This is a genomic window from Devosia sp. (genome assembly GCF_965229025.1).
GTDB lineage: Bacteria > Pseudomonadota > Alphaproteobacteria > Rhizobiales > Devosiaceae > Devosia_A.
Genome location: NZ_OZ245853.1, coordinates 1,133,112 through 1,189,719, shown reverse-complemented (window position 1 = coordinate 1,189,719; position 56,608 = coordinate 1,133,112). Strand labels below are relative to the sequence as shown.

General features: G+C 62.7%; 55 protein-coding genes (2 of these 55 only partly in view). 23 read left to right on the top strand and 32 right to left on the bottom strand.

What is annotated here, in order from left to right:
* Both ACO06J_RS05865 and ACO06J_RS05860 read right to left on the bottom strand, forming a co-directional pair.
* Positions 1 to 2,298, bottom strand: partial view of a penicillin-binding protein 1A gene (locus ACO06J_RS05865; protein ID WP_421759771.1) — the 5' portion only. Its footprint begins 126 nt before the window's first position; the window shows 2,298 of its 2,424 coding nt (coding positions 1-2,298); it begins with the start codon at positions 2,296 to 2,298; its stop codon lies beyond the left edge, outside the window.
* A gap of 160 nt (positions 2,299 to 2,458) precedes the next feature.
* The gene (locus tag ACO06J_RS05860; RefSeq protein WP_421759770.1) at positions 2,459 to 3,736 is read right to left on the bottom strand and encodes an N-acetylmuramoyl-L-alanine amidase; all 1,278 of its coding nucleotides are present in this window, start codon (positions 3,734 to 3,736) and stop codon (positions 2,459 to 2,461) included.
* Positions 3,737 to 4,354: 618 nt separating this feature from the next.
* Between ACO06J_RS05860 and ACO06J_RS05855 the strand changes: the two genes are divergently transcribed.
* Entirely contained in the window at positions 4,355 to 7,093 is a 2,739-nt protein-coding gene (locus ACO06J_RS05855) for an Rne/Rng family ribonuclease (protein WP_421759769.1), read from the top strand.
* Positions 7,094 to 7,142: 49 nt separating this feature from the next.
* Here the strand turns inward: ACO06J_RS05855 and ACO06J_RS05850 are convergent, their stop codons facing one another.
* From ACO06J_RS05850 to ACO06J_RS05830, 5 genes are all read right to left on the bottom strand, one after another.
* A complete protein-coding gene (locus ACO06J_RS05850; protein WP_421759768.1) occupies positions 7,143 to 7,562 on the bottom strand; it encodes a DUF4345 family protein in 420 nt (139 codons plus the stop codon).
* On the bottom strand, positions 7,559 to 8,239 hold the full coding sequence (locus ACO06J_RS05845; protein WP_421759766.1) for an NAD-dependent epimerase/dehydratase family protein: 681 nt from the start codon (positions 8,237 to 8,239) through the stop codon (positions 7,559 to 7,561). Before ACO06J_RS05845 ends, ACO06J_RS05850 begins: the two co-directional genes overlap by 4 nt.
* Positions 8,236 to 8,502, bottom strand: a complete 267-nt coding sequence (locus tag ACO06J_RS05840; RefSeq protein WP_421759765.1) for an NAD(P)H-binding protein — start codon at positions 8,500 to 8,502, stop codon at positions 8,236 to 8,238. The genes ACO06J_RS05845 and ACO06J_RS05840 overlap by 4 nt, the downstream gene beginning before the upstream one ends.
* A 136-nt stretch (positions 8,503 to 8,638) precedes the next feature.
* Positions 8,639 to 9,349: a DUF4386 family protein gene (locus ACO06J_RS05835; protein WP_421759764.1), complete on the bottom strand. Its 711-nt coding sequence runs from the start codon at positions 9,347 to 9,349 to the stop codon at positions 8,639 to 8,641.
* 2 nt (positions 9,350 to 9,351) lie between these two features.
* Positions 9,352 to 9,942 (bottom strand): TetR/AcrR family transcriptional regulator, encoded by a 591-nt coding sequence (locus tag ACO06J_RS05830; RefSeq protein WP_421759763.1) that lies wholly within the window; start codon positions 9,940 to 9,942, stop codon positions 9,352 to 9,354.
* Between the two features lie 133 nt (positions 9,943 to 10,075).
* Here ACO06J_RS05830 and ACO06J_RS05825 point away from each other — a divergent pair, with 133 nt between their 5' ends.
* Complete coding sequence (locus ACO06J_RS05825; protein WP_421759762.1) at positions 10,076 to 10,768, top strand: helix-turn-helix transcriptional regulator; 693 nt, start codon at positions 10,076 to 10,078, stop codon at positions 10,766 to 10,768.
* 62 nt (positions 10,769 to 10,830) lie between these two features.
* A complete protein-coding gene (locus tag ACO06J_RS05820; protein WP_421759761.1) occupies positions 10,831 to 11,202 on the top strand; it encodes a VOC family protein in 372 nt (123 codons plus the stop codon).
* A gap of 99 nt (positions 11,203 to 11,301) precedes the next feature.
* Here ACO06J_RS05820 and ACO06J_RS05815 read toward each other — a convergent pair whose 3' ends face one another.
* Entirely contained in the window at positions 11,302 to 12,465 is a 1,164-nt protein-coding gene (locus tag ACO06J_RS05815) for a pyridoxal phosphate-dependent aminotransferase (RefSeq protein WP_421759760.1), read from the bottom strand.
* A gap of 133 nt (positions 12,466 to 12,598) precedes the next feature.
* Between ACO06J_RS05815 and ACO06J_RS05810 the strand changes: the two genes are divergently transcribed.
* Entirely contained in the window at positions 12,599 to 13,531 is a 933-nt protein-coding gene (locus ACO06J_RS05810) for a DsbA family protein (RefSeq protein ID WP_421759759.1), read from the top strand.
* Between the two features lie 18 nt (positions 13,532 to 13,549).
* Here the strand turns inward: ACO06J_RS05810 and ACO06J_RS05805 are convergent, their stop codons facing one another.
* Positions 13,550 to 14,035: a plastocyanin/azurin family copper-binding protein gene (locus tag ACO06J_RS05805; RefSeq protein WP_421759758.1), complete on the bottom strand. Its 486-nt coding sequence runs from the start codon at positions 14,033 to 14,035 to the stop codon at positions 13,550 to 13,552.
* Between the two features lie 206 nt (positions 14,036 to 14,241).
* On the opposite strand from ACO06J_RS05805, the gene aroQ reads away from it, so the two are divergent.
* From aroQ to aat, 4 genes are all read left to right on the top strand, one after another.
* Positions 14,242 to 14,676 carry a type II 3-dehydroquinate dehydratase gene (gene aroQ, locus ACO06J_RS05800; protein ID WP_421759757.1) on the top strand — a complete coding sequence of 145 codons (435 nt, stop codon included), beginning with the start codon at positions 14,242 to 14,244 and terminating at the stop codon, positions 14,674 to 14,676.
* 11 nt (positions 14,677 to 14,687) lie between these two features.
* Positions 14,688 to 15,185, top strand: a complete 498-nt coding sequence (gene accB / locus ACO06J_RS05795; protein WP_421759756.1) for an acetyl-CoA carboxylase biotin carboxyl carrier protein — start codon at positions 14,688 to 14,690, stop codon at positions 15,183 to 15,185.
* Positions 15,186 to 15,194: 9 nt separating this feature from the next.
* On the top strand, positions 15,195 to 16,541 hold the full coding sequence (gene accC, locus ACO06J_RS05790) for an acetyl-CoA carboxylase biotin carboxylase subunit (protein WP_421759755.1): 1,347 nt from the start codon (positions 15,195 to 15,197) through the stop codon (positions 16,539 to 16,541).
* Between the two features lie 86 nt (positions 16,542 to 16,627).
* Positions 16,628 to 17,266 (top strand): leucyl/phenylalanyl-tRNA--protein transferase, encoded by a 639-nt coding sequence (gene aat / locus ACO06J_RS05785; protein ID WP_421759754.1) that lies wholly within the window; start codon positions 16,628 to 16,630, stop codon positions 17,264 to 17,266.
* Here aat and ACO06J_RS05780 read toward each other — a convergent pair.
* The 4 genes from ACO06J_RS05780 to ACO06J_RS05765 form a co-directional block, all read right to left on the bottom strand.
* A complete protein-coding gene (locus ACO06J_RS05780) occupies positions 17,254 to 17,442 on the bottom strand; it encodes a hypothetical protein (protein ID WP_421759753.1) in 189 nt (62 codons plus the stop codon). The genes aat and ACO06J_RS05780 overlap by 13 nt on opposite strands.
* Positions 17,443 to 17,702: 260 nt before the next feature.
* Positions 17,703 to 18,194 (bottom strand): GyrI-like domain-containing protein, encoded by a 492-nt coding sequence (locus ACO06J_RS05775; RefSeq protein WP_421759752.1) that lies wholly within the window; start codon positions 18,192 to 18,194, stop codon positions 17,703 to 17,705.
* 68 nt (positions 18,195 to 18,262) lie between these two features.
* Positions 18,263 to 18,736, bottom strand: a complete 474-nt coding sequence (locus tag ACO06J_RS05770) for a DUF2155 domain-containing protein (RefSeq protein ID WP_421759751.1) — start codon at positions 18,734 to 18,736, stop codon at positions 18,263 to 18,265.
* 159 nt (positions 18,737 to 18,895) lie between these two features.
* Positions 18,896 to 19,321 (bottom strand): NADH:ubiquinone oxidoreductase subunit NDUFA12, encoded by a 426-nt coding sequence (locus ACO06J_RS05765; protein WP_421759750.1) that lies wholly within the window; start codon positions 19,319 to 19,321, stop codon positions 18,896 to 18,898.
* A gap of 714 nt (positions 19,322 to 20,035) precedes the next feature.
* Here ACO06J_RS05765 and ACO06J_RS05760 point away from each other — a divergent pair.
* From ACO06J_RS05760 to ACO06J_RS05745, 4 genes are all read left to right on the top strand, one after another.
* Positions 20,036 to 23,743, top strand: coding sequence for a vitamin B12-dependent ribonucleotide reductase (locus ACO06J_RS05760; protein ID WP_421759749.1), 3,708 nt, complete (start codon positions 20,036 to 20,038; stop codon positions 23,741 to 23,743).
* Between the two features lie 68 nt (positions 23,744 to 23,811).
* Positions 23,812 to 26,244 (top strand): SIR2 family protein, encoded by a 2,433-nt coding sequence (locus tag ACO06J_RS05755; protein WP_421759748.1) that lies wholly within the window; start codon positions 23,812 to 23,814, stop codon positions 26,242 to 26,244.
* Between the two features lie 44 nt (positions 26,245 to 26,288).
* Complete coding sequence (locus ACO06J_RS05750) at positions 26,289 to 26,981, top strand: hypothetical protein (RefSeq protein WP_421759747.1); 693 nt, start codon at positions 26,289 to 26,291, stop codon at positions 26,979 to 26,981.
* A 197-nt stretch (positions 26,982 to 27,178) separates the two neighbouring features.
* A complete protein-coding gene (locus ACO06J_RS05745) occupies positions 27,179 to 27,556 on the top strand; it encodes a hypothetical protein (protein WP_421759746.1) in 378 nt (125 codons plus the stop codon).
* A gap of 776 nt (positions 27,557 to 28,332) precedes the next feature.
* Here the strand turns inward: ACO06J_RS05745 and ACO06J_RS05740 are convergent.
* On the bottom strand, positions 28,333 to 29,928 hold the full coding sequence (locus tag ACO06J_RS05740; protein ID WP_421759745.1) for an alpha-L-fucosidase: 1,596 nt from the start codon (positions 29,926 to 29,928) through the stop codon (positions 28,333 to 28,335).
* Positions 29,929 to 30,179: 251 nt separating this feature from the next.
* Between ACO06J_RS05740 and ACO06J_RS05735 the strand changes: the two genes are divergently transcribed.
* On the top strand, positions 30,180 to 30,599 hold the full coding sequence (locus tag ACO06J_RS05735; protein WP_421759744.1) for a VOC family protein: 420 nt from the start codon (positions 30,180 to 30,182) through the stop codon (positions 30,597 to 30,599).
* Between the two features lie 3 nt (positions 30,600 to 30,602).
* Here the strand turns inward: ACO06J_RS05735 and ACO06J_RS05730 are convergent, their stop codons facing one another.
* Positions 30,603 to 31,397, bottom strand: coding sequence for a phosphodiesterase (locus ACO06J_RS05730; RefSeq protein ID WP_421759743.1), 795 nt, complete (start codon positions 31,395 to 31,397; stop codon positions 30,603 to 30,605).
* A gap of 166 nt (positions 31,398 to 31,563) precedes the next feature.
* Between ACO06J_RS05730 and ACO06J_RS05725 the strand changes: the two genes are divergently transcribed.
* The 5 genes from ACO06J_RS05725 to arsC all read left to right on the top strand — a co-directional run bounded on the left by ACO06J_RS05725 (position 31,564) and on the right by arsC (position 34,573).
* Entirely contained in the window at positions 31,564 to 31,962 is a 399-nt protein-coding gene (locus tag ACO06J_RS05725; protein ID WP_421759742.1) for a hypothetical protein, read from the top strand.
* Between the two features lie 117 nt (positions 31,963 to 32,079).
* Positions 32,080 to 33,066 carry a DUF808 domain-containing protein gene (locus ACO06J_RS05720; protein ID WP_421759741.1) on the top strand — a complete coding sequence of 329 codons (987 nt, stop codon included), beginning with the start codon at positions 32,080 to 32,082 and terminating at the stop codon, positions 33,064 to 33,066.
* Between the two features lie 63 nt (positions 33,067 to 33,129).
* Positions 33,130 to 33,486, top strand: a complete 357-nt coding sequence (locus ACO06J_RS05715; protein ID WP_421759740.1) for an ArsR/SmtB family transcription factor — start codon at positions 33,130 to 33,132, stop codon at positions 33,484 to 33,486.
* Positions 33,486 to 34,154 (top strand): aquaporin, encoded by a 669-nt coding sequence (locus ACO06J_RS05710; RefSeq protein WP_421759739.1) that lies wholly within the window; start codon positions 33,486 to 33,488, stop codon positions 34,152 to 34,154. The genes ACO06J_RS05715 and ACO06J_RS05710 overlap by 1 nt, the downstream gene beginning before the upstream one ends.
* Positions 34,151 to 34,573 (top strand): arsenate reductase (glutaredoxin), encoded by a 423-nt coding sequence (gene arsC / locus ACO06J_RS05705; protein WP_421759738.1) that lies wholly within the window; start codon positions 34,151 to 34,153, stop codon positions 34,571 to 34,573. Before ACO06J_RS05710 ends, arsC begins: the two co-directional genes overlap by 4 nt.
* Positions 34,574 to 34,725: 152 nt before the next feature.
* Here the strand turns inward: arsC and ACO06J_RS05700 are convergent, their stop codons facing one another.
* The 6 genes from ACO06J_RS05700 to ACO06J_RS05675 form a co-directional block, all read right to left on the bottom strand.
* On the bottom strand, positions 34,726 to 35,823 hold the full coding sequence (locus ACO06J_RS05700; RefSeq protein WP_421759737.1) for a DUF4432 family protein: 1,098 nt from the start codon (positions 35,821 to 35,823) through the stop codon (positions 34,726 to 34,728).
* Between the two features lie 96 nt (positions 35,824 to 35,919).
* Positions 35,920 to 36,612: a PilZ domain-containing protein gene (locus ACO06J_RS05695; protein WP_421759736.1), complete on the bottom strand. Its 693-nt coding sequence runs from the start codon at positions 36,610 to 36,612 to the stop codon at positions 35,920 to 35,922.
* 68 nt (positions 36,613 to 36,680) lie between these two features.
* A complete protein-coding gene (locus ACO06J_RS05690; RefSeq protein ID WP_421759735.1) occupies positions 36,681 to 37,226 on the bottom strand; it encodes a PilZ domain-containing protein in 546 nt (181 codons plus the stop codon).
* Between the two features lie 266 nt (positions 37,227 to 37,492).
* Positions 37,493 to 39,025 (bottom strand): ABC-F family ATP-binding cassette domain-containing protein, encoded by a 1,533-nt coding sequence (locus tag ACO06J_RS05685; protein WP_421759734.1) that lies wholly within the window; start codon positions 39,023 to 39,025, stop codon positions 37,493 to 37,495.
* Positions 39,026 to 39,620: 595 nt separating this feature from the next.
* Positions 39,621 to 39,944, bottom strand: coding sequence for a hypothetical protein (locus ACO06J_RS05680; protein ID WP_421759733.1), 324 nt, complete (start codon positions 39,942 to 39,944; stop codon positions 39,621 to 39,623).
* 96 nt (positions 39,945 to 40,040) lie between these two features.
* Positions 40,041 to 40,505, bottom strand: a complete 465-nt coding sequence (locus ACO06J_RS05675) for a hypothetical protein (protein ID WP_421759732.1) — start codon at positions 40,503 to 40,505, stop codon at positions 40,041 to 40,043.
* Between the two features lie 261 nt (positions 40,506 to 40,766).
* Here ACO06J_RS05675 and parE point away from each other — a divergent pair, with 261 nt between their 5' ends.
* From parE to ACO06J_RS05660, 3 genes are all read left to right on the top strand, one after another.
* A complete protein-coding gene (parE, locus tag ACO06J_RS05670) occupies positions 40,767 to 42,818 on the top strand; it encodes a DNA topoisomerase IV subunit B (protein WP_421759731.1) in 2,052 nt (683 codons plus the stop codon).
* 338 nt (positions 42,819 to 43,156) lie between these two features.
* The gene (locus ACO06J_RS05665; protein ID WP_421759730.1) at positions 43,157 to 44,668 is read left to right on the top strand and encodes a DEAD/DEAH box helicase; all 1,512 of its coding nucleotides are present in this window, start codon (positions 43,157 to 43,159) and stop codon (positions 44,666 to 44,668) included.
* Between the two features lie 162 nt (positions 44,669 to 44,830).
* Positions 44,831 to 45,886, top strand: a complete 1,056-nt coding sequence (locus ACO06J_RS05660) for a GGDEF domain-containing protein (RefSeq protein WP_421759729.1) — start codon at positions 44,831 to 44,833, stop codon at positions 45,884 to 45,886.
* 5 nt (positions 45,887 to 45,891) lie between these two features.
* Here ACO06J_RS05660 and ACO06J_RS05655 read toward each other — a convergent pair whose 3' ends face one another.
* The 11 genes from ACO06J_RS05655 to ACO06J_RS05605 form a co-directional block, all read right to left on the bottom strand.
* The gene (locus ACO06J_RS05655) at positions 45,892 to 47,157 is read right to left on the bottom strand and encodes a 3-phosphoshikimate 1-carboxyvinyltransferase (RefSeq protein WP_421759728.1); all 1,266 of its coding nucleotides are present in this window, start codon (positions 47,155 to 47,157) and stop codon (positions 45,892 to 45,894) included.
* An 84-nt stretch (positions 47,158 to 47,241) separates the two neighbouring features.
* Entirely contained in the window at positions 47,242 to 47,622 is a 381-nt protein-coding gene (locus ACO06J_RS05650) for a HesB/IscA family protein (protein ID WP_421759727.1), read from the bottom strand.
* Between the two features lie 127 nt (positions 47,623 to 47,749).
* Positions 47,750 to 48,160: an SUF system Fe-S cluster assembly protein gene (locus ACO06J_RS05645; protein WP_421759726.1), complete on the bottom strand. Its 411-nt coding sequence runs from the start codon at positions 48,158 to 48,160 to the stop codon at positions 47,750 to 47,752.
* 15 nt (positions 48,161 to 48,175) lie between these two features.
* Entirely contained in the window at positions 48,176 to 49,396 is a 1,221-nt protein-coding gene (locus tag ACO06J_RS05640) for a cysteine desulfurase (RefSeq protein WP_421759725.1), read from the bottom strand.
* A gap of 137 nt (positions 49,397 to 49,533) precedes the next feature.
* Positions 49,534 to 50,736: a Fe-S cluster assembly protein SufD gene (sufD, locus tag ACO06J_RS05635; RefSeq protein ID WP_421759724.1), complete on the bottom strand. Its 1,203-nt coding sequence runs from the start codon at positions 50,734 to 50,736 to the stop codon at positions 49,534 to 49,536.
* A gap of 12 nt (positions 50,737 to 50,748) precedes the next feature.
* Positions 50,749 to 51,498, bottom strand: a complete 750-nt coding sequence (sufC, locus tag ACO06J_RS05630) for a Fe-S cluster assembly ATPase SufC (protein ID WP_421762457.1) — start codon at positions 51,496 to 51,498, stop codon at positions 50,749 to 50,751.
* 8 nt (positions 51,499 to 51,506) lie between these two features.
* On the bottom strand, positions 51,507 to 52,019 hold the full coding sequence (locus ACO06J_RS05625; RefSeq protein ID WP_421759723.1) for a cupin domain-containing protein: 513 nt from the start codon (positions 52,017 to 52,019) through the stop codon (positions 51,507 to 51,509).
* A complete protein-coding gene (locus ACO06J_RS05620; protein WP_421759722.1) occupies positions 52,016 to 52,312 on the bottom strand; it encodes a hypothetical protein in 297 nt (98 codons plus the stop codon). The genes ACO06J_RS05625 and ACO06J_RS05620 overlap by 4 nt, the downstream gene beginning before the upstream one ends.
* On the bottom strand, positions 52,309 to 52,572 hold the full coding sequence (locus tag ACO06J_RS05615) for a hypothetical protein (RefSeq protein WP_421759721.1): 264 nt from the start codon (positions 52,570 to 52,572) through the stop codon (positions 52,309 to 52,311). The genes ACO06J_RS05620 and ACO06J_RS05615 overlap by 4 nt, the downstream gene beginning before the upstream one ends.
* A 26-nt stretch (positions 52,573 to 52,598) precedes the next feature.
* Positions 52,599 to 54,101 carry a Fe-S cluster assembly protein SufB gene (gene sufB, locus ACO06J_RS05610; protein ID WP_421759720.1) on the bottom strand — a complete coding sequence of 501 codons (1,503 nt, stop codon included), beginning with the start codon at positions 54,099 to 54,101 and terminating at the stop codon, positions 52,599 to 52,601.
* A gap of 10 nt (positions 54,102 to 54,111) precedes the next feature.
* Positions 54,112 to 55,266, bottom strand: coding sequence for a cysteine desulfurase family protein (locus tag ACO06J_RS05605; RefSeq protein ID WP_421759719.1), 1,155 nt, complete (start codon positions 55,264 to 55,266; stop codon positions 54,112 to 54,114).
* Between the two features lie 260 nt (positions 55,267 to 55,526).
* Between ACO06J_RS05605 and ACO06J_RS05600 the strand changes: the two genes are divergently transcribed.
* Complete coding sequence (locus ACO06J_RS05600; protein WP_421759718.1) at positions 55,527 to 56,327, top strand: alpha/beta hydrolase; 801 nt, start codon at positions 55,527 to 55,529, stop codon at positions 56,325 to 56,327.
* Positions 56,328 to 56,354: 27 nt separating this feature from the next.
* On the top strand, positions 56,355 to 56,608 hold the 5' portion of the coding sequence (gene tyrS / locus ACO06J_RS05595; RefSeq protein WP_421759717.1) for a tyrosine--tRNA ligase. The gene runs 991 nt beyond the window's last position; 254 of the gene's 1,245 nt are visible here — the first part of the coding sequence; its start codon is at positions 56,355 to 56,357; its stop codon lies beyond the right edge, outside the window.

Here is a 56,608-nt window from a genome sequence, read left to right as displayed (position 1 = left end):
GAACGCCTCATAGATTGCCGTATCGCCAGCGTTCGCCTTCACGCCAGAGGCCGGGTCGATCCAAACCTGCGTCATGCCTGCCGGCATATTGAACGGCGTCGGCGGCTTGCCCTTCAGCGCATCCGCCATGAACTCGGTAAAAATCGGCACGGCCATTTCGCCGCCCGTTGCCTGCTTGCCCATGCTGCGCGGGGTATCGAACCCGACATAGATGCCCACGGCTAGTTCAGGCGTAAAACCAATGAACCACGCGTCCTTGTAGTCGTTTGAAGTGCCGGTCTTGCCCGCCACCGGGCGGTTCAGCACCTTGGCACCCGTGCCGGTGCCGCGTTGAACCACGCCTTCCATCATCGAGGTGATCTGGTAAGCGGTCATCGGATCGAGGACTTGTTCGCGATTGTCGATGATCAGCGGTTCAGCCTGATGCTGCCAGCTGTCGGCCACGCAGCCGTCGCAGAGGCGCTCGTCATGCCGGTAGATGGTCTTGCCGTAGCGATCCTGGACGCGGTCGATCAGCGTCGGCACAATCTTGCGACCACCGTTGGCGATGGTGGCGTAGGCGGACGTCATGCGCATATCCGTGGTTTCGCCGGCTCCGAGCGCCATCGCGAGCACCGGGCTCAGCGAGTCATAAATGCCGAACATCTTGGCGTAATCCGAGATCAGCGGCATGCCGAGATCCTGGGCCAGCCGCACCGTCATCACGTTCCGGCTCTTCTCGATGCCGACACGCAGCGTCTGCGGCCCATAAAACGACTGCGCGTAGTTCTCCGGCCGCCACACCGAACCGTCAGCGTTGACGATCTCGATCGGCGCATCCAGCACCACCGATGCCGGCGTGTAGCCATTGTCGAGCGCAGCCGAATAAACGATCGGTTTGAACGACGAGCCGGGCTGGCGCAGCGCCTGGGTGGCCCGGTTGAACTCGGATTCAGCGTAGGAGAACCCACCCACCATCGCCTGCACACGGCCAGTGCGCGGATCCATGGCGACCAGCGCCCCCTCAAGCTCGGGGACCTGCTGCAGCATGTAGGTGCCGTCCTTGTCCTTCACGCCCGAGACGTAAACGACGTCGCCCACCTTCAAGAGACCGCCGAGCTTCTTGCTCACCCACTTGGTGTCGGCGCCCGAAAGCGTGCCCGTCACGCGCTCCTTGACCACCTTGCCCTCGACATCGGTATCCGGCCGCAGCCCGATCCGTGCCTCGTTGGCACCCATCTCGAGGATCACCGCCAGCGTCCATTCGGGAACGTCGCTGAGCGGCTTGATGGCATTCACCGCCACGCCCCAGTCGGTCGATACGTCAACCGTCGCCACCGGGCCGCGGAAGCCATAATTGTGGTCGTAGCTGATCAGCCCGTCCATTAGCGCCTTGCGGGCAAAATCCTGCAGCTTCGGGTCAAGCGTCGTACGCACGCTGAGGCCGCCACCATAAAGCTCAGCCTCGCCGTAGAGCTTGCCGAGCTGGCGGCGCACCTCTTCGGTGAAGTACTCAGCCGAATAGAGCTGGCTGCCCGAGGTGCGCGGCTTCACATCAAGCGACTCCGCCTTGGCGGCATCGCGCTCCGCTACGGTGATGTAGCCATTCTCCGCCATGCGATCGAGCACGTAGTTCCGGCGCTCGATGGCAGCCTGTGGGTGCTTGAACGGATGGTAGTTGTTCGGCCCCTTCGGCAGTCCCGCCAGATAAGCCGCCTCGCTCAGTGTCAGCTCATAGAGCGCCTTGTCGAAGTAGTTCAGCGCCGCCGCCGAAATGCCGTAGGAGTTCAGCCCGAGGAAGATTTCATTCAGATAGAGCTCAAGAATCTTGTCCTTGGAGAACGTCGACTCGATCCTCAGCGCCAGGATGGCCTCCTGGATTTTGCGGTCCCAGGTCTGCTCCGACGTCAAAAGGAAGTTCTTGGCGACCTGCTGGGTAATTGTCGAGCCACCGCCCTGGATGCCGCCATTGCCCTCGATCTTGGCCATGATGTTGTCGCGCAGGGCGCGGATCACGCCATCGAGCGCAATGCCGCCATGGCTGTAAAAGTCCTTGTCCTCGGCCGAAATGAAGGCGTTGATCACCAGCGGCGGGATAGTTTCGATCGGCTGGAACAGCCGCCGCTCACGCGCATACTCCGCCAGCAGCGTCCCATCCGCGGCGTGAACACGCGTCGTCACCGGCGGCTGGTAGTCCTTCAGCACTGTATAGTCTGGCAGTCCCGCCGAAACCTGCTGCAGGTATATGGCCGCCACGGCGCCAAGGCCGAGAAGACAAAACACGCCGAAGCCGAACAGCCAGCCGAGAAACCGAAGCATCAGGTCGTAAACCTTGAAACGGGTGCCTGAGGCACCGGGGAAGAGCCGCGATTACGCGGCGGAATCATATCAGACAAGGGCAGAAATGTGGACACACGAGCCTTTGACTGCCGCTGAGGACCCAACGGCGCCGACGGTGACTGATTTGCCACTGGCTCCCTCAAGGCGCGACCGCAGCAGTGGTTTTCGTGCTTTCGAAGTAGTCGCCGATACCACGCGCCAAAGCTTCGACCACCCGCTCCCGCCATTCCGGCTTCTGTAGATTAGCAATGTCGCTGGCGTTGGAGAGGAACCCGAGCTCCACCAGCACTGATGGCACATCGGGCGCCTGCAGCACGAAGAAGTCCGCCTGGCGCACCGGAAACCGCCGCAGCGCCACGCTCGGCTCCAGTTCCTTGATCAGCGACTGTGCCGCGACAAACGACGATTTGCGCATCTCGCGCCGCATCAGGTCGACAAGCAGATCCATCACCGCCGGAGTGGCCTGCGGCACCGCAAAGCCCGCCACGATATCGTAGCGGTTCTCACCATCGGCGAGCACCTTGTCGAGGACGTCGGTGGCGTTTTCGTCGCGGGTGTAAACGCTGGCCCCGCGGATTTCCGACTGCTGGAACGTGTCGGCATGCAGCGAGATAAAGAGGTCCGCCTTGTTCTTGCGCGCCAGGTCCACCCGTTCATTCAGCGTCAGATAGGTGTCGTCCTCGCGCGTCAACGCCACGTCGTACTTGCCGGAGTCGATCAAGATTTTTTGAAGATCGAGCGCAAACGCCAGGGTAATGTCCTTTTCGTGGACCCCGTTCGGCGCGGTCGCTCCGTTGTCGACGCCACCATGCCCCGGATCGATCACCACCAGCGGCCGCACCTCGGTTTCAGGCGACTGTGTTGCCTGATCTGCCGAAGGCGTCACCGCGGCCGCCCCCTGCAGGGCCTGCGAAGCCGCGAGATCCGCCGCCACCCTCGCCTTGAAACTAGCTGCCTTATCCGGAATCAAATCGACCACCAGCCGCGCCGGCTGGTCGGCCACCGCATCCATCACATAGGCCTGCTGCACCTGGGCTGGCTGCGCCAGCGTCAGGATGGTCCGCGCCCTTCCCGTATCCGCCATTTCGACGGTGAAACCGGTAACAATCCCCTTACCAGCGACGTCGGCCGGCGCGAGGATCTTGATGTCGAAAGCCTGCACGTCGATGGCGATGCGGTCGGGGCCATCCATCGAGACGATCGCAAACTTGCTCGGTCCACTCAGATCAACGATCAGCCTGGCACGCTCCGGCGTTGTCGAGACACGCGCATCGAGAACATTAGGCAGATCCTCAATCGATTCGGTTTGCGCATAGGCCTGAAGCGGCCAGACAAGGCATGCCAATAGCACCGCGCAAGCAGCAATAAACCCTGCAAACCCAAAGGCTTGACGGTTCGCATTAGTAGAATTGAGCAAAGCTGCGCCGCTCCCGTTTATGCATCTGAAGACGCTTCACCACTCAGGCGATTCTGCGGCGTTGCCTGCAGATTGTGTCTTTTGCAACATCTGGGGCGCGATGCAAATGCAGGGGCCCTGCGGGTTTGGAGTTTCCTGTTGCCAATTTGCTGCAACATCCCTAAAGCCATCTTGAGGCGGTCTGCTACCGTCACCACATGCCGGAGTGGCGCCACTTGCGCCCCTGGCCTCGATGATCCGGTAGCGGCGGTGCGAATATGGTCTTCAGATCATGCTCATACCGAAGTGCGGCACATTTAGCGCCTCGCATTGGAATCTCGACCCTTCGGGGTCGAAGAGCAGGCAGCTGGATACCCTTGCTGGCCTGTTCTCAAGGAAGAGGTCTGATGGCCACCGGGCGGACAAAACCTGACGCGATCCCGAATATCGGTTGCGCTTTTGTCGTCGATCGCCTCCCGGCCATCGTTTCCCACTTCCGCAGCGGTGAACTCACTGCTGACTGTATCGGCGCCCTGAGCGCTATTTCCCTCGAACCATTCGCCTCGCATGGCGCCACGCCAATCAGTCCGGTTCGCCGGTCGATCGGTGTCGGCGCGCGAAGGCGCGGAGTTTTACGCTATGGCTACAAAGCGCATGCTGGTGGATGCCATCCACCCGGAAGAAACACGGATCGTCGTCACTAACGGCAACAAGCTCGAAGAGTTTGATTTCGAGTCCGCCCAGCGGCGGCAGCTGCGGGGGAACATCTACCTCGCCAAGGTCACCCGCGTGGAGCCCTCGCTCCAGGCCGCCTTCATCGAATACGGCGGCAACCGCCACGGGTTCCTCGCTTTCAGCGAAATCCACCCCGATTACTACCAGATCCCGGTCGCCGATCGCGAAGCCCTGCTGCGCGAAGAAGAGGCCCACGAGGCCGACGACCACGTCAGCGACACCAGCGAAGCCTCCGCCCCGACGGAAGCCGACGCCGATGCCGACCCGCAGTCGACCGAGCCCGACGACGAAGAGCACAGCCACATCGAACAGGCGCCGACCAGCAACGAGCCGGTCGAGAGCATCGGTGGTTCTGACGCGCTGGACGACCTGCAGGAACGCCGCCGTCCGATGAACCGGATGCGCCAGTACAAGATCCAGGAAGTCATCAAGCGCCGCCAGGTGATGCTGGTTCAGGTGGTCAAGGAAGAGCGCGGCAACAAGGGCGCAGCTCTCACCACCTACCTCTCGCTCGCCGGCCGTTACTCGGTGCTGATGCCCAATACCGCCCGTGGCGGCGGCATCTCGCGAAAGATCACCAACGCCGCAGACCGCAAGCGTCTCAAGGACATCGTCGGGGATCTTGAAGTGCCACCCGGCCAGGGCATCATCCTTCGGACCGCCGGTGCCAGCCGCACCAAGGCCGAGGTGAAGCGCGATTTCGAGTACCTGCAGCGCCTGTGGGAAAACGTCCGCTCATTGACCCTCAAGTCGCAGGCGCCTTGCCTCGTCTATGAGGAAGGCTCGCTGATCAAGCGCACCATCCGCGATCTCTACAACAAGGAGATCGACGAGTTGTTCGTCGCCGGCGACGAGGCCTATCGCGAGGCCAAGGACTTCATGCGGATGATCATGCCGAGCCACGCCAAGAACGTGCAGCTCTATACCGAGGACGCCCCGCTGTTCTCGAAGTTCGGCATCGAAGGCCAGCTCGACCAGATGTTCTCGCCGCAGGTCACCCTGCCCTCTGGTGGCTACATCGTCATCAACCCGACCGAAGCGCTGGTCTCCATCGACGTCAACTCGGGCCGCTCCACCAAGGAGCACAATATCGAGGACACGGCGCTCCAGACCAATCTCGAGGCGTCCGACGAAATCGCCCGCCAGTTGCGGCTGCGTGACCTCGCCGGGCTGATCGTCATCGACTACATCGACATGGTCGAAAACCGCTCCAATCGGGCGGTCGAGCGCAAGCTCAAGGAAGCGCTGAAGGACGATCGCGCGCGCATCCAGGTTGGCCGTATCAGCCATTTCGGCCTGCTCGAAATGAGCCGCCAGCGCATCCGCTTCGGCGTCGTTGAAAGCTCGACGCACAAGTGCCCGACCTGCCAGGGCACCGGCCTCGTCCGCTCGGTCGAAAGCCTGGCGCTGATGGTCATGCGCAGCGTCGAAGACTACGTGATGAAGAAGCCCGGCCAGTCGATCAACCTAAAGGTTCCGACCGACGTCGCGCTCTACATCCTCAATTCCAAGCGCGGCACGCTCAACGCACTGGAACTGAAGTACAACCTCTCGATCACCATCCTTGCCGACGACCATGTCGGTCCGACGCACTTTGCCATCGAGCGCGGCGAAGCCCGCCAGCTCGATCGTGAGCAGACGGCTGGCACCCACGTGCGGGTCGACACCGCGACACTGGTCGAAACTGACGCCGACGCCGCCGATGCAGCGGTTGAGGATGAAGACGAGGAAATCGAAGAGACCTCGTCCTCTTCCGAAGAGCGCACCACTACGGCCCGTTCCGAAGAAGGCGGCGAGCGTGGTGGCCGTCGCCGCCGCCGTCGTCGTCGTGGTGGCGAACGCGATGATCGTCCGGCCCAGCCGCAACAGCAGCAGCAGCCGCGTCAGGTTACTGAAGCCGCGGCTCCGGCCGATGATGAAGATGATGGCGATGGCGAAGGCGAAGGCACAACAGAAGCCGGCGCACCACGTGACGACAGCGACGAACCCCGTCGCCGCCGTCGCCGCGGCCGCCGTGGTGGCCGCCGCAATCGTCGTCCCGAGGATGGCGTTGAGGGCAGTGCAACAGACGCAGTTGCCGCAGCACCTGCTGAAGGCGAAGCCGCAACCGCAGAAGCTGCAGCGCCGGCCTCTGAAATCGCTCCCGAGGTGCCTCCGGTTGCAGCCGAAGCCGCAGCTGACGCACCCGCCGAGAAGCCCAAGCGTGGCCGCCGCCGCAAGGCAGAGCCCGTAGCTGACGCAGCAGTCGCTGAAGCCGCAGCAGAACCGATCGCAGAAGCCGCACCGGCTGCTGCAGAGGCCGCGCCTGCTGTCGAAGCCGAAGCCAAGCCCAAGGCCCGCTCACGAGCCCGCAAGCCCAAGGCCGCGGTAGCAACGGAGGCCGCCGCAGCGACCGACACGACCGAGACCCCGGCGCCTGAAGAAGCAGCTGCTGCGTCCGCGTCTGCTGCGCCGCAGGTCTCCTCTGCTCCCGTTGAGGCTCCTGCCGCCGAAGATGCCGCTCCGCGCCGTCGCGCCAAGAAGGCCATCCCCGAAGGCGAGATCATCGTCAGCACAACCGCTGAACCGGAAGCGCCCGCCGCTGAAGAGAACAAGCCCAAGAAGGCCGGCTGGTGGCAGCGCCGCCTTGGCCTCGGTGGCTAAGCTGCGACGCACCTGAAATGCAAAGGGCGGGATCATCTCCCGCCCTTTTTCATTTCCGTTCGGCCCAGATGACCCAGAGCCCGATCAGCGGGAAACCCAGCAACTCAAACGCCACCGACGGGGCAATCGCCCAGTTCGTCAGCAGAGCCGGGTCAAACGCGCTGAACCGGCTGAGCCCGCCAGCGAACACCATGCCGGCAATCGCCGCCAGCGCCACCCGCAACTGCTTCAACCACACGGACCCGGCCATCACCAGCAGCCCGGCCCCGAGCCACACACCGCCGATGAACCGGATATGGTTGTCCCGCACCCCAAAGACCGCTGGATCAGTGACGGTAAGGAACGCGACCATCCCGCCCTGCCAGCCCAACGTGCGGATTCCGCCGAGCCCGACATTGAGGCCCAGAACAACCACCGCTGCGCCAACCAGCAGCAGGACGCCGCGTAACAGATAGTTCGCCCGCATCATGCCACCGCCCGGAAGAAGCGCGCCGCCTCCGCAAGCCCCGTTTCAAACGGGGTCACGTCCGACCAAAACCGCTTCCGAAACTTGTCTGCCTTGACGACATAGGGCCGGTCGAACAGAAACTGCATCTCAACACCCTCCTGCACGAATGGCACGAACGCGCCGATGACCGGAGCCAGCCAGCGCGGCAGCACGGTGAGTTTCAGCTTCACGCCGATGGCGTCGGCGGCGATCTGCAAGTGCTGGCGCAGCGTCAGGGTCGGCGCGCAAGGGACGTGCCACGCCTCGCCATAGGCGTCGTCATCCGCATCTCGCAGCGTGATCACGGCACGGGCGTAGTCCGAGACATACGCCACTTCGTGCGGCAGATCGACGTCACCGAGCATCATGGCGCGCTTGCCCGCGCTGAGCGGCATCAGCGACGCGCTACCAAGCACCGATTGCTCGACACCTGGGCCATAGAAGTCTGGCGAGCGAACCGCCGCCACCTTCACCCGGCCTTGGGCATGCGCCACCTCCCAGAGGCGGGTCACCTCGGCGCGAGCCCTCGGCTTGATGCCATAGTCGACGGCCGGGAGGTCCTCCGTGATCGGTCCGTAAGTAGTGCCGTAAAGGTAGAGATTGTCGGCAAAGGCCAGCCGTACACCTGCTGTCTCGCAAGCATCGAGCAGATTGCTCATCGCCAGCGGCCAGCCCTTCTCCCACAACGCCGCCTGATAGGCAGCCCGAGAGCACAGATCACTGCACTGGCCCCGTCGAGGGCCACAATGATGGCCTCGCGCTCCATGATGTCGGCAGAGATGAAGCGAGCGACCTCTGGCAGATCAGCAGGCTTCCGTCGCTGGATCACCGTCACCGGGCGGCCGGCTGCCAGCAACTGCCGGACGATTTCCCGGCCAAGCGCACCGTAGCCGACGACGTGGGTCATTTCATTGGCGGTCATATCAAAAAATCCCTCTGGTTGGGCAGGCTTCGGGCGAGCGTCATCGCTCACGCCGGTGGCCGGCCGAGTTGAAGTGTGAGTCAGGTGGTGTGGAAATGGCGCTGGCGGAGCTAACGCGACCGCCGGGTCGTCTATCTCAGGCGGACTGCGCCACAACCCGGGCCGTCTTGCGGTCACCGCGGAGCACCTGGATACCGACCAGCAGTGCCCAAACGGCCCAGAGCGAGAAGGCAATCGCGACGACTGCACCGGCAAGGCCGACACCAAAGGCTTCGAGCACGCCAAACGCCACACCGGCAGCGATCACGAGGCCCGCCACCGCGAGTATCTTGTGGTCACGGACCAGTAGGGCCGAAACCAGCGCCGTCCAGATGGCGGTGAACAGATACCCGACATGTTCGCCAACACCGGCGCCGAGAAACTGGTTGGCGAAATCGAAGATTGCCACGTCCATTGCCTGCTGCAGTTCGGTCGTACCGGGCGCGACATAGTGAGCGGCGAGACCCGGGATCAGGATCACCCAGCGCAACAGCCCGAGCCCCTGCACCAGCCCGGCCAGCACGCCGAAACCGATGGAAAGACCAGCCACAAGCCGGTCCCGCTCCCAGTACAACAACCCGGTTGAAATGGCGGCGGCAATCAGCGCCAGCGCCGCGGCAAACATCGCGTACCAGTAGATGTGGAGGTCCATTCCACCGGCGGCGAACTGGGTCAAAACTTCACCAGCAGGGCGGCGCAGCACTTCGGGGTAGCCGAAGCTCATCTGCAGGCCGGTGAAGCCAGCCATGAACACGGCAGGGACGGCAACCAGCAGCGTGCCGGCAACGAGACGGGGAGAGGTGGTCATTTTCAGTTTCCTTTGAGGTGTGGGGTGAGGAGGCGCCGGAACATTCGGACGCCTTGGTCCATGTCGGCGGGCGAGAACTCAGCGCCGCCGCTATCTTTGAAGACGAGCCAGAAATCGCCGACCAGCCAGAGCAACTGGGCAAGGTCGTCCAGCGCCTCGTCGTCGCCGACGGGGGTCAGCACCCCGGCGGAAACAAACAGGCTGATCAGAAACCTGGTATTGCCAATCCCCTGCTCCCGGTTGCTGCGATAGGCCGCGGCAAGCACAGGATCGGCATTGAGCAGCAGGGTCAGGTCGCGAAAGAAAAACCGGTAGCGCGCCTGGATCGCAAAGTTTCCGGCCACCATGGCCTCCATCATCTCGATGCTGGGCATGGTCGCCGGGGGCACGGCGTAGTTGGCCGCCCATTCGGCCTGGATCCGGGCAAACAGCGCTCGCACGATCTCGGCCTTGTTGCGGTAGTGGTAGTAGAGGTTGCCGGGGCTCATAGAGAGCGCTTCGGCGATATGATTGGTGGTCACGTTGTCGGTGCCGCGCTCATTGAAGAGCGCCAGCGCGGCGTCGAGAATGCGGGTCTTGGTGTCGGTGGTCATGGGGTAAATCCGTTAGAGCATTTGCTCTAGTGGTTGCTTTAGAGTAAATGCTCTAAGCGGTCAAGCAGCAAAATGCAGCCCGCATCGCCCCTCGCCCTTGGCGCTACCGACACCGGCGCGCTAGGGGTGGGTCATGTCACGCACCGAACGCCTGCTGGATCTGCTGCAACTGCTGAGGAACCGGCGCACGCCGGTGACGGGCCCTGCTCTCGCGGCCGATCTCGGCATCTCCCTGCGCACGCTCTATCGCGACATCGCCACGCTCCAGGCACAGGGCGCCGACATCCAGGGCGAACCGGGCCTGGGCTACGTCCTGCGCCCCGGCTTCACCTTGCCACCATTGATGTTTTCCGCCGACGAGCTCGAGGCGCTGGTGCTCGGCACCCGCTGGGTCGCGCGCCGCGCCGAAGATTCCCGGCTGAGCGACGCCGCCCAGAACGCCATGAGCAAGATCACGGCCGTGCTGCCAGCCGAACTCCGCGATCAGGTCGAAGGCTCGCCGCTCATCGTCGGCCAGGGTGAGATCATTCCCGCTGCCGTCGACATGGGCGCCATCCGCCTCGCCATCCGTACCGAGCATAAGCTCTCAATCAGCTACCGCGATGCCAGTGGCGGTGCCACTGATCGCCTGATCTGGCCTTTTGCCATCGGCTTCTTCGACCGGGTCCGCATCATCGCCGCCTGGTGCGAACTCCGGCAGGACTACCGCACCTTCCGGCTTGACCGGATCGTCGGCATGGAGAGCCTCGCCGACCGCTACCCCCGCCGGCGCGGCGCAATGCTCAAGGAGTGGCGCCAGCGCGAAGGCGTCCCACCCCAACGCTGACCACTGCCGGAAACTGACACCCCGCCCCGCTACGCCGTCTCCATCAGCAACAGGAGACGCCCATGGCCCCGCTCAACTTCATCCTTCTCGCCGTCCGTGACCCGCTCAAGAGCGGCGCGCTCTATGCAAAACTCCTCGGCCACCAGCCCGTCGACACCGCTCCGACCTTCGTCATGTTCGTCCTCGACAACGGCCTCAAGCTCGGCCTCTGGCTCACGGACGACATGCAGCCGACGCCCAAGCCCGCTGGTGGCTACGAACTCTCCTTCAGCCTCCCCACCAGGGACTCCGTTCTCGCCACCTACAAGGAATGGACCGCCCTCGGCCTCAAAGTCGCCCAGCAACCCACCGACATGGATTTCGGCTTCACCTTCGTCCTCGAAGACGAAGACGGCCACCGCCTCCGCCCGTTCGTGCCTGCCGAACAGCGCTAACCTATTGCGTTCACTTGAGCCTATCAGTCATCTCCCTCCCCCTCGTGGGGAGGGATCAAGGGTGGGGGCCACTCGCTCCGACAGTTGCTGCGAACCCCCTCACCGCCCCTTCAAGAACCCCTCAAGCCGCCCCAGCGCCTCATCGATCGTCGCCCGCGTCCCCGCATACGAGAACCGCACGAAACGGTGCCCGTTCAGCCGGTCGAAATCGATCCCCGGCGTCGCGGCGACCGCCACCTCGTCCAGCAACTGCTTGCAGAACGCCAGCGAGTCGTTGGTGTAGCGCGAGAAATCGACATAGGCGTAAAACGCCCCGTCGCCCTCATTGGCAGACGCGAGCCCGAACTGCGCCAGCCCTTCGGCGAGCACATGCCGGTTCACCGCATACTGCGCCTTCTGCTCCTCCGAATAGGCCCGCTCCCCCAGCGCAACCCGCGCCCCGATCTGGCTCAGCGTCGGCGCCGAAATGAAGAGGTTCTGCTGCAGCATGCTGGTGCGGTTGAGCAATTCTTCAGGCAGCACCATCCAGCCGATCCGATAGCCGGTCATGCAATAGTACTTGGAGAAGCTGTTGATGATGATCGCGTCGCGCGTGAACTCCAGCGCCGAGGCCGATGGCCCGCGATAGTCGAGCCCGTGATAAATCTCGTCCGAGATCAACCGTACCCCAAGCTTCGCGCAGACCTCGACGATCTCGCACAACGCCTCCCGCGTCACCGCCGCACCGGTCGGGTTCGCCGGCGAGGCAAACAGCAGCCCGTCGAACTTCTCCTTCGCGTACGCCGCCTCGACATCAGCCGCCGTCAGCCGCCAACCGGACTCCGCAGTGATCGGGATCTCCACCGCCTGCATACCCAGCCCGTCGAGCGTGTTGAGATAAGCGGGGTAGCCCGGCCGCGTCACTGCGATCTTCGCGTTCCGGCCGAAGGCACCGAGAAACGCCAGGATGAACCCCGACGACGAACCCATCGTCGCCATGATGTGCCCGGCATCCACCTCGACCCGGTGCTGGGTGCGGTAGTAGCCGACCAACGCCTGCCGCAACTCGATCTGCCCCGACGAGTGTGTATACTTCTGCGGAAAATCCAGCGCCGCCGCGATCGCCGCACGCACTGCCGGTGCCGGCGGCGCCCCGGGCTCCCCCGATTCCATGTGAGACACTGTTCGCCCGCTCGCTTCAACGAGGGTCGAGCGGGCGGTGATCTCCATCACGTAGAACGGACGAAGGCCGGTGAGCTTTTCAGAAGCAATGGGGTCGGTCATCTGTCTTGGCTAGACAAATCCGGCGCCCGCCTCAACTAGAATTGAAGCGATCCGCGCGACGCCGCTAACCGCGCGGTGGCAATTCCGGCTTACTCTGCTAGAGCTTGAGCGAATTCACGCCGACGGAGTGCCTATGTCTCGCCTGACGATTGCCCTTGGATTGCTGGTTGCCGTGCTTGCCGGCGGGCTGGGGTCAACGCTCCTCAATCGCCCGGCAACGCTCGATGCCGACCAGGTACGAGCCATTGCCGCCGAGGTGGTCAGTGCCGCCCCCAAGCCCGCGGCGTCACCGGATGCGGCTGCAATAGAGGCCATGATCACCGACGCGCTCGCCAAGCAGCCGGCGCCTGCCCCCGCGCAGTCCGTCGCGCAGATCGACGCTGCAACGCTCAACCCGATGATTGAGGACTATCTCCTCAAGAACCCCCGCATCCTGCAGCGCGTCTCATCCGCGCTCGAGGCGGAGATCACCGCAACCCGCAAGGCCGAGACCAAGTCAGCCCTCGCCGACTTGCAGACCGCAATATACGACGATCCGGACCATATCGTCCTCGGCAACCCCAAGGGCGACGTCACGCTGGTTGAAATGTTCGATTACAATTGCGGCTACTGCCGCCAGGCACTCCCCGATATGGCCGAGCTCCTCGATGAGGATCCGAACCTCAAGGTCATCCTCAAGGAATTCCCGATCCTCTCCGCCGCTTCGGTCGATGCTGCGCGCGTCGCCGTGCTCGTCAGCGAAGCCAAGGTCGACTATTGGGCCTTCCACGAAAAGCTGTTCACCGGCTCGGGCCAGAACAACATGGATACCGCCCTCAGCGCCGCCAAGGATCTGGGCCTCAACCCGGTCACCCTGCAGCTCGATATGAACACGCCCAAGGTCACGGCCGTCCTCGACAAGAGCTACGACATCGCCAAGAAGCTCAAGATCACCGGCACCCCGACCTTCATCATCGGCGATGAGATCATCCCTGGCGCCGTCGGCATCGAAGCCTTGAAACTCCGAATTTCTAACATGCGCGCCTGCGGGTCCACCACGTGTGAGACGACCGGCCAGCCAGGCTGACCGGTCGCGCGCGCCCTCTTACTGAACGGTCAGCGTCGTCCACATGCCGGCCATGTAGTGGCCCTTGAGGTTGCAGAACAGCACGTAGTGGCCCGGCTTCAGGTCCAGCGTCACAGTGCCGGATTTGCCCGGATTGAGTTCCGACACCTCGCCCAAGGCGCCCGCAGCATCTTCTTCGATCAGGTCGGTCTTCGGATCATACGGCAGCGGCTTGCCGCCGACAGGCGCCTCGGCGACGATCATCTCATGCACAAAGCCCTTGGCGTCGTTGCTGACCTCGAACGTCACCTCACCCGCTGGCACAGTCTGCGTGTCCGCCGTCACGAACATGATGGCTTGGCTCATGTCGGCGCTCATGTTCATGCCCATGTCACCGGCCAGCGCGGCGTCGGTGTTCTGATCGGCGAGCTTGACGTGAACGGTGGTGGCGGCAAAAGCCGGAACTGCAAAGCTCAGACTCGCGGCGATTGCCAGCGAGGCGACGGACTTCAGGTGTGTGGCCATGAATAAACTCCTCTTCACCCGCCCAGGGAGGGAACGGGGCCGGCCTGGATTGACCGGATGCGGAGCGCCTAGAGGCCGATCCTGACGCGAGGCTGAATCGGGACCGGGCGCTTTGACGCGGTCTGCGCCCCACTTCCGCCCTTTTTCGTGCATTACTCCGCGCCGCGCTTGCACCAAATGGGGGGGCGGTGCAAAAGGCACGAACCATGGCTAAACGCGTCCTCGTCCTCAACGGGCCGAACCTCAACATGCTCGGCATCCGCGAGCCCAAGACCTATGGGTCTCAGACGCTCGCCGACATCGAGCAGATGATCGCCACCGAAGCTGCCGCGCTCGGGCTTACCGTCGAGTGCCGCCAGACCAACCGCGAGGGCGAACTCTGCGACTGGATCCAGCAGGCGCTGGGCCAGTCCGACGCCATCATCATCAATGCCGGTGGCTATTCACACACCTCTATCGCCATTGCCGACGCGCTGCGCGCCGTCGCTCTGCCGGTGGTCGAGGTGCACCTTTCAAACATCTATGCCCGCGAGGCGTTCCGTCATCACTCCTACATCTCCGCTGTCGCGGTTGGCGTGATTTGCGGGCTTGGCGCGACCGGGTATAAGCTGGCTCTTCGCGCACTGGCCGAAAAACTATAAGAGGCTCAACAATGACCAAGGCGTCTTCCAACTCCGACCAGGACCTCATCGAGGCGATCGCCAAGCTGCTCAACGAGCAGAACCTGGCCGAGATCGAAATCGAGCGTGAGGATCTCCGTGTCCGCGTCACACGCTCCTATGCCAACCAGGCCGTGCAGCAGGTCGCTGTACCCGCCTACGCCCCGGCGCCCGCCGCTGCTCCAGCACCCGCGCCATCGGCCTCCGCCGTCGCCGCAGCAGCCGCTGCTGCCACTGCCGATGACCTCGCGTCCAACCCCGGTACACTCACCTCCCCCATGGTTGGCACGGCATACCTGTCGCCCGAGCCCGGCAAGCCCGCCTTCGCGCCCGTTGGCACCAAGGTGTCCGAGGGCCAGACGATCCTCATCATTGAGGCCATGAAGACCATGAACCAGATCCCGGCGCATCGCTCGGGCACCATCAGCCGCATCCTCGTCGATGACTCCACGCCGGTCGAATACGGCCAGCCGCTCGTCGTCATCGAGTAAGGCGGCACCATGTTCCAGAAGGTCCTCATCGCCAACCGCGGCGAGATCGCGCTCCGCATCCTCAGGGCCTGCAAGGAGCTCGGCATCGCCACGGTCGCGGTCCACTCGACCGCCGATTCCAACGCCATGCACGTGCGCCTCGCCGACGAAAGTGTCTGCATCGGGCCGCCGCCGGCCAAGGACAGCTATCTCAACATCCCGTCCCTGATGGCCGCCTGTGAGATCACCGGTGCCGACGCCGTGCATCCCGGCTACGGCTTTCTCTCGGAAAACGCCCGCTTTGCCCGCATCCTGACCGAGCACAAGATCACCTTCATCGGCCCCTCGTCGCACCATATCGAGATCATGGGCGACAAGATCACGGCCAAAAAGACCGCGATCGAACTCGGCATCCCGGTCGTCCCCGGCTCCGAAGGCGAGATCAAGACGCCCGAGGAAGCCATCGCGCTGGCCAACACCATCGGCTACCCGGTGATCGTCAAGGCCACCGCCGGCGGCGGCGGGCGCGGCATGAAGGTCGCGCGCAACGACGAGGAAATGGCCATCGCCATCTCCACCGCCCGCACCGAGGCCAAGGCCGCGTTCGGCAACGATTCCGTCTACATCGAAAAATACCTGCAGAAGCCGCGCCACATCGAAATCCAGGTGATGGGCGACGGCAAGGGCAATGCTGTCCACCTCGGCACCCGCGATTGCTCGCTGCAGCGCCGCCACCAAAAGGTCTGGGAAGAAGCCTCCGCCCCTTCTGTCTCGCCCGAAAAGCGCGCCGAGATCGGCGAAATCTGCGCCGCCGCCATGCGCAAGCTCCAGTACTCCGGCGCCGGCACCATCGAGTTCCTCTACGAGGACGGCGAGTTCTATTTCATCGAAATGAACACCCGCCTCCAGGTCGAGCACCCGGTCACCGAGCGCATAACCGGCGTCGACCTCGTCTACGAGCAGATCCGCGTCGCCTCGGGCGAAACGCTGAGCCTCAAGCAGCAGGACGTGACTTTCACCGGCCACGCCATCGAGGTCCGCATCAACGCCGAAGACCCGCAGACCTTCACGCCATCGCCGGGCAAGATCAGCTTCTACCACCCGGCCGGTGGCGTCGGTGTGCGCGTCGATTCCGCGGTCTATGGCGGCTACACCATCCCGCCCTACTACGACTCGCTGATCGGCAAGCTGATCGTCTACGGCCGCACCCGCGAAGAGTGCCTCCAGCGCCTGCGCCGCGCGGTGGATGAGTTCGTCGTCGACGGCATCAAGACCACCCTCCCGCTGTTCCAGCGCCTGATCAAGGAACCGGACATCATCGCCGGCAACTACGACATTCACTGGCTGGAAAAATACCTCGCGGCCAACAAGGCCTGACGATAAGGCGGCGCTCCGGTGCCGCCTTTTTCATTTGCGCCAGATGCGCCATTGCCCGCCGCCACGTCGCGTTCCATATTCCGCTTATGTCCCGAAAAGCCGATCCGTTCGCCATCGATCTCACGCCGGAGCTGATCATCCGCGCCTATCAGGCCGGGATCTTTCCGATGGCGGAAAACGAGAACTCGCCTGACCTGTTCTGGGTCAGCCCCGAGCAACGCGGCATCATCCCGCTCGATAATTTCCACATCTCGCGCAGCCTCAAAAAGACCATGCGCACCCGCGATTTCGACATCAGGGTCGATACCGATTTCCCCGCCGTCATCGAAGGCTGTGCCACCGAGGGCGAAGACCGCGACTCGACCTGGATCAACCCTGAAATCCGCCGCCTCTACGGCGCCCTGTTCGATCGCGGCCTTGTCCACACCGTCGAAGTCTGGGACAGCACCGAACTCGTCGGCGGCCTCTACGGCCTGTCGCTCGGCGCCGCGTTCTTCGGCGAATCGATGTTCCACCGCGTCACCGATTGCTCGAAGATCGCCATGGCGCATCTGCTCCAGCGCCTGAGCGCTGGCGGCTACCGCCTGCTCGACACCCAGTTCGTCACCGATCACCTCAAAACCTTCGGCGGCATCGAAATCCCCCGCGAGGATTACGAACTGCGCCTTGGTGACGCGCTGCAGCATAAGGGCGATTTCTTCGCCATCGACCGTCAGTCAGCCTGAGAGTCTTCGGCCTGCCGCGCCGCGATGAACGCCGCGCCGCCGGCCACCCGCCGCGCCAGAGGCCGCCCGGGATCGATCACTCGCCAGAACGGCACCAATTCCCTGCCGGGCGTCCCGCCACCATGCCGCGCCACTTCAGTCTCGGCGATCGCCAGCAGTTCGCGCTGTGTGGTCACCGGGCAACACGCCTCCGTGCCAGCCTCGGCAGCCAGAGCACTGCGGAGGGCTCCAAGTTCAGTTCTTTTGTCAGAGGGTAGCGTCTTCAACGTGTCTGCTACCAATTCGCGAGACGGCAGCAGCATAGATTGCAGGATCATTTGGCCGCGCACCGAATGCGGCCGCATCTTGATCCCGCTGCCCTTCAGCTTGGCTGGCTCATGCCTGTTCACAACGCCGTCCTCCCGTCACACCAGCCTCGCCGCGCTGCCCGTCCCGGTCAATCCCCCAGCCGGAACGCCACGTCGGTGATCCAGTTGGCGGGATCGGGCACATCCGCAGGATCTGTTTCATAGTGTTCAAGCCGCACGTGATCGTATCGTGCCACCGATTCCGGCATCGGATCGACCCCCTGGCTGCCGAGCCACTCCCCTAAGGCCATATGCGCCTCATATAGCCGGTCATACGGCCCGGTATAGCGCAGCATGGCGTAGCGCCCACCCGGCAGCACACCGGTGCGCACCCGGTCGTCTGCCTCGAGCAGCCGCGAGGTGAAGAACCCCGCCTCCATATCGAGCATGCTCTCGCCATACATGCGCAGGTAGCTGAAGAACGGTGCCCCCACGGGAGCCACGCCCCGCCGCCCGAGCCACCCTCCAACCTCATCGATCAGTTGTGGTGCGTGCTGGGGCAGTTCGGCCCGCGAAACGTCGAGCTGGATGGCCGCAAACGGCTGGGCCGGCCGGGTGATGATCTTGGGGTCGCTGAGCATGTCTGATCTCCTTCCGATGGGAGCCAGTATGGCCGGTGCGACGCCGCCCGCTTGATCGCCATTGCGATTTAGCCGCGGTTGTCCGCAGCAGGGGCCGTCGGCGCAGCATCTGCCGGAGCCGCATCAGCGGGTGCCGCGGCCTTGTCCGGCGGCGGCACATCGGAGCTCTGCTTGCAGTCCATCAGCCAGATATCATAGACGGCATGGTCGATGGCGTTGAGCGCTGGGCTGTCGGCAAACATCCAGCCGGTGAACACGCGCGTCACCTGCCCCTTGAGGCTCACCTGGTCGACCTCGACAAACACCGACGTGCGCTGCGCCTCGGTCGGTGGGCGGGTGTAGCAGGCCCGCGGCGTAATCTGCAGCGCCCCGAACTGCACCGTTTCATCGATATAGACGTCGAACTGCGTGATCCGCCCCGTGATCTTGTCGAGCCCGGAAAACGCCGCAACGGGATTGGCGATCGTGTCGGCAAAAGCTGGCGACGCCAACACAAGGCTCACCAGCGCGGGCGCCAAGAGTTTGGAAATGGCTGTGATCACGTCATGCGCCTGGCGGTAATAGTGCGGTGAGGTTCATGTCAGACTGAGCCGAAAATGGGGACAGTCGAGAACCGGAGCGGAGCGTACCTTGCGGTACGTGAGCACCGGAAGCGCAGACTGTTGCCATTTGCAGGCCAGTATGGCGTGAACATCGCCGCGCTATTCAGGCGACCAGGCGTCGTAATCGGCACTAACGCGCGGACGCTCACCCTTGTTCAGCAGGCTGCCATCAGGGCGATAGGCAAGCGGCGAACCAGTCAGGTTCTTCTGGTGCGGCAGTTCCCACGATTTGGCGACATAGGTGTCTTCGCTGGGGAGAAGATCGGTGCGGTAGTGCATCCAGCCGTACCAGCCGGGCGGAATGGTGGTCGAATCGGCCGCACCACCGGCATAGACCACCATGCGGCGCTCATAGCCGTTAGGCCCGACCTTGGAACCCTTCTTGGCGCGGTAATACTGGTTGCCGCTGTCGTCACTGCCGACGAACTCGCCGTTCATGGCCAGCCACAGGCGCGTGCCCCACGTGTTGCCCCGCCACCAGGCGAAGATCTCGATGAGGAAGTCCTTCCAGCCGCCGCGTTCCATGCCGTCTCGTCCGTTTTGCTAGAGGCCAAATCGCCTGCTTTCTAGGTCTAGGCTCTAGCACGCGCGCACCCATGCGCCTAGACCCCAGCCCATCGTCACGCCGTCGCAGCCGGAGACTAGCTATGGTGGGTCGAGCAATGGCGGGGGGCTGTCTATCGACACCACAATTGTGAAGGAAAAAATGCGCTTGACAGCTTCTGCACCGGAAATCGCCATTCGCTTAGCGCCCGCACTTCACCTTCAAGCCGCCTCTGAAAATGGCAAAAGAGTGGCGGAAACTCTTGCACTTAGCCCCGTTTCCGGCACTAAGCAGAAAGCCGCATTAGGCGAAAATTGATCATCCGGAACGACGAATCGCCCTTCCAACTTATCCCCGCAATTCACATATGACACACTGGATTTAGGCGCTATTATCGGTCACTGCCACTACGGGTTGTGTCTCACGATCACATGCTGGCATTGACCGACTCGGACGGAGAGGCCAACCATTTGCGGGTTGCGTCGATCCTTTCGGGTGACGCGACACCACTGGCATCCGAATGCGGGCACCAGACCTGCACAGGACCAAACGGGGCTTTCGGTCGTTACGGCGGCTGGTTGGACAAGCGTCAGCACTAGAGGCAGAGCCGAATTGGCGGCAAGCGGACCATTTTTGTCCGCATTATCGGGGCAGGCGGACAGGTTTTGTCCGCGTCATTGAGGATTGAATAGCGAATGCGCATCGAACGTCGGTACACCAAGGCCTCTGAAGGCGCCTACACGGGCATCACCTTCCGCTCGACCACGAGCGAGATCCGCAACCCGGATGGCTCGGTTGTGTTCAAGCTCGAGAACATGCAGGTGCCCTCGACCTGGTCTCAGGTGGCCTCCGACATCATCGCACAGAAGTATTTCCGCAAGGCCGGCGTCGCCAAGGTGCTGAAGCGCGTCGAAGAGAACGACGTTCCCTCCTGGCTCTGGCGCTCGGTCCCCGACGAGAAAGCCCTTGCCAAGCTCCCCGAAGCCGAACGCTACGGTTCTGAAATCGATAGCCGCCAGGTCTTCAACCGCCTTGCCGGCACCTGGACCTACTGGGGCTGGAAGGGCAAGTATTTCGACAGCGAGGACGACGCCCGCACCTTCTATGACGAGCTCTGCTATATGCTCGCCACCCAGCGCGTCGCGCCGAACTCGCCGCAGTGGTTCAACACCGGCCTCCACTGGGCCTATGGCATCGATGGCCCTGGCCAGGGCCACTTCTACATCGACCCCTTCACCCACAAGCTCGTGCAGTCCAAATCTGCCTACGAGCACCCGCAGCCGCATGCCTGCTTCATCCAGTCCGTCTCCGATGACCTCGTCAACGATGGCGGCATCATGGACCTGTGGGTGCGCGAGGCGCGCCTGTTCAAGTATGGCTCGGGCACCGGCTCCAACTTCTCCCGCCTCCGCGGCGAAGGCGAAAAGCTCTCCGGCGGCGGCAAGTCCTCTGGCCTGATGAGCTTTTTGAAGATCGGCGACCGCGCTGCGGGCGCCATCAAGTCGGGCGGCACCACCCGCCGCGCCGCCAAGATGGTGGTTGTCGATATCGATCACCCCGATATCGAGACCTACATCAACTGGAAGGTGAAGGAGGAGCAGAAGGTCGCCGCCCTCGTCACCGGCTCCAAGGTCGTCTCCAAGGCCCTCAAGGCCATCATGAAGGCCGCCGTCAACTGCGAAGGCTCGGGCGACGATTGCTTTGACGTCACCAGGAACCCCGCGCTGAAGCGCGAAGTGCGCGCCGCCAAAAAGGCCCTGGTGCCGGAAAACTACATCTACCGCGTCATCCAGTTCGCCAAGCAAGGCTACACCGACCTCGAATTCCCGGTCTACGATACCGACTGGGACAGCGAAGCCTACCTCACCGTCTCCGGCCAGAACTCCAACAACACCGTCCGCGTCACCGACGCGTTCCTCAACGCCGTCGAAACCGATGGCGACTGGAACCTTCTGAGCCGCACCAAGGGCGGCAAAGTCACCAAGACGCTCAAGGCCCGCGACCTCTGGGAGCAGATCGGCTATGCCGCCTGGGCCTCGGCCGATCCGGGCATCCACTTCCACACCACCATCAACGAGTGGCACACGAGCCCCGAGGCCGGCGAGATCGTTGCCTCGAACCCCTGCTCGGAATACATGTTCCTCGATGACACCGCGTGCAACCTCGCCTCGGTGAACCTCCTTCCCTACCGCAACGCCGACTCGTCCTTCGACGTCGCCGCCTTCGAGCACACCTGCCGGCTCTGGACCGTGGTCCTCGAAGTCTCGGTGATGATGGCGCAGTTCCCGTCAAAGGCCATTGCCGAGCGCTCGTTCGAATACCGCACGCTGGGCCTCGGCTACGCCAATATCGGCGGCCTGCTGATGACCTCGGGCATCCCCTATGACTCCGCCCAGGGTCGCGCCATCGCTGGCGCCATCACCGCGGTGATGACCGGCGTCTCCTACGCAACCTCGGCCGAAATGGCCAAGGAGCTCGGCCCCTTTGCCGATTACCCGCGCAACGCCAAGCACATGCTGCGCGTCATCCGCAACCACCGCACCGCCGCCTATGGCAAGTCCGAGGGCTATGAGGGCCTGTCGATCCTGCCCGTGGCGCTCGACCATGCCTCGATCGGCGACGACACGCTCTCGACCCGCGCCATGGCCGTCTGGGACGACGCGCTGACGCTCGGCGAACAGCACGGCTACCGCAACGCCCAGGTCTCGGTCATCGCCCCCACCGGCACCATCGGCCTCGTGATGGATTGCGACACCACCGGCATCGAGCCCGATTTCGCGCTGGTGAAGTTCAAAAAGCTCGCCGGCGGCGGCTACTTCAAGATCATCAACAACGCCGTACCCCCGGCGCTCCGCACCCTCGGCTACTCGGAATCGCAGATCGCCGAGATCGAGGCCTATGCCGTCGGCCACGGCAACCTCAACCAGGCCCCCGGCATCAACCCCTCGACGCTCCGTTCGAAGGGCTTCACCGACGACAAGATCGCGGCGCTGAACGGCGCCACCAAGTCGGCGTTCGACATCAAGTTCATCTTTAACCAGTGGACGCTGGGCGCTGATTTCCTGAAGTCTTTGGGCGTCACCGCCGAGCAGCTGGGCGACATGAACTTCGACCTCCTCAGCTTCCTCGGCTTCTCGAAGAAAGACATCGAGGCCGCCAATATCCATGTCTGCGGCTCGATGACCCTCGAAGGCGCGCCGCACCTCAAGGCCGAGCACCTGCCGGTGTTCGATTGCGCCAACCCCTGCGGCAAGCTCGGCAAGCGCTACCTCTCGGTCGAGAGCCACATTCTGATGATGGCCGCCGCGCAGCCGTTCATCTCGGGCGCAATCTCGAAAACCATCAACATGCCCAACGACGCCACCGTCGAGGATGCCAAGCAAGCCTACCTCCTCAGCTGGCAGCTGGCGCTCAAGGCCAACGCGCTCTATCGCGACGGCTCCAAGCTGTCGCAGCCGCTCAACGCCTCGCTCCTCGCCGATGAGGACGAGGAGGAGGACGACGCGACCGAGACCCTGCTCGCCGCCAACCAGATGGCCCGCGTGCCGCAGATCGCGGAAAAGATCGTCGAAAAGATCGTCGAACGCGTCTCCCGCGAACGCGAAAAGCTGCCCAATCGCCGCAAGGGCTACACCCAGAAGGCCAATGTCGGCGGCCACAAGGTCTACCTGCGCACCGGCGAGTTCGACGACGGGCGCCTGGGCGAAATCTTCATCGATATGCACAAGGAAGGCGCCGCCTTCCGCGCCATGATGAACAACTTCGCCATCTCGATTTCGCTCGGCCTCCAGTATGGCGTGCCGCTCGATGAATATGTCGAGGCCTTCACCTTCACCCGCTTCGAGCCCGCCGGCATGGTGCTCGGCAACGACCGGATCAAGAACGCCACCTCGATCCTCGACTACATCTTCCGCGAGCTCGCCGTGAGCTATCTCGATCGCGACGACCTCGCGCACGTGAACCCGGATTCGCCGACGGCGTTATCGAAGGGCGACAACGAAGCTGCCCGCGCCCAGAGCCACGCCCCTGCCCCGGTCCCGGCCCAGTCGCTGGTCTCCCGCGGCATGACGCGCGGCAAGGTGAAGGACCAGAACCTGATGCTGGTCTCCTCCACCCCGGCCCCGCAGTTCAACCCGGTCGCCTCGATGCAGACGAGCACGGTCACCGCGCTGCGTTCCGCAGCCGCCCTGAAGATCGAAACCAGCCCCAGCGTCCTCAACGCCGCCGAACTCAACCCCATCCCGACTCCCCCGCCGAGCCACGATCTCGGCGTGCTGAGGTCACAGGCCCAGATGCAGGGCTACACGGGCGACCAGTGCAGCAACTGTAATTCGATGCGGATGAAGGTCAGCGGCCACTGCATGGTTTGTGAGGACTGCGGGACCACGACCGGGTGCAGTTAATAATACATTGCGAATAAGTAACAAATGGGTCAGCTTGCAGCAGCTGACCCATTTTTTTGGTTCTATCCGTGACCATATCAATTGTCGAACTCGCAAAATCGATCGACCCGAGACGAACCGTCCTGTTGTTTGGATCCGGTTCCTCAATTCCATCAGGCGCCCCTAGCGTTCCTAGAATAATCGATGCCATCGCAAAGGAATTCTCTCTTCCAAAAGATGGTTACACCCTTCGGGAGATCAGCAGTCTCGCAGAGGCAAAGCCTGGGGGCCGACACAAGCTCATTGCCACGCTCAGATCACTTTGCAGCGAATTGCAGCCCACTGGGGGACTTCGCAATCTTCCGCTCTATGCGTGGAAAAGCATTTTTACCACCAACTATGACACACTAATTGAACAAACCTACTCCCTTCGCAAGAAACGGGCTGATGTCATATCCTCGAATTTCGACTTTCGCGCCGATAAGGAACCGGCTGAAGTCGAGGTCTTCAAGATTCACGGAACAATTGAGAAGGACATTGTTGACGGGAACAACTCACGAATCATAATTACAGACGCCGACTATGATCACACGAACCAGTTCCGCGAGTATCTCTTCGACCGCCTTAAGGGTGACTTAGCCGGCGCCGACCTCGTAATAGTTGGCCACTCCCTCGCCGATGAAGACGTTCGATACATAATCGATCGAGCTGCCACAATAAATGGCACCTTGGTACGCCAATCTCGAATCTATCTCCTTCTATTCACTGCGGATGAAAACAGAGCCTCGCTATTTGAACGCCGCGGAATGACATGCGCTTTTGGTGGCATTGACGAGCTTTTTGCTGCCCTTGCTCCGAAGCTGTCCACGGAAACAAAGTCTGTGAGCGTCGGCGATCCTTTGGACGTCGCGTCAATGCTTCGGCCAGTAACAACCGACGTGCGCCACGCTGTGACCCTACCGCCGGATGCATCAGGTATGTTCAACGGATGGCCTGCAACATTCGCCAGTATAAAGGCGGGGCAAACGTTTCGCCGAAAGGTATCGGATCAAATTGTGGAGCATTTTGCAAAGGACGCCACACTGATAGCAACTCTATTGGGTGCCAGCGGCGTAGGAAAAACCACCGCCGCAAGGCAGGCCGTGCTCCAGATGTCGGATGACGATTGTTGGTCTTGGGAACACAATACTGATCATCCAGTTAGCGTTGAAGGTTGGTCGCTTGTCGCAGACTACCTAAAGGCAAAAGGGGAAGTGGGAGTCCTAATTATAGATGACGCCCATCAGCACCTATGGAAACTAAACGAACTTGTCGATCATCTAGTAGCTGTCGACAACGCCCATCTAAAGATAATCGCCGTTGCACCACGAAGTCAGTGGTACCCTCGAGTTAAGTCACCAAATATTGCACGATTTGGTGCAGATTTTAAGCTGTCGAAGGTCGCGCCAGATGAAATTGAACGACTGATCGAACTCGTTGACCAAAGCGATGCCGTCCGCGCACTTGTCGAGGATCAATTCAGCGGCTTCAGTCGACAAGAAAAGCGGCGGAGACTCATAGATCGATGCCAGTCGGACATGTTCGTGTGCCTGAAGAACATATTCGCCAATGACTCTATCGACCAAATACTACTCCGAGAGTTCGCTGCCGTAAACGATATATATCAGGACGTATATAGATACGTGGCCGCTCTGGAGACTTCTGGCATCCGGGTGCACAGACAACTCGTCATTCGTCTACTCGGGATTCCTGCTGATCACATAGAGGCCGCACTAAAGGGACTCACCGACATTGTAACCGAGTATTCGATAGATGAGCGATACGGAGTCTATGGCTGGCAGTGCCGTCATCCGGTAATTTCATCCATCATCACAAAATTCAAATTTCAGGACATCGACAAGATAGTAGATCTATTTGATAAGGTGATAGATGCCATATCGCCGACCTATGAGATCGAACTGCGATCTCTTCGTGAGCTATGCAGTATAGATTCAGGCATACCTCGGATTCCTGACAAGGACGTGCAGAATCGGCTGCTAAGGAAGATGATTTCAAATGTGCCCGGTGAGCGAGTCCCTCGGCATAAGCTGATCAGGAACCTTATTGATCAAGGCCATTTCGAGAAAGCTGAAACTGAAATTCGGCTATTCAATAAGGATTTTGGCTCCGACGGTCCGGTGCACCGCTACAAGGTTCGACTCATGGTGGCGCGCGCCGTTCGCACTCCAGGAATTCTGCAGGAAGACCGGATCGTTTACCTGAATCAGGCCTATGAGTTGGCCGTGTCTGGTCTCGATCGCTATCAGCATCATAAGTTGATATTGTCGGCATTTGGAGAATTGGGGATCGAATACTATAGGCTGACTGGGGACTATGCGTACTTTGATGAAGCGATCTCAAGATTGAAGATCGCCGAGGATTATCTCGGAGATGCAGAGATAGGGCAAACGATTACGCGGCTGGAGAGGCGCTTGGCCGGTCATTCAGCAGACACGGGAGCCGATCTCGCGGAGGACGCGTGACGAGCCTCGAACCATCTCCATTTCGCAGAGAACACCGAGCCCCCATGCGCCTCCTCCTCGCCCTAACCCTCGCCCTCCTCTGCCTCACTCCCGCTGAGGCCGCCTCGCTGGCCGGCACCACGCAGCACAGCTTCATCCCCGGCCAAGGCCAGGTGATCGAGTATCTCGCCGCCGATGGCAGCACGCTGCTCTGGTATCCGGGCAATGATCGCCTCGCGCCCGGCCAGTGGTCCCTTGAGGGCGATGAAATCTGCTTTCAGTACCCCAACCAGTACTGGCACCCGCGCACCCGCAACCCGGGCAAGGCGAAAAAATGTGAGACGCTGGCGCTCTACCGCTCAAAGCTCATCGATAGCGACCCGGGCGATATCTTCCAGTTCGTCGGCCGCAAGCGGGCGCCCTTCATCCTCCCGCCCTACGAGATGCCCTATTCCCAGATCGAGGCCATTCTCGATCCCTCGATCGTCGCCCGCGAACGCGCCGCCATCCCCCGCTGCGCCGAAGTCCTCGCCAATGCCAATCGCAGCCGCCTCGACACAATCCAGGCGGCGCAGATCTATTTCTACGGCATGCGCATGGGCGAAATCTGCCTCAAGGCTGACTACGTGAAGGCCTTCGCCATGCTCGACGCCATCGGCGAAACCGAAACCCGCGCCGCCTTCTACCGCGAGCTCCAATACAAAGCCCAATCCGGCAGCCCCAAAGCCATCGCCGCCCTGAAAAAGATCAAGCCGTAGCCTTTCTACGACGAGCTTCGCATCAGCCTCTCGGTGGTCGCCTTCTCCCCTTGAGGGACTTCGAACCGTCCCACAGGGCAAAAGGCGCCAGTGGCGCCTTTTGCCCTTGTTACTGCGTCCCGCCAATCGTAGCGTGGCACAAAATCGGGGCATCATTTATGCGACACAACATACTCTCATCTATACTTGTGCTTGGATTGGTCATCGTAACCAGCGCCGGCATCACCGAAGCGTCGGCCAAGGGCGGTTCAAAGCTGCTGCCCAAGCAATCGCTCTACAACAACATCGACTCCAACGCCTCCAGGGACGAGATCAAGGCGCTCTGCGCCGAAATCGTCGCGCGCGAAAACGCCTCGCCGGTCGGCATGACGGATGCCTCCGGCCTCTACATGCATGGCAAGATCCTGGGCGTCACCTGCCTCAAGGTCGACTACTACAAGGCGCTGGTGCTCGCCCACGATTCCGGCGACGCCTTCACCCTCAAGGCCTCCCTCACCTACATCCGCAGCCGCGCCAGTTCCGGCGTTGACAAGGCCATCCGGGCTCTCGAAAAGTACGAACGCGCCTACAAGTAACCCCCTCCTCCTCCCTCCCTCCTCCCTCCCTCCTCCTCCTACCCTCCTACCCTCCTACCCTCCTACCCTCCTACCCTCCTACCCTCCTACCCTCCTACCCTCCTACCCTCCTACCCCCACCCTCCCTCCCTCCTGCCCCCACCCTCCCTCCCTCCTGCCCCCACCCTCCCTCCCTCCTGCCCTCCTGCCCTCCCGCACCTCCCGCACCTCCTGCCCTCCTGCCCTCCTGCCCTCCCAAAGAAACAGTTCCACACCGCCTCATGTCTTGCAAATAGGTCCTAATTGCAACAATATCGGTCACCGCCACCCCTCATCCCAACGGCAGCTGCCCCCCGCGCAGACGGAAAATTGGGTCCCTGCCTCCGCAGCTATGACACCGAATTTGTGTGCACCATCAGTGACTTGGCACCACTTATCCCCGCCATCTCCGCCCGATGTATATTGCCCTCGTCCCCCACACGGACGCGGTCGCGACGAACGAACGGTGGGGGTATCGGGAGCCAGGGAAGTCGTTCCCTGGCGGGCCGATGGTATTGGCAACCGACCGACCGGTCAGGCTCCGTCTTGGTAACAAGTCGCGAGGCGCACCGGCCAGTACGCTCCCCGATGCCGGACGCCTAACTCAGACCCCGATGATCCGGCGTGGCGACGGCCATCCAAACTGCGGACTACCCGCGTAGGCTGAAGCCACGCCGGATCCGTCTACCTTCAAGACCCCCGAGGCCCACGCCATCGGGCGCTTAGTCACGCCGCCTTGTTCCCGCCAGCCGAACCCATCACTCCTCAACCAGCCCGTCGCCCATGATCCTGAACGCCGTCCCGAACCCATGCCGCGCCCCCTCGGGCACCTCGACATGCAGGCCCTTTTCGTCGCGCCTGAAGGCCAGCGCCTCTCCGCCACCGACAACTTCCACCCGCCCAACCTCGCCGCTGACCAGCTGCCCGCCAGTCCTCAGCGACGCGATCGTCAGCGTCGGCGCGGCAACGCCAAGCGTTGTGGCAAACAGCGCATCGGGCCGGGTCGTGAAGCGGATATCCGCGCCGGTGAACGGCGCCGCCGCGCCTTCGCCGAACTGGCCCGATTTGACCTCGGTCGGCCCCTCGCCGAACACCCGCCAGGGCCGCGTCTCGTGGATCGCCGCGCCAAACCGCTCCATCCACTCGCCCACGGCGGTCACAATGGCGCGCTCCTCGCTGTCGATCGTGCCGTCGCCCCGCATCGGAATGCTGAGCAGCAGATTGCCGTTCTTGGCCACCACATCGGTGAGTCGGTGCACCACGGCATCGGCCTTCATGTACGCCTTGCGCTCAAAGATCTCGCGCTTGTAGTGCCACTCGCCGATGCAGGTATCGGTCTGCCAGACCTCCGGCACAATGCTCGACCGGAAGCCCCGCTCCACATCCTCCACCAGCGCCCCCTGCCGGTGCTCGGGCAATTCCTTGGTGTTGAGCACCACGTCGAGCCCGCCCCGCTTCGCGATCGAGCGGTTATAGAAATGCGCCGCTATATCGAGCCCGGCCTGCCCGAGCGGCAGGTCGAAATTGTCGAAATAAACGAGGTCCGGATCGTAGCTGTCGATCAGGTCCTTGCACCGCCGGTACCAGTCGCGCACGAAAATCGGGTTCGTCAGCGGCGGCTTCTCTTCCCACACCCGGTCATGCGCCTCGTGCCAGTCCTCCGCCGCCTTGGCATCGGTGATGCCATCAGGCATCGGCATCACGGCGCCGGCATAAACCTCCTGCGGGTCGAGCCCATCCCACCATTTGCCGGCCCCGTCTTTGCGCCCAAGCCGGAACGCATCATAGCGCTCCCCGGCCCGCGGGCCCTCCGGGTCATAGCCATAGGCGGTCTGGAACCAGTGCCAGGCGTGGGCCGCGTGGTTGCTCACCCCGAACCGCAACCCATGGGCCCGCGCCCGCTCCGCCCAGGTACCGATGATGTCGCGCTTCGGCCCGATCCGCGTGCTGTTCCAAGGATGCCAGCGCGAATCCCACGCGTCAAAATTGTCGTGGTGGTTGGCCATGGCGACGAAATACCGGGCACCAGCCGCCTTGTAGAGGCTGAGCAGGTCATCCGGATCCCAGTTCTCAGCCTGCCACTGCCGCTGGATTTCGATAAAGCCGACATCGGCCGGGTGCCCATAATGGCGCACGTGGTGCTCATATTGCGGCGTGCCCTGGATATACATGTGCCGGGCATACCAGTCGCCCGCCTCCGGCACGCATTGCGGCCCCCAATGCGCCCAGAGCCCGAACTTGGCATCCCGATACCAGTCCGGCACCCGATATCCGGCCTTCAGCGACGCCCAATCGGCCGCAAATGGCCCCTCGATCCGCGTGTCGCCAACGATATCCAGCGTGGTCGTGTTCATCCTGCCCGTCCTCAGTCCCAAGGGTGCCCATTCCGAACAGGAGACGTCCTCTGAAGGCCACCTCCCCGCACCAACCATTGCCTGAGGGGTGAACCAGGATGCCGCGGGATGTCAACAAACTTGAAACGTTATCAAGATCCGAAATGCCTCCCACCGCGGACGAGATGCGCCAAAACCCCCTCGCCTCGCGACGTCTTGTTCCTGCCATCCCCTGCGGCCTACACTGCCGCCTCACATCGGAGGAGGAAACGATGGCCACTCGGCTCAACCCCTATCTCAACTTCAACGGCAACGCCCGCGCGGCGGTGACCTTCTACCACTCCGTCTTCGGCGGCGAGTTCACCACGATGACCTATGCCGAAGGCGGCATGCAGCACGACCCTGCCGACGCCGACAAGATCATGCACTCGCAGTTGATCTCGCCCTCCGGCTACTGGCTGATGCTGTCCGACACCCCGCCGCATTTCGGCTACAACCCCGGCAACACCATGTCGGTCTCCCTCAGCGGTGACGCCGAAGCCGAGCTCACTGGCTACTGGAACAAGCTCTCCGACGGCGCCACAATCTCCATGCCGCTCAGCAAGGCGCCCTGGGGCGATAGCTTCGGCATGCTGGTGGACAAATTCGGCGTCAGCTGGCTCGTCAACATCGCGGGCCCCGGTCGCAGCTGATCATCACTCGGCAACGTCGATCACGTCATTGCCGTCGATGAAATCCTCAAACAGCACGGTGGTGCGGTCCTCGGTCCCCACCACCACAGCCATCTGCCCCGGCCCAACCAACCGCTTGAACGGTACGCCGGGCTGGTCGACGTTGAAGCTGATCGAATAGTGCCCGCCCGCCAGCGTCGTAAACGGCAGCCCGCGATACATCGCCGTTGAGGTGAGGTGCACATGTCCGGCGATCACCTGGCGGATATCCGGGTGCGTCTTTAAAGCCGCAATGAACGCATCGGGCTCCAGCATGCGGATGCTGTCGGATTCGATGTGCAGCGCATTGGCGTTGTGGTGGAGGATCACGATCACCGGCCGGTCCATCGCTTCCGCGAGCCGTACCGTCAGCCAGTCGATCTGCGCCGCTTCCAGCACACCATCGACGCGCCCGGGCTCGGACGAATCGAGGATGATGATGCGATAGCCCTTGAGGTCGATCACCTTGTCGACCTTGCCGGTCTCCCCCGCATATTCAGCGCCGAACGCCTCGAGGAACACCGGCCGGTCGTCGTGGTTGCCGAGCGTGATGTGCACCGGGATTTTTAGCTGCGAAATGATCGTCTTCAGCCGCCCATACGCCTCCGCTTCGCCAAGGTCCGCCAGGTCGCCCGCGAGGACGCAGAAATCCGCATCGGCATAGCGCGCATTGACCGCCTCCACCGCCGCCTCGAGCCGCGCCGCCGTGTCCAGCGTCATCGACACTTCGCCCTCGCGCACCAGGTGCAGGTCGCTCATCACCACAAATTTCAGCGTCATTTTCGTCTCCAGCCGGTTCCGCTCCCACCTAGCGCGACCAGGTGACCCGCCGATGACGCCGGACGCTTTTCACCACCGCCGTCGGCTCTGTTGATTATGACAACAATGTCGCCCTACCGTCATACCAGTGTCATGCAAGCGAGTCCGTGCGGCTCAGAAAGCAGGTATGATGGCCCATTGGACCATAAGGTCGACGGCACTTGTTGCCATCCTCGCGCTCGCGGCCCCCGCCCTTGCCGCACCGCCACTGGCCGGCACCACCCACACCTTCGTCGATCCGGTATTCAACGGCACCGTGTTCTGCGACACGCTCGAGGAAGTGCGCGCCATCGCCACCGCCGCAGCCCCCGATGACGCCTATGCCAACTTCCGGCTCACCACCAACGACAGCGACGAGCCTATGTGCATGGCCATCGCGCCTACCGGCACCGTGGTCAACGTCGTCGAAGTCGGCGTCATGGAAAAGGACGGCCATCACTACAAGGCCTGGGCCATCGAAACGCTGGTGGGCGAAGACACTGCCTATGCGCTCTATCTCGAACGCCACGATTTCATCCTCGTCTAGCTCAGCACCATCGTCGCTTTCGCCGCCCCGGCATACCTGCTAGGCGCTCATTCCACTTGCGCTGCCGCCTGCGCATCCCGAAATGCTGCCGACCGGTGCCACAAGGAGTGACGAAACGTGAGTGTTGGACTGCTCGGATTGCTCGATGACGTCACCGCCCTCGCCAAGGTCGCCGCCGCCTCGATCGACGATGTCGCCGGCCAGGCCGCCAAGGCCGGCCTCAAGGCCGCCGGCGCCGTCATCGACGATACCGCCGTCACCCCCAACTACGTCACCGGCTTTGCCGCCAACCGCGAACTCCCCATCGTGGCGCGCATCGCGGTGGGCTCGGTAAAGAACAAGCTCCTCATCCTCCTCCCCGCCGCGCTGGCGCTCAGCTTTTTCGCCCCCTGGATCATCACCCCACTGCTGATGTTCGGCGGCGCCTACCTCTGCTACGAAGGCGCCGAAAAGATCTACGAAGCGCTGATGCCGCACGAGGGCCACGCCCACGAGGCCGAAGTCGAGGGCGACGCTGCCGATCCCAAGGCGCAGGAAAACGCCCGTATCGCCGGCGCTATCCAGACCGATTTCATCCTCTCGGCCGAAATCATGACCATCGCGCTCGGCGCCCTCCCCTCCATGCCGTTCTGGCAGCAGGCGCTGGCGCTCGCCATCGTCGGCCTCGGCATCACGCTCGCCGTCTATGGCGCCGTGGCGCTGATCGTCAAAGCCGACGATATCGGCCTCGCCATGGCCCGCCACGCGTTCACCCCGCTCGGCCGCGCCACCGGCCGCTTCATCCTCGTCGCCATGCCCTATGTCATGCAGATCCTCAGCGTCGTCGGCACCGCCGCCATGATCTGGGTCGGCGGCGGCATCGCCATCCACGGCCTCGCCAGCATCGGCCTGCCCCAGCTCGAGCACCTCATCGAGGAACTCGCGCACACCGCCGGCACCCTGATCCCCGCCCTCTCCGGCTTCCTGAGCGAGCTGACCCTCATTCTCGCCGACGGCATCTTCGGCCTCGCCCTCGGCGCATTGCTGATCCCCGTCGTGAGCCGCGTCATCGTCCCCACCTGGCGACGCGTGCGCCGCGCCGTCGCCAACCTCCTCGGCCGCTAGCCACCCACACTGTCATCAAACCTTCATTTGCATCCGCCCCATCGCATCGATATCCCTCGATATATGGAACCATCTGCCGCCACCGACACCTTCGCCGCGCTCGCGCAATCAACCCGCCTCGCCGCGTTCCGCCTCATCATGCGCCACGAGCCGGACGGTCTGCCCGCCGGTGAGGTCGCGCGCCTGCTCGATGTGCCGCAGAACACCATGTCCACCCACCTCGCCATCCTCACCCGCGCCGGGCTGATCTCGTCGGAGCGTGTCAGCCGAACCGTCGTCTATCGCGCCGAGATCGACCGCGTCCGCGAGCTGACCAGCTTCCTCGTCAACGATTGCTGCGGCGGCCGGCCTGAACTCTGCGAGCCGCTCGTCGCCGAGTTCACCCCCTGCTGCACCTCCGCCAGCGGAGCACGCTGCTGATGGATCTGCCGCGCCGCCTCTTTGCCGAAGCACTCGGCACCGCCCTCCTTGTCGCCACCGTCGTCGGCTCGGGCATCATGGCGCAAAGCCTCACCACCGACACGGCGGTGGCGCTCCTGGGCAACACGCTGCCCACCGGCGCCATCCTCGTGGTGCTGATCATCATTCTCGGCCCGATTTCCGGCGCCCACTTCAACCCCGCCGTCAGCCTGATCTTCGCGCTCCGTCGCGAACTCGCCGTTCGCGAGGCGGTGCTCTACGCCGCAGCACAGATTGTCGGCGGCATCCTTGGCACAATCGCCGCCCACGCCATGTTTGCCCTGCCGCTCATCGAAGCCTCCCGGCACTTGCGCAGTGGCGGCGCCCAGTGGCTCGCCGAAGCGGTCGCCACCTTCGGCCTCGTCGCCGTGATCCTTAGCGGCATGAAATTCCAGCGCAGCGCTGTACCCTGGCTCGTCGGCCTCTACATCACCGCCGCCTACTGGTTCACCGCCTCCACCTCGTTCGCCAACCCGGCCGTCACCGTCGCCCGGGCCCTGACCGATACCTTTTCCGGCATCCGCCCCGCTGACGTCCCCGCCTTCGTTCTCGCGCAACTGGCCGGCGCCCTCATCGCGTGGGGCCTCATGGCCTGGCTCCTGCGCCCCAGCACCGAGACCGCAACATGACCATCACCATCTACCACAACCCCGATTGCGGCACCTCGCGCAACACCCTCGCCATGATCCGGCAGAGCGGCACCGAGCCCGAGATCATCCTCTACGTGGAAAACCCGCCCAGCCGCGAGCACCTGATCACCATGATCTATGCCGCTGGCCTCACAATCCGCCAGGCGATCCGCATCAAGGATACGCCCTACGATCAGCTCGGCCTCGCCAACGCGGCGCTGACCGACGGGCAACTGCTCGACGCAATGCTCGTGCACCCCATCCTCATCAACCGCCCCTTCGTCGTCACCGACAAAGGCGTGCGTCTCTGCCGTCCGTCAGAGTTGGTGCTCGATATCCTGACCAACCCCGATATCGGCCCCTTTACCAAGGAAGACGGCGAAGTCATCATCGACGCCAAAGGGAAGCGGGTCCGCTAAACCAAACCAGTCAATGCCGATCCCTCAGTCGTCTCCCTCCCCCGTTGCGGGGAGGGATCAAGGGTGGGGGAAGGAAGCCGGTAAGTCATCGGCGCTGCGCACAGATGCTGAGAAGACCTAACTAGCGCAGGCGGTCGGTACCCAACCTGATATTAGCCCCTGATCTTCGCGATCACCGCCGCGGCGTCCTTCGCTTCCGCCGCCGTCAGCCCGCCAAACACCACCTTGGTCTTGAAGCTGGCGCCCGGCGCCAATTGCTTCACGTTGCCCTTCTTGCGCTCCGCTTCCCGGCCGTCCGCATCCGACGTCGCCGGCAGGAACAGGCCCAGCGCATCCTCGTCGCCATTGCGGGTCATCCAGCGCACGCCATGGTCAAGTTCGGCCGTCCGGTGGCTGATGATGTCGGCCGTACCGTCTGGCAGCAGTTGCATCGAGTGCGCCCAGCCATCCGGTCCCGCCTTGAAATCCATCCCCGCAACCAGTTCGGGGTCCACCGCCCTGCCCGCCACGATCTTCCGGTGCGATGCCGGGTCCGCCTGAAATCCGGTCAACAGGTGGCGATAGGCCTGCGTACCCGCCGCATAGCTTGGCAGATGCGTGCGCACCCGGAAGTGCTTGGCTTCATCGGGCACTGTGTCGAGAAGCACCGCCCCATCGACCGGCCTGAAGTTGACATGCGCCATGTACATCAGCTCCATCGGCTTGGCGCGATGGTTGGTGATGGTCACATCGAGCTCGACCTTCCCGCTCGTCTCTCGCAGGCGCACCACCGGCTGGAAATCGTAGTGATGGCTGAAAGCAGCGCGCATTGTCGCGGTGCCGGTCACCTCGACATACGCCCCAGCATCGTCCCGGCCCAGTATCAGGCCAGCCTGCTGAAACGTCGCGTTCGGAATATCCCCGTGCAGCGGGTGGGTGTCGTTTGGCGCCGGATTGCCGATCGCATTGGCCCCGCAATGAACAAGGAACGCGCCGTAGTTCTTCACATATTCGCCAGTCGCCACCGGCTCGTCGAACACCGATGCCATGGTCAGCCGCCGGCCATGAAACGTCGCATCCCAGATCTGGTGCCCATGATAGGGCAACACCACAATCTCGCCGACCGTATTGCGAACCCTCACCGCGGCAATGCCCGAGGCAAAGCGGAACACGCTGACCGACAGTCCGCCATGCGTCGCCAGCTGTCGCTCCTTGCCCTCAAACTGCACGGCCGACAGGTCGAGCACCACCTCATTGCTATTCATCGCCATCGACTCCTCCCTTTTTGTCGATAGCAATAGCAGGCCGTCACCGGTTGGCGGAACACCCTTTCAAAACAAGGCAGAGCCGAAACGACGCGGCGCGCGCTACTCGCCGGATTTCTGCGCGGCCTCGGCAATTGCCTGCGCCGCCAGCACCCGGTTCTCACCGGTCTTCAGCGTCAGCAGGCCCTCAAGGCGATCGAGCTTTTGCAGTTCGGCAAAATGTATCGCGAACCCGCCTTCAAAGTGCCGGGCCACATGTCCGGGAATGGCCCCGACAGCCATCAGCGTGCCAACCTTCGGTGTCACCGCAGCCGAAACCGCCACGCCCGACTGCGACATGTCCACCAGCATGCAGCTCATCTTTTGCCCACCGCCCATGATCAGCATGGCCTGCGTCTCACGCGGCAGCACGCGCTTGTGCTCGCGGCGCTCAGAGACGGTTTTCAACTTGCGGCGCTTCATCCATTCGATCTTGACGGCCAGTTGCACAGCGTCTTCGTAACTTGAGTTGATCTTGATCACAAAGCCGCCGGTCATGACACGCGCCACCTGCCCCTGCAGCACGCCCAAGCCTTCAAAATTCACCGTCAGCGGATCGCCAACTGCCCCGGCAACCGGCGCATTGACCACCGCCTCGCGCGCCGAAATGCTGCGCGCCCGGCACGAAAATACCTGAACCCGGCCCTCGGTGTTTGCTGAGTTCAGCAACACATAGGTCCCCATCAAGTCGCCGATAAAGCGGATATCGGCGAGCTTGCGCTCATCAATTGCAAAGCTTGAAGCTACAGCGCCCATTGCGTCCCCAAAAAACACAAAATGACGCAACCGCCGGTTCGAACATTCGATACTACAGCAACTGCGTCCTAAATTGCTGCCGCGATAGTGACAGCCATAGGTTCAAAACCCGTAACCAGCGTGTCCGCCTCTTTGGCCTCCAGCACGCGCTCAAACTCAACCGCAAAACCAACCGCAAGCGCCCGCACCACCCGCGCCGGCACATGTCCCACTACCACCAGACTGCCCATTTCGAGCATACAGTCGGTGGATACCGCGGCACCGGAGCGTGAGAGGTCCGTCACGAGGCCGCGCACTGCCGTGCCATCGCTCAACGTCAGCGTCGTCCGCGCATCCCTTGGCTTGAGCCGCATATGTCCGCGCTTGTCGCCACTGATGCGTCCGCCACGGCGGCGCAGCCAGCCCACCCAGGTGTCGAGGCGGCGGATCTGGTCGTCGGTCAGCAGCGTGCGGCACACAAAACCGTCTTCGCGGAGCTGCTGCACTTCGCAGCGCACGATCCCATAGCCTTCGACATCGACGAGCACCGCTTCGCCAATCTGACCCTGCACCGGGGCCACCAGCACCAGGCCTGAAGCTGAAATACTGGTGATCCGGCATGCAAATGCCTGCATGCCGCCGGGCCCTGCACTTCTCCCCCCTGAAAGCGAAAAGCTCCCAGCGAGTGCACCGTTGAAGCGAACCTCTTCGCGTTGTTCAAGCGCGCGCTGCGCGCCCCCACCCCTCGCTGAGCCCATTGCCAAGTTCCCCTAAAACCACCAGCGCACAATTGAGCGCCGCTTTTGTGAATTAGTGGTTACTGTTGGCACCCGTGGCGCTGGCGTTTCTCAACATGATTGGTATCTCCCGCTGCAGATACTCAGATCGACTGGTACAGCGCTTACCTATCGGACTGCGTCGCACTCGCCATGAATTCAAAGAACGCTTCCGGACCCGGAACGTCTTTCAGTTTCTTGCCCTCAATCAACACATATCTGTTGCCAACCGTTCGAACGAAGCTCCGATCATGTGACACCACCACGCCCGTCGCCTCCTGTTGCAGTATCTCGCCCTCAAGCGCCTCACGCCCAACGATATCGACATGGTTGGTCGGCTCATCCATCAGATAGAAATTCGGCGTGGTCAGCCGCAATGCCAGCAATCCCAGGCGCGCCCGCTGCCCAAAACTGAGCTGCCGGATCGGCTTGCCCTGCTTTTCGAGCGCAAACCCCGCCGCAGCCAAGAGGCTCCGCACCCGCGCATCCGGCACCTTGAACGCCGTCGAAATAAGGTTCTCCGGCGTATCGTCGGGTGGCAGCTGCGACATATCCTGGTCTGTGTAACCCAGCACAACCGACGGTGTGACCTTGATCCCCACCACGCTTCCCGGCGCAACGATCGCCTGGCGCAGCAACTTCACGAACTGCGATTTGCCGATGCCGTTCTGCCCCAGCAATACGATCCGATCGCCCTGGAAGATATGCAGCTTGTCGATCTTGAACAGCGCCTGTCCGCTAGGCGTCGTCACCGTCAGGTTCTCGATCCCCACCAGCAGCTTGGCATGAGTGTCACGGCTCTCGAGCCGGATCTCTCCCGAGCGCTCGCGATGGGTCGGCCGCACCGCCTGCTCGATCCGTGCAGCCCGCTCACGAAGCTGCTTGGTCTTGACCACAAGCAGGTCGCTACCCGAGTTGATGCCGATATTGTTCAGCTTGGCGGCCTGCTTCCTGAGCTTCCCCGCCTCTTTCATGTCGCGTTCGTTCTGCGCCTCGTGCGCCGCGTCCTCTTCAGCCAGCGCCTCCCGCGCCTGGGAGAACGGCAAACTGAAGTAGCGCGAAGTCCCGGGCCGCAGAAACAGCGTTCGGTTGGTGACCTCGTCGAGAAACTCCCGGTCATGGCTGGCGATCAGCGCCGGCACCCCGCGGGCCTCCGTGTTGAGCCAGCGCTCCAACTGGTAGATCTTGGCTAGGTCCAAATGGTTGGTCGGCTCGTCCATCAGCAGCGCGTCGGGCTCGGTCACCCACACCCGCGCAATCAGCATCAGCCGCTGCCAGCCGCCGCTCAGTTCCCCCACCAGGCGGTCGCGCAACTCATAGGGCGTCTCGAACCCATCCAGCGCCACATCCGCCTTCCAGCCATCCGTCTCCCGGTCGGCTGCCGGCATCGCGTCGAGCACGGCGTCGCGCATCGTCATGGCATGGAGCGCCTTGGGTACATCCTGCTCTACATATCCAATGCGCAACCCGCGCGAGCACACCACGTCGCCGGTGGCAGGCTCCGCGAGCCCAGCGATCACGCGGAGCAGTGATGTCTTGCCATTGCCATTTCCGGCCACCAGCCCCACCCGGTCGCCATCGGCGATCACAAGGCTGAGGTCGTGGAACAGCGGTTCGCTGGCGATGATGGAAAGGTCTTTGAGGCTGATCGAGGCCATATTCAATCTCTTGGGTCTGGGTGTGTCCGTCAGGCGCCTCAGCTCACGCGAGGCAATCGGTCGGGCAAACCCGGAATCAATGAGACGAAACGATCGTCAGGACCCCTGCGGTCAGCCCTGCAACTTCAGCTGCAGGGCGGCAACAGGTCCACGGCAACGGTGGTCAAAATACACAGACATGAACATGACCCTCCTCGCGGCCAGCGTTGCGACGATCAACTGTTACCGTGATCGGCGACGCTTGGCAAATGCCGGCAGCGGAGGCGGCGCTATGCGAGGTAGAACATCGTCGCGGCGATGGCGATCATCGCGGTGCGGCCCAAGGCAAGATGGGCAAGCCGGTACGCAAAACTCTTCAATCCGGCCTGCAACCATCTGCTGTGGATGAGTGACGGTGGTTTGACCCCAGGATACGCGAGACCAAGCCTGTCACTCATACGGATACTCGGAACTGGAAACCGTATGTCGAGGACAATAACGGCGGGCGCTTAAGAAACCTTTTCGCAAAAGCAAAGGAAGTCTGAACAGCCTGCACCAAAACAACGCGCCCGCACCGCAGGGCGGTACGGGCACATTGAAAACACTCTAGTTTTCCTCAGGCCGGGCGAAGTTTATCCCGCTCCAAAATCGTACCCGTGCAGGTACTGACCTTCAGCAGGTAGACCCAGTCGCCCTTCGTCGCCCGCACCTGGATGCGGTGATTGTTGGCGACGTTGAGGTACACATTGCTGTACCCCCGGTTCCGCACCGCCTGCCGGATCTGCCGGTCCGTCAGTTCGATGCAGATGACCGGCCGGTGGAGGCCGAAACCATCACCGAACCCAAACCCAAGCTGCACGCTGGCAGCCTGCGCGGGAACCGTCGCGCCCGCCAGCATCACACCCAGAACGGCCACACGAACAACATTTGCGATCGTCATTTTCGTTTCTCCTTCAGTTCGGGAAAGGCAAATCCCGGCCCTTGCGGACCGGGATCTGGCGGAAGCTCGATAGACCGGCTTCCGCCGGAGGCAATGTTAGAAGTTGAACTGGAACGAGAACCCATCACGCTCCACGCCGAACCCGCCAAACGGCCGGTCAGGACGACCAACGAAGTAGTCGCGGTTCTTCTGCAGCTTGCGTACTTCGTACACTTCGCCCGTGCACTTGTTCACCTTCATCGAGTAGTAGCGGCCGTCCCATTCGCCGATCGCCAGCACACGGGTGTTGCTCAGCTTGCGCACGACATCGACGTCGTCGAAGCCATAGCGCTCAAGACCACGCACCACCTGGCTGTTGCTCAGGCACTTCTTGATCGGGAAAAAGCCGCGCGGCGCACGGTTGCCGTCAAAGCCCATCACCCCGCCATCATTGCCGATGCCCAGCTGCAGGCTGAACGACGGCGACGCTGCTTGCGCGGGCACAGCCGAGAGGCTGGCTGCACCGAGGGTCAGCGCAACAATGGCAGCGCGGCCAACGGACTTGAGGGATGAAAGTGCCATTTGAATACTCCTGGATAAGCTGCCCAATACGGCAGCGTTGATTGCGTTCTACCCCCACCCGGGTGAACCACCCCGTAACCAGGCGTTCATCTGCGGTTCAGCAACGCGGCGGAAGCAAGGCGGGTCCCCATATCTGTTCACATTTTGTCCCACCGGTTGACACCGCCGCCCCCGCCCCGTACCTCCCCCGCTTAACCCACCCAATCCGGCATTATGCTAGAAATTGTCCGGCCGCGATTCGATGCGGCCCACGGAGGTCATATGGCGGCGATCGAAGACCTGTTCGGCTCGGATGACGAGGCACCCCGCAAGGTGACCAAGGCCTCGGTTTCCCCTCTGAAACCGGTCGACACCCCCCGCCCCACGCCGCCCTCGGCTCCGGCCGACAAGTCGTCCTCTGGCTATTCCGCTGCCGATATCGAGGTCCTCGAAGGCCTTGAGCCCGTGCGCCGCCGCCCCGGCATGTATATCGGCGGCACCGACACGAACGCCCTCCACCACCTGTTCGCCGAAGTCATCGACAACTCCATGGACGAGGCCATCGCCGGCCACGCCAACCGCATCGAGGTGCATTTCGGCGCCGACGGCTATGTCACCGTCACCGACAACGGCCGCGGCATCCCGGTCGAAAACCATCCCAAATTCCCGGGCCGCTCCACCCTCGAGATCGTCCACACTACGCTCCACGCCGGCGGCAAGTTCGATGGCAAGGCCTACGAAACCTCCGGCGGACTCCACGGCGTCGGCGTCTCTGTCGTTAACGCGCTGAGCGACGACCTGACGGTCGAAGTCGCCCGCGACCAGATCCTCTATCGCCAGAGCTTTTCGCGCGGCAAGCCGGTCGGCCCCATGGAGACCGTCGGCAAGGCGCAGAACCGTCGCGGAACCTCCACGCGCTTCCATCCCGATCCGGAGATCTTTGCCGGCAAAGGTGAATTCTCGGCCTCCCGCCTGTTCAAGATGACCCGCTCCAAGGCCTATCTCTTCGGCGGCGTCGAAATCCGCTGGTCCTGCGACGAAAGCCTCGCGACCGCCGACGTCCCCGCCAAGGCAAGCTTCCATTTCCCCGGCGGCCTCAAGGATTTCCTCGCCGCCCGCATCGAAGGCGAACCCCGGATCGTCGACGAAATCTTCTCCGGCACCGTCGGCAAGCCCGGCACCAATGGCGCCACCGAATGGGCCATCGCCTGGTGCCTAGGCGACGGCTTCGTCAACTCCTACTGCAACACCATCCCCACCGCCGATGGCGGCACTCACGAACAGGGCCTCCGCGTCGCCCTCCTCCGCGGCCTCCGCAACTACGCCGACCTCACCGGCAACAAGCGCGCCGCCCAGCTCACCGCCGAGGACGTGCTCGTCCAGTGCTCGGCAATGCTCTCGGTCTTCGTGCGCGAGCCCGAATTCGTCGGCCAGACCAAGGACAAGCTGAGTTCGCCCGAGGCCACTCGTATCGTCGATACCGCGCTGCGCGACGCCTTCGACCACTGGCTCGCCGCCTCGCCCAACCAGTCGGGTAAGCTCCTCGACTGGGCCATTGAGCGCGCCGAAGAGCGCCTGCGCCGCAAGAAAGACAAGGAGATCGACCGCCAGTCCGCGACGCGAAAACTCCGCCTTCCCGGCAAGCTCGCCGATTGCACGCAGACGGCCGCCCAGGGCGCCGAAATCTTCATCGTCGAAGGCGACTCGGCCGGCGGCAGCGCCAAGCAGGCGCGCGACCGCGCCAGCCAGGCCATCCTTCCCCTCCGTGGTAAGATCCTCAACGTCGCCGGCGCCTCGCGTGAAAAGCTGCAGGCGAGCGAAGCGATCTCCAACCTTGTTCAGGCGCTCGGCTGTGGCACCCGCGACCGCTATCGCGACGATGATCTGCGTTACGACAAGATCATCCTGATGACCGACGCCGACGTCGACGGCGCCCATATCGCGTCCCTCCTGATGACATTCTTCTTTCAGGAAATGCCGCAGCTTATTGATGGCGGGCACCTCTTCCTCGCCATGCCGCCGCTCTTCCGCATCACCTCAGGCACCAAGGTGGCCTACGCCATGAGCGACGCGCATCGCGATCAGTTGCTGGAGTCCGAGTTCAAGGGCAAGAAGACCGACATCACCCGCTTCAAGGGCCTCGGCGAAATGCCCTATGTCCACCTGCGCGAAACCACCATGGACAAGAAGTCCCGCACGCTCCTCCAGGTCAAAGTCCGCCAGGACCGCGACGACACCAAGAGCGCCATTGACCGCCTCATGGGTAATCGGCCTGAAGCCCGCTTCGACTTCATCCAGGAAAACGCAGCGTTCGTGACGGACCTGGATATTTAGGCCCTCGCAGTTCTTCCCTCTCCCCTTGAGGGACTTCGAGGCGGTGGCAAGGCCATCGTTCGCTCCAGTGGAGCGAACGAAACCGACGAAGGTGGCGCGCAGCGCCGGGTGAGGGGAAGTGTCGACACCAGCCCACCCCCGCGAATCTCGTTGACTCGCAAAGGGTTTCCACTATGTTCCCGTCGCGTCGCGCGCGGCCACGGAAGGGCGGAATTCCGGTTGGCTGGTGCAAGGCGAGGCCGGTGTATCAGGCCTACTGCAGCGACCAACGTGTCGACCCGCACCTCCTCAAGTAGCTGCCCGTCGATTTGCCCTTCCTACTTGAGCGGACCACTGATTTGGCAAATGACTTCTCCGGACTCGGACTGAGCGCAAAGGTAATCGAGGCGGTCGCCGCCTCCGGATATACCAAGCCCACCGATATCCAGGCCCAGGCAATCCCGCATGTCCTGCAGAAAAAGGACATTATCGGCATTGCCCAGACCGGCACCGGCAAGACCGCATCCTTCGTTCTGCCCATGCTGACACTGCTTGAATCCGGGCGCGCCCGGGCCCGCATGCCCCGCACCCTCATCCTCGAACCGACGCGCGAACTCGCAGCGCAGGTGCACGAGAACTTCGAAAAGTACGGCAAGAACCACCGTCTCAATGTGGCCCTGCTCATCGGCGGCGTGTCCTTTGAAGACCAGAATCGCGTTCTCGATCGCGGCGCTGACGTGCTCATCGCGACGCCCGGCCGCATGCTCGACCAGTTCGAGCGCGGCCGCATCCTTCTGACCGGCGTCGATATTCTCGTCATTGACGAAGCCGACCGCATGCTCGACATGGGCTTCATTCCGGATATCGAGCGCATCTGTGGCCTATTGCCGGCGCGCCGTCAGACCCTGTTCTTTTCAGCTACCATGCCGCCGGAAATCCAGCGCCTCACCAGCCGCTTCCTCCGCGATCCGATCAAGATTGAAGTCGCGCGCCAGAACTCAACGGCAGAAACCATTGAGCAGAAGATCGTTCGCGTCTCCAACAAGCCAGAGGAAAAGCGCGCTGCCTTGCGCCAGCTGATCCGCAATGAGCCGGCGCTCAAGAACGCCATCATCTTCTGTAACCGCAAGCGCGACGTCGCCACATTGGCCCGTTCGCTCGAGCGGCACGGCTTTTCTGCCGGCGGCCTCCATGGCGACATGGATCAAAAGGCCCGCATGGAAACGCTGGACTCGTTCAAGACCGATAAGCTTATCCTGCTCATCGCCAGCGACGTGGCTGCGCGCGGCCTCGATATCCCGGCGGTGAGCCACGTCTTCAACTTTGACGTTCCCACTCATGCCGAGGATTACGTCCACCGCATCGGCCGCACCGGACGCGCTGGTCGCTCCGGCACCGCGATCACCCTGGTTACGCCAGCCGACAGCAAGTACCTCGATGCGATCAGCAAGCTGATCCAGAAGACCATCCCCGAGGTTGGCCTTGAAGGCACGCCGGAGCCAGTTTCGCCGCGCTCTGAAAACGCCCGTGGCAACGACGAGGAGAGGCCACGCGGCCGCGGCGCCCGCCGTACCCGTGGCGCCCCGCGGCCTGAAACACGCCCCGAAGCCGCCCAGCCTGAGACCGTGGAAACTCCCGCTCCCGCCGTCAAGGAACGCGCTGTTGCGGCACCCCAGCCGGATCGCCGCCCAGAGCGGCAACCCGACCGCAAGCCGGAACGGCAGCCAGATCGTCAGTCCAGCCGTCAGCCGTCCGCCCGCAACGCGGATCGTCCGGCAAAGCCGTCCAATCAGCCGGTCGTCGACGGCGTTGATGCCGATTCGCCTTTCGGTTCTGACGGCCCGATCCCCGCATTCTTGCTGCGACGCTAGCGTTTGGAATAGGCGCGGCAAAGCTCGCTGCAGCCACGCCCCAGCGACCAGACAAAAGTCGCTGCCAAGGGGTAAATGCCCACCGTTTTTACGCTGCCTTAATTGACTTACATCAAGAATATCGCTCATCTACTGCGCGCGTGGACGCGAGATGGGGCCCCAGTGTCAGAACAGGAATACAAGCGAGCGTTGGGCTACGCCAATTCGGCGCTCGATTTGCTCAAGCGCGCTTCTGTGCCGCCTTATCCGCAATTCTACGAACTGCTTTATACTTATGCGACGGGCGTCAACCCGGCTCTGAATGCCCGAATCAATTCTATCTTCCGCGAGGGTGACCCTTCAGTCGATATTTCGGAGCGGCTCTACAACGAGTTCCTGCGCGCCCAGGATGCGAGCGAGCGTGTCAGCACAGTTTCCGAGCGTATGTCGCACCGCATCGAGTCGATGCACACCGCTATCGACTCGGCCATCACCACGGCAAATTCCTACTCGGCCACCCTGCAGGTTGCTGGCGGAGACCTTGCCTCCAGCCAGATTTCTGAAGTCACTTTCGTGCGCACTGTCGCCACCAATCTGCTGGTCGAGACGCGTCGCATGCAGGAGGCCAACAACAGCCTAGAGCGCAACCTCGAAGCCGCCCGCGAAGATATCGCCGCTCTGCAGCGCGACCTCGAGGACGTCCGGCGTGAAGCGCTTCTCGATCCGCTGACCAAGATCTTCAATCGCAAGGCCTTCGATGATGGCCTGGTGCGCGCCACAGAGGCCGCCCGCGACGATAAGGCACCGCTCTGCCTCCTGCTGCTCGACATCGATTACTTCAAGCGGTTCAACGATACCTGGGGCCACCAAACTGGTGACCAGGTGCTGCGGCTCGTCGCCATGACGCTGAAGTCGAACATCAAGGGCAAGGACATCGCTGCCCGCTATGGCGGCGAAGAGTTCGCTGCCATCCTCCCCGAGACCGATCTCGAAGGCGCCATCATCGTCGCCGAGAACATCCGCAAGGCCATTCAGGCCAAGGAACTGCTCAAGCGCTCGACTAACGAGAAGCTGGGCCGCGTCACCGCCTCATTCGGCGTGGCACTGTTCCGCGCCGATGACACCCCGTCGTCGATCATCGACCGCGCCGACCGGTGCCTCTATGCCGCCAAGCACAACGGCCGCAACCTTGTCGTCAGTGAAACCGACCTCGAAGGCGAAAAGACCGTCGCTGCGTAGTTGTCTCAGGTGAGAGTGACGCCCAGCGACTTCAGCACCTTCCAATAGTCCGGGAAGGTCTTCCCGACGCAGTTGGGGTCGAGGATCGAAATCCCGCCAATCTTCAGCGCTGCCAATGCAAAGCTCATGGCGATGCGGTGGTCCTCATAAGTCTCGATCCGTGTCCGCGCATTGCGCGCCGAGAGCTCCATCAGCAGCGGATCGGAAAACACCAGCAGGTCGTCCCCCTCCTCCCGCGCCAGCCCCGGAACAATCCGGTTGAGCTCGGTGGAGAGCGCTGTGATCCGGTCGCACTCCTTTACCCGCAGGTTGGCGATCCCGACAAACCGCACCGGCGTCGTGTTGAATGCCGCCAGCACTGCCAGCGTCGGCACCGCGTCCTGCATCTGCGAGCCATCGATCACTGCAGGCAGGTGGGGAAACATGGAGATGAACTTTGCCGCCTCCGCATCCGGCTGGGTGAAGGCCGCCATCGGCACGCCGATATCGATCCTGCCGCCCGTCAGCACCTCCGCCGCCCAGATATAGGTCGCCGCCGATGCATCCGGCTCGATATGAAAGTCCGTCGCCCGGTATCCCGTCGGCTGCACCCGCCACGTCATCTCATCGACCTGCGCGACATCAGCCCCAAACGCCCGCATCGCCGCCAGTGTCAGGTTCACATAACCGCGCGCGTCGAGGTCCTTGCCCGTCAGCGCCACCTCGATCGGGCCCTCCCCGAAAGGAGCAGCCATCAGCAATGCCGAAACATACTGGCTCGAGAGCCCGCCATCGATCTCAACCCGACCGCTGCCAAACTTGCCCGTGCCGTTGATCATCACCGGTGGGCACCCGGTTTCGCTCGTCGCGTCGATCCCCAGCGAACGCAGCGCGTCGACCAGCGGCCCTATCGGGCGCTTCCGCATTGCATCGTCGCCGTCGACGATCACCTGCCCCTCAACCAGCGACACCGCCGCCGTCAAGAACCGCGTCGCCGTCCCCGCATTGCCCAGCATCAAAGGCGCCACGGGCGCTTTCAGAGTGCCATCACTGGTCACGACAAAGCTCGTCGCATCCGGCTCCTCGACGCTCACCCCCATCTGGATCAGCGCCTTCGCCATCAGCGCCGTGTCCTTGCTCTTCAGCGCCCCAGTCAGCCGGCTGGTCCCCTGTGCCAGCGCCGCCAGCAGCAGCGCGCGATTGGTGATCGACTTCGACCCAGGCACGACAACGCGCCCAACCAGCGGACGATCAGGGGGTGTGATGGCAAGTGACTTCAGGTGCGTGCTCATGTGCGGTGCGATGCCATGCTGCCTCGCCAAACACAAGAGCCGCGCAGGGCGCGGCTCATTGCAACTTGGTCGTAGATCACGGGGTCAGGCGTGCGCCCGCGCCTCCGCCAGCGCCTTCAAATCCGCCGGCTTCAGCTGCACGCTTTCGCCACAGCCACATTCGCCAGTCTGGTTCGGGTTCTTGAAGGTGAAGCCGGATTTGAGCAGGTCTTCCTCGAAATCCATCACCGTGCCGAGGAGGAACAGCGTCGCCTTGGGCTCCACCCAGACATGCACGCCCTTGTCATCGACATGATCGTCCCCGGCTACCGCCTCGGACACATAGGCGAGCGTGTACGATTGCCCGGCGCAACCGGCATCCTTGATGCCGACACGCACGCCGATCACCGGCTTGTCGCTATCGGCGATGATCTCCTTGACGCGCTCAGCAGCGGCATCGGTGAGACTCATGATCTTGAGGGCCATGGCAAACTCTATCGTAGATTACCGATATAGATACTTCGAAACGTCCCAAAGGGCAAATCGCTTCAGTGAAGTGATTTGAGGTGAGAAGGCCACGAGACCTATGGTCGAGTGGCTATCCGCAGACTAATTACCACCAGTTCAGCGCAACCTGGGCTTCTTCGCTCATTCGGCTGGCTTCCCACGGCGGATCGTAGACCATGTTGACCGTCACATCCTGGATACCCTCGACGCTGCGCGCCGCGTTCTCCACCCAGCCCGGCATCTCGCCAGCCACCGGACACCCCGGCGCCGTCAGAGTCATGTCGATCGCAAGGTTGCGGTCGTCATCGAGGTCGACCTTGTAGATCAGCCCCAGCTCATAGATATCGACCGGGATTTCCGGGTCATAGACCGTCTTCAGCGCCGCGATCAGGTCGCGCGTGATCCGCTCCACATCCTCAGCCGGAAACGCAGCCGACACCGTCGGCGTAATCCGCAGCACCTCTGCCGCAGGCTCAGCCGCCGCAATGGGGCTCAGGTCGTCAGTTTGCTCATCCATCCGCAAGAACCTTTGTTACGCGAAAAAGCTTCGCGCCTTTTCGATACCCTCAACCAGCGCATCGACATCGTCTTTGCCGGTATATAGGCCGAACGAGGCCCGGCAGGTAGAGGTGACGCCAAATCTCTTGAGCAGCGGCATCGCGCAATGCGTCCCTGCCCGCACCGCAATGCCGTACCGATCGAGGATCGTCGACACATCGTGGGCATGCGCGCCCGCGATCTCGAACGAGAATATCCCGCCCTTGCCCGGCGCCGTGCCGATCACCCGCAGCGAGTTGATCCGCGACAGCCGCTCGCTTGCATAGGCCGTCAGTTCCGCCTCATGCGCCGCCGCCTCGGCTCGCCCGACGCCTTCGACATACGCTACCGCCGCGCCGAGCCCGATCCCCTGGACAATCGGCGGCGTGCCCGCCTCGAAGCGGTGTGGCGGGGTGTTGTAGGTGATCGCATCCATCGTCACCGTCTCGATCATCTCGCCGCCGCCCTGATAGGGCTGCATTTCGGCCAGCAGATCATACTTGCCATAGAGCACACCAATGCCCGTCGGACCGTAGAGCTTATGGCCCGTAAACACGTAGAAATCGACGCCCAGCTCACGAACGTCTGTTGCCATGTGCACAACGCCCTGGCTGCCATCCACCAGCACCGGAATGCCGCGCGCATGCGCAATCTCGACGATCTGCTTCAGCGGCGTCACCGTGCCGAGGACGTTCGACATTTGGGTGATCGCCACCATCTTGGTGCGCGGTGTCAGCGCCGCCTCGAACGCATCGATGTCGAAGCTGCCATCATCGCGCACATCGACCCACTTCAGCACCGCGCCCTTGCGCTCGCGATGAAAGTGCCACGGCACGATGTTGGAATGGTGCTCCATGATCGAGAGCACGATCTCATCGCCCTCCCCGATCCTCGGGCCGCCAAACGACGACGCCACGAGGTTGATCGCCTCGGTCGCCGAGCGCGTGAAGACGATCTCCTCGACCCGCTCTGCATTCAGCAGCCGCCGCACCGCCTCGCGCCCGCCCTCATAGGCCTCCGTTGCCCGGTTCGCGAGCGTGTGGAGCCCCCGGTGCACATTGGCGTAGGCATGCCGGTGCGACCAATCCATCCGGTCCAGCACCTGGTTAGGCTTCTGCGCCGACGCCCCGCTATCGAGATAGACCAGCCGATGCCCGTGGATCTTCTCCTCAAGGATCGGAAAGTCAGCGCGAATCTTGGCGAGGTCGTAGGTCATCATACATCCAGTTTGGAGGGACTTCCCCTCACCCTAGCCCTCTCCCCTGAGGGGAGAGGGGACGCCAGTTTCAAACCCACCGTTCCATCGCCCCCTCTCCCCTCAGGGGAGAGGGTCGGGGTGAGGGGCCGGTCCAGCTAGCCGCCAGCCAGCCACCCATCCACTACCGCATTCAGCGCCTCATTCAGCGCCGCATCCTCGATCGGGTCGATCAGCTCAGCGAGAAACGCCCGGATCAGCATCGTCTCGGCCGTCACTTTGTCGATGCCGCGGCTGGTAAGATAAAACAGGTGGTCGTCGTCCAGCCGCCCGCAGGTCGAGCCGTGCCCGCACACCACGTCGTCGGCGTAAATCTCGAGCTCCGGCTTGACGAGGATTTCCGCCTCGTCCGACAGCATCAGCCCCTGCGCCATCAGCTTGGCGTCGGTCTTCTGCGCATCGCGCGCCACCACCAGCCGCCCCTGGATCACCGCCTTCGAGCGGCCCCGGGCGATGGTCTTGAACAGCGGCTTCGAGGATGTATGCGGCACCGCGTGGTTCGCGTCCATCGTGATGTCCGAGTGCTGGCCATCGCCGACGAGGTTGAGCCCCGTAATGTCCGCATGCGCGCCCTTGCCGCCATAGCGCGGAAATAGCTGCGTACGGCTCAGCACCCCACCCGCATGGATGATCAGCGTCCTAAGCTTCGCATCTTCCGCAAGGTGATACTCGTTAGTCGCAAAATGCGTCGCCGTCGGGCCCGCGAGGTTCACCGTGATATGGGTGACCCTGGCGCCCTTCCCCACCGCGATATAGGTCGCGTGGTTGGACACATGCGCCGCATCGCTGCCGGCGTAGGTCTCAAGGATCACCGCACTCGCACCATCGGCGACAAAGATCTTCGCGCCACTGGCCGAATGACCCGCCGCGCCTTCGTTCCGCCGGTCGATATGGATCACCGGGTCAACGCTGCCTTCGAGGTCGAGCCGCAGGCTCTCCCTGGTCATCGCGCCGTTCAAACGCGTAACCACATCGTCACGCGTCGTCAGCACGCCGCCCGCCACCGTCCCGGCGATAACGCCCGCTGGCGCCGTGCCAGCCACCTGCACCGCCCCATTGGCGATCATCAGTTGATAGGCTCCTGCAACGCGCAGCGCCGGTGCACTGGCTTCCGTCGCCAAAGCTGCCAGCTCCGGCACCGTGCGCAGCAGCATCTTGAGGTCGGTATAGTGATAGGCCTCGACGCGCCGCGTCGGCAGCCCAGCGACCGACAGCCGCTCGGCCTCGGCGCTGGCGCCAAGCCCGTTCAGCTGTTCGATCAGCTTCAGTTCAGCCGGCCCGAGCCGGACGGGGATTTGCATGGTCAAAATCCCTTATGCCGCGGCTTCGTCAAAGCCGGCATAGCCCTGCGCTTCAAGCTTCAGCGCTAGGTCCTTGTCGCCGCTTTCGACGATCTTGCCATCTGAGAACACATGCACCACATCGGGCACGATGTGGTTCAGCAGCCGCTGATAGTGGGTGATCACCAACATGGCGCGCGTGCCGTCGCGCAGCACATTGACGCCCTGCGACACCACCTGCAGCGCATCGATATCGAGCCCCGAGTCCGTCTCGTCGAGCACGCACATCTTGGGCTTCAGCAGCGCCATCTGCAGGATCTCGGCGCGCTTCTTCTCGCCGCCCGAGAACCCGACGTTCAGCGCGCGCTTCAGCATATCCGCATCGATATTGAGCTGCTTGCCGCTTTCCTTGACCGCACGCATGAAGTCAGGGGTCGACAGTTCACCCTCGCCACGTGCCTTGCGCTGCGCATTGAGCGCGGCCTTTAGGAAGGTCATAGTCGCGACGCCCGGAATCTCGATCGGATACTGGAAGGCGAGGAACAGCCCGGCCACGGCGCGCTCAGAGGGTTCCATCTCGAGGATGTTCACGCCATCCAGCAGCACCTCGCCCGAAGTGACCTCATAGTCTTCCTTGCCGGCCAGCACATAGCTCAGCGTCGATTTGCCGGAGCCATTGCGCCCCATGATGGCGTGCACCTCGCCCTTGGGCACCACAAGGTTTACGCCCTTGAGGATTTCGCGCTCTTCGATGCGCACGTGCAGGTCGCGGATTTCCAGCATCGGGGTGGTCATTTTTCGTCTCCAATATCTTCGCCGTCCCAATAGTCGAGGACGGGTTTGTCACGGCCGCGCAGCACGAACTCGGCACCCATCATGCCGCTGCCGGCCGGAATGCCGGATGCGACCATGAACTTGCCGCTGTCCGGGTACTCGCAGATGTCTGGATCATTCCGGGTCGAAATCGCGAAGTAGCGCAGATCGTTCGTCCCGGAATTGATCAACTGGTGTGCGGTCGAGGCGTCGCCTGCCACCGCGGAAATGACGTCGCCGGCGCTCACCGGCCATTGCTCGGCGCCCTTGCGGAACGTCCCCTCGCCATCGAGGATGATGAACATCTCCTCGTTGTTGCGGTGCGAGTGGAACGGAAACCCGATCTTGCCGGGCGGCACCACGATGTACTGCGCCCCCAGAGCCTGCATCCCGACAACGCCGCCGATACGGCCAGCCGCGCTGGCAAAGCGGCTGCCCTTTTCGGTCAGCTTCATGTCGAGATCGGCAATGTTGACGATCGGCTTGCTCACGGCTGGCGCACCCTGCCCGATTTGTACTCGTCCACCGTATGCTGCGTGTCGCCCTTGCGCGCCACGGCAACGAGGTACACCGCCGTCCCAACGATGGCGAACCCGAAGAAGGTCACGATGCCGATGAAGGGCTCCCGATAGCCGAACGAGAACAGGAACAGCCCCACGGCTCCAGCCAGCAGCGCGCCTGCAAAGAGCGTCACCACCATCTTGCCCTCAGTGCTCACCGCTCCCATGCGTGTCGCCTTGGGCTCAGTCAGCGGAAAGCGGCGGGCAAACCAGTACTTGCTCATATCGAAGTCTCTCCACTGCTCGGGCGCACTGCAGTGCTTTTGGTCGTCGCCGCCCAGATAAAAGTCGCGGCACCGGCCACGGCACAAAACACAAACACCGCGATCCCGAGTGCAAGCAGGCCCATCAGACCCAGCAGCAGAAACAGCACACCGCCGCCAACCATGGCGCCGACGAACCCGGCAATGACCGCCCAGCCCTGCCAGGCGATCGGCGAAACCGAACGCCCAGCCGCAGGCCGATAGAACCAGTATGTGCTCATTGCTGGTCTCCAGTGCGGTCCCGCAATTATCCCACACTGCCTTCCAGCGAGATCGAGATCAGCTTCTGCGTCTCGACCATGAACTCCATCGGCAGGTGCTGCAGGACGTCGCGGACGAAGCCGTTGACGATTAGTGCCACCGCCTCTTCCTCGCTCAGCCCGCGCTGCTGGCAGTAGAACATCTGGTCATCCGAAATCTTGGATGTCGTCGCCTCGTGCTCGAACACCGCGCTGGCATTCCGGCTCTCGATATAGGGCACGGTGTGCGCGCCGCAGGTGTCGCCGATCAACAGGCTGTCGCACTGGGTGAAGTTGCGCGCACCCTTGGCCTTGGCGTGGGCCGAAACCTGGCCCCGGTAGGTATTGTCCGAGAACCCGGCGGCGATGCCCTTTGAAATGATCCGGCTGGTGGTGTTCTTGCCCAGGTGGATCATCTTGGTGCCGCTGTCGACCTGCTGGTGGCCGTTCGAAATCGCGATCGAGTAGAACTCGCCCGACGAGTTGTCTCCGCGCAGGATGCAGGACGGGTACTTCCAGGTGATGGCCGAGCCGGTCTCGACCTGCGTCCAGCTGATCTTGGAATTGTCGCCCCGGCAGTCGCCGCGCTTGGTCACGAAATTGTAGACCCCGCCTTTGCCGTTCTTGTCGCCGGGGAACCAGTTCTGAACCGTCGAGTACTTGATCTCGGCGTCCTTCATGGCAACCAGTTCGACCACTGCGGCGTGCAACTGGTTCTCGTCGCGCGAGGGTGCAGTGCAGCCTTCGAGATAGCTCACGTACGAGCCTTCGTCGGCGATCAGCAGCGTGCGCTCGAACTGGCCGGTCTTGGCCTCGTTGATGCGGAAATAGGTCGAAAGCTCCATCGGGCAGCGCACGCCCTTAGGGATGTAGCAGAACGAGCCATCGGTGAAGACCGCCGAGTTCAGCGTCGCATAGAAGTTGTCCGACACCGGCACGACCGAGCCGAGATATTGCTTCACCAGATCTGGATACTCGCGGATCGCTTCGGAGATCGAGCAGAAGATAATGCCCATCTTGTTCAGCTCGGCGCGGAACGTCGTCGCCACCGACACCGAGTCGATCACCGCGTCCACGGCCACCCGCGTCTGCGGCTCGACGCCTGCCAGAAGCTCACGCTCCTTCAGCGGCACGCCCAGCTTTTCGTACATTTCGAGCAGCGCCGGATCGACCTCATCGAGCGACTTCGGCCGGTTGGCACCCTTTGGAGCCGAGTAATAGTACATGTCCTGGAAGTCGATCTTGGGGTAGTGCACCTTCGCCCAGACCGGCTCTTCCATGGTGAGCCAGCGCTTGAACGCTTCGAGCCGCCACTCCAGCATCCACTCCGGCTCGCCTTTTTTGGCCGAAATGAAGCGCACCGTCTCTTCGCTCAGACCCTTGGGAGCCTTGTCGCTCTCGATCTGCGTCTCGAACCCGTACTTGTACTTGTCGACATCGAGCGCGAGGACCTTCTCGACGGTCTCGTGCTCGATGTTTTCCTTGAGCGTGGGGATATCGAACGCTGCCATGATCTTCTTCCTATGCTGCGCGGCCATGGCGCGACCGATGCCGCCCCACAACCTCGCCAAAGCCCTTCAGATACGCCTCGACATCCGCGACGGATGACGAATAACCAAAACTCACACGCAAGCCGCACTCGGCGATCTCCGCCGGCACCTGCATCGCTGCCAGCACGTGACTGGCCCCGACCTTGCCCGACGAACAGGCCGAGCCCGATGATACCGCCAGACCCAGAAGGTCCAGCCCCATCATCGCCACGGCATTCTTCAGCCCCGGCACAGCAAAATTGCTGGTATTGCCGATCCGGTCGGCCTTCTCAGCAAACACCACCAGGTCCGGCGCAATCAGCTTCATCCCGTCCTCGGCAATCCGCACCAGTTCGCTGACATTAGCGTTGTAGAACCGGTCCGGGAACGCCAGCGCTGCCGCGCCAAAGCCAGCAATCGCCGCCGCCGACTCCGTGCCGCCGCGCCGCCCGCTCTCCTGCCCGCCGCCGGGGATGAGCCGCACCTGATCGGCATGGCCCTTCATCAGCAGCGCGCCGATCCCGGCCGGCCCGCCAATCTTGTGTCCGCTCACCGCCATCATATCGGGTGCGCGAGCAGCAAATTCCAGTTGCACCTTGCCCAAGGCCTGCACAGCATCGACAAACAGATAGTGCGGGCTCGGCCCGACGAGCATCTCGATCCGGTCAACCGGCTGGATCACGCCCGTCTCGTTGTTGACCAGATGCACCGCGACGAGCAGGCGCATCCCGACCATGTCCGCCTCGGCCAGAGCTGCCGCGATCTCCTCGACCCGGATCAGCCCATCGGCATCGAGCCCCACCCGCTTGACCGGCAACCCGGTTGCTTCAGCCGCCTTCAGCACCGCTGCATGCTCGCCAGCCGAAACCATGATGGCATTGACACCAAACGCCTTGGCCCCGCCAACGATCGCCTGCGTGATCGCTTCGGTCGCCGACCCGGTGAACACGACCTGGTCGCGCTCCGCTCCGGCCAATCGTGCCACCTGCCCGCGCGCATCATCAATGACAGCGCGCAGCGACCGGCCCTGCGCATGTACCGACGACGGGTTGCCCACCAGATCCAGCGCAGCCACTATTGCCGCGCGCGCCTCGGGCAGAAGCGGAGCGGACGCATTGTGGTCGAGATAGATCGACTGTCGCGTCATGGGCAAATCTGACCGCCTGAGCCTTCAATAATGGGTCCCGCAACGCCGTTGCGTCAGGGGGCTCGAAACAATTCTTGAAATTCGGCGCTCACTTTCTCTAAAAGGAGCGCTCACCAGCAACCGGAAGCGGTTGGACACCCAGCCACTGCCGCAGGAAAACTAGTTTAGAACCATTCGAAACTAGGTTTTCAGCCTTCGTTTTAGGCAGCGGCGCACCATTCGTCAAGCCGAGAGACCGGCCACAGGCACGGGCATCAGCCATGCGCAACAGAGCACAGCCCCGAAAAGTTGCAGACTTTTCGGACCAAGCTTGCGGCAAAGAGAAATTAGCAAGAGCACGATTCGATCGATCGAAATCGTGCTCTCAGAGGCCGACGGGGCCAAAAGAAAGAAGAAAAATGCCAGAAGTTATCTTCAACGGTCCCGAGGGCAGGCTTGAAGGCCGCTATCAGCAGGGCAAGGAAGCCAATTCCCCCATCGCCATCGTACTCCACCCGCACCCCCAGTTCGGCGGCACGATGAACAACCAGATCGTCTACAATCTCTTCTACATGTTCGCCCAGCGCGGCTTCTCGGTCCTGCGCTTCAACTCGCGTGGCGTCGGCCGCAGCCAGGGCATGTTCGACCACGGCATCGGCGAACTCTCCGACGCCGCTGCGGCGCTCGACTGGCTGCAGTCGCTCAACCGCGAGTCGCGCGGCTGCTGGATCGCCGGCTTCTCCTTCGGCGCCTGGATCGGCATGCAGCTCCTGATGCGCCGTCCGGAAGTCGAAGGCTTCATCTCCGTCAGCCCGCCGGAAAACCTCTACGACTTCTCCTTCCTCGCCCCCTGCCCGTCCTCTGGCCTGATCATCCACGGCGACAAGGACCGCGTCGCGCCTCCGACGGCGGTGCAGAAGCTGGTCGATAAGCTCAAGACCCAGAAGGGCATCACCATCGAGCAGCAGATCGTCGAAGGCGCCAACCATTTCTATGAAGGCAAGGTCGATGAATTGACCGCCGCCTGCGCCGAATATCTCGATCGCCGCCGCCTCGAAATCGCCGCCGGTATGGGCCGCTAGTTTTCCGTTCAGAAGGCGTTCATCGCGATGGCCAAGTTCAGGTCCGACTTCCTCAACGTCCTCGACCAGCGAGGCTTCATCCACCAGGTGTCCGACCCGGAGGGTCTGGATGCCTTGGCCATCAAGGGGCCCATCACCGGCTATGTCGGCTACGATGCGACTGCAACCAGCATTCACATCGGCAATTTGATAACCGTGACAATGCTTTACTGGCTGCAGGAAACGGGCCACAAAGCTATCAGCCTGATGGGCGGCGGCACCTCGATGGTCGGCGACCCGTC

Bases quoted from the DNA above. Each gene is read 5' to 3' on its own strand.
- ACO06J_RS05815 (WP_421759760.1), bottom strand. From the start codon at position 12,465: ATGACCGACCCCATTGCTTCTGAAAAGCTCACCGGCCTTCGTCCGTTC.
- ACO06J_RS05645 (WP_421759726.1), bottom strand. From the start codon at position 48,160: ATGGATGAGCAAACTGACGACCTGAGCCCCATTGCGGCGGCTGAGCCT.
- ACO06J_RS05605 (WP_421759719.1), bottom strand. From the start codon at position 55,266: ATGACGCGACAGTCGATCTATCTCGACCACAATGCGTCCGCTCCGCTT.
- ACO06J_RS05855 (WP_421759769.1), top strand. From the start codon at position 4,355: ATGGCTACAAAGCGCATGCTGGTGGATGCCATCCACCCGGAAGAAACA.
- ACO06J_RS05850 (WP_421759768.1), bottom strand. From the start codon at position 7,562: ATGATGCGGGCGAACTATCTGTTACGCGGCGTCCTGCTGCTGGTTGGC.
- ACO06J_RS05805 (WP_421759758.1), bottom strand. From the start codon at position 14,035: ATGGCCACACACCTGAAGTCCGTCGCCTCGCTGGCAATCGCCGCGAGT.
- sufB (WP_421759720.1), bottom strand. From the start codon at position 54,101: ATGGCAGCGTTCGATATCCCCACGCTCAAGGAAAACATCGAGCACGAG.
- sufC (WP_421762457.1), bottom strand. From the start codon at position 51,498: ATGCTGGAAATCCGCGACCTGCACGTGCGCATCGAAGAGCGCGAAATC.
- ACO06J_RS05735 (WP_421759744.1), top strand. From the start codon at position 30,180: ATGGCCACTCGGCTCAACCCCTATCTCAACTTCAACGGCAACGCCCGC.
- accC (WP_421759755.1), top strand. From the start codon at position 15,195: ATGTTCCAGAAGGTCCTCATCGCCAACCGCGGCGAGATCGCGCTCCGC.
- ACO06J_RS05730 (WP_421759743.1), bottom strand. From the start codon at position 31,397: ATGACGCTGAAATTTGTGGTGATGAGCGACCTGCACCTGGTGCGCGAG.
- ACO06J_RS05835 (WP_421759764.1), bottom strand. From the start codon at position 9,349: ATGACCACCTCTCCCCGTCTCGTTGCCGGCACGCTGCTGGTTGCCGTC.
- ACO06J_RS05615 (WP_421759721.1), bottom strand. From the start codon at position 52,572: ATGAGCACATACTGGTTCTATCGGCCTGCGGCTGGGCGTTCGGTTTCG.
- ACO06J_RS05760 (WP_421759749.1), top strand. From the start codon at position 20,036: ATGCGCATCGAACGTCGGTACACCAAGGCCTCTGAAGGCGCCTACACG.
- ACO06J_RS05695 (WP_421759736.1), bottom strand. From the start codon at position 36,612: ATGGGCGCTGTAGCTTCAAGCTTTGCAATTGATGAGCGCAAGCTCGCC.
- parE (WP_421759731.1), top strand. From the start codon at position 40,767: ATGGCGGCGATCGAAGACCTGTTCGGCTCGGATGACGAGGCACCCCGC.
- ACO06J_RS05690 (WP_421759735.1), bottom strand. From the start codon at position 37,226: ATGCAGGCATTTGCATGCCGGATCACCAGTATTTCAGCTTCAGGCCTG.
- ACO06J_RS05840 (WP_421759765.1), bottom strand. From the start codon at position 8,502: ATGACCGCCAATGAAATGACCCACGTCGTCGGCTACGGTGCGCTTGGC.
- sufD (WP_421759724.1), bottom strand. From the start codon at position 50,736: ATGCAAATCCCCGTCCGGCTCGGGCCGGCTGAACTGAAGCTGATCGAA.
- ACO06J_RS05715 (WP_421759740.1), top strand. From the start codon at position 33,130: ATGGAACCATCTGCCGCCACCGACACCTTCGCCGCGCTCGCGCAATCA.
- ACO06J_RS05640 (WP_421759725.1), bottom strand. From the start codon at position 49,396: ATGACCTACGACCTCGCCAAGATTCGCGCTGACTTTCCGATCCTTGAG.
- accB (WP_421759756.1), top strand. From the start codon at position 14,688: ATGACCAAGGCGTCTTCCAACTCCGACCAGGACCTCATCGAGGCGATC.
- ACO06J_RS05740 (WP_421759745.1), bottom strand. From the start codon at position 29,928: ATGAACACGACCACGCTGGATATCGTTGGCGACACGCGGATCGAGGGG.
- ACO06J_RS05600 (WP_421759718.1), top strand. From the start codon at position 55,527: ATGCGCAACAGAGCACAGCCCCGAAAAGTTGCAGACTTTTCGGACCAA.
- ACO06J_RS05700 (WP_421759737.1), bottom strand. From the start codon at position 35,823: ATGGCGATGAATAGCAATGAGGTGGTGCTCGACCTGTCGGCCGTGCAG.
- ACO06J_RS05675 (WP_421759732.1), bottom strand. From the start codon at position 40,505: ATGGCACTTTCATCCCTCAAGTCCGTTGGCCGCGCTGCCATTGTTGCG.
- aroQ (WP_421759757.1), top strand. From the start codon at position 14,242: ATGGCTAAACGCGTCCTCGTCCTCAACGGGCCGAACCTCAACATGCTC.
- ACO06J_RS05725 (WP_421759742.1), top strand. From the start codon at position 31,564: ATGATGGCCCATTGGACCATAAGGTCGACGGCACTTGTTGCCATCCTC.
- ACO06J_RS05765 (WP_421759750.1), bottom strand. From the start codon at position 19,321: ATGGAACGCGGCGGCTGGAAGGACTTCCTCATCGAGATCTTCGCCTGG.
- ACO06J_RS05750 (WP_421759747.1), top strand. From the start codon at position 26,289: ATGCGCCTCCTCCTCGCCCTAACCCTCGCCCTCCTCTGCCTCACTCCC.
- ACO06J_RS05820 (WP_421759761.1), top strand. From the start codon at position 10,831: ATGGCCCCGCTCAACTTCATCCTTCTCGCCGTCCGTGACCCGCTCAAG.
- ACO06J_RS05680 (WP_421759733.1), bottom strand. From the start codon at position 39,944: ATGACGATCGCAAATGTTGTTCGTGTGGCCGTTCTGGGTGTGATGCTG.
- ACO06J_RS05650 (WP_421759727.1), bottom strand. From the start codon at position 47,622: ATGGCCCTCAAGATCATGAGTCTCACCGATGCCGCTGCTGAGCGCGTC.
- ACO06J_RS05655 (WP_421759728.1), bottom strand. From the start codon at position 47,157: ATGAGCACGCACCTGAAGTCACTTGCCATCACACCCCCTGATCGTCCG.
- ACO06J_RS05775 (WP_421759752.1), bottom strand. From the start codon at position 18,194: ATGCTCAGCGACCCCAAGATCATCACCCGGCCGGCCCAGCCGTTTGCG.
- ACO06J_RS05620 (WP_421759722.1), bottom strand. From the start codon at position 52,312: ATGAGCAAGTACTGGTTTGCCCGCCGCTTTCCGCTGACTGAGCCCAAG.
- ACO06J_RS05825 (WP_421759762.1), top strand. From the start codon at position 10,076: ATGTCACGCACCGAACGCCTGCTGGATCTGCTGCAACTGCTGAGGAAC.
- aat (WP_421759754.1), top strand. From the start codon at position 16,628: ATGTCCCGAAAAGCCGATCCGTTCGCCATCGATCTCACGCCGGAGCTG.
- ACO06J_RS05845 (WP_421759766.1), bottom strand. From the start codon at position 8,239: ATGAGCAATCTGCTCGATGCTTGCGAGACAGCAGGTGTACGGCTGGCC.
- ACO06J_RS05830 (WP_421759763.1), bottom strand. From the start codon at position 9,942: ATGACCACCGACACCAAGACCCGCATTCTCGACGCCGCGCTGGCGCTC.
- ACO06J_RS05710 (WP_421759739.1), top strand. From the start codon at position 33,486: ATGGATCTGCCGCGCCGCCTCTTTGCCGAAGCACTCGGCACCGCCCTC.
- arsC (WP_421759738.1), top strand. From the start codon at position 34,151: ATGACCATCACCATCTACCACAACCCCGATTGCGGCACCTCGCGCAAC.
- ACO06J_RS05810 (WP_421759759.1), top strand. From the start codon at position 12,599: ATGTCTCGCCTGACGATTGCCCTTGGATTGCTGGTTGCCGTGCTTGCC.
- ACO06J_RS05685 (WP_421759734.1), bottom strand. From the start codon at position 39,025: ATGGCCTCGATCAGCCTCAAAGACCTTTCCATCATCGCCAGCGAACCG.